General features: G+C 69.5%; 40 protein-coding genes and 1 pseudogene. 16 read left to right on the top strand and 25 right to left on the bottom strand.

What is annotated here, in order from left to right; genetic code table 11:
* The 3 genes from aztD to aztB all read right to left on the bottom strand — a co-directional run.
* Window positions 1-1,104: zinc metallochaperone AztD (gene aztD, locus NM1_RS36260; RefSeq protein WP_068030995.1), on the bottom strand; the 1,104-nt coding region annotated here is incomplete at its 3' end.
* 29 nt (window positions 1,105-1,133) lie between these two features.
* Window positions 1,134-2,042: a zinc ABC transporter substrate-binding protein AztC gene (gene aztC / locus NM1_RS36255; RefSeq protein ID WP_068030992.1), complete on the bottom strand. Its 909-nt coding sequence runs from the start codon at window positions 2,040-2,042 to the stop codon at window positions 1,134-1,136.
* The gene (gene aztB, locus NM1_RS36250) at window positions 2,039-4,003 is read right to left on the bottom strand and encodes a zinc ABC transporter permease AztB (protein ID WP_246011635.1); all 1,965 of its coding nucleotides are present in this window, start codon (window positions 4,001-4,003) and stop codon (window positions 2,039-2,041) included. Before aztB ends, aztC begins: the two co-directional genes overlap by 4 nt.
* Window positions 4,004-4,090: 87 nt before the next feature.
* Between aztB and aztA the strand changes: the two genes are divergently transcribed.
* Window positions 4,091-4,789, top strand: a complete 699-nt coding sequence (gene aztA / locus NM1_RS36245) for a zinc ABC transporter ATP-binding protein AztA (protein ID WP_068031023.1) — start codon at window positions 4,091-4,093, stop codon at window positions 4,787-4,789.
* Window positions 4,790-4,879: 90 nt separating this feature from the next.
* On the opposite strand, the gene ligA is transcribed toward aztA, so the two are convergent.
* Together ligA and NM1_RS36235 are read right to left on the bottom strand one after the other, a co-directional pair.
* Window positions 4,880-6,871, bottom strand: coding sequence for an NAD-dependent DNA ligase LigA (gene ligA, locus NM1_RS36240; protein WP_068031019.1), 1,992 nt, complete (start codon window positions 6,869-6,871; stop codon window positions 4,880-4,882).
* A 152-nt stretch (window positions 6,872-7,023) separates the two neighbouring features.
* The gene (locus tag NM1_RS36235) at window positions 7,024-7,917 is read right to left on the bottom strand and encodes an NADP-dependent oxidoreductase (protein WP_068030986.1); all 894 of its coding nucleotides are present in this window, start codon (window positions 7,915-7,917) and stop codon (window positions 7,024-7,026) included.
* Between the two features lie 86 nt (window positions 7,918-8,003).
* Here NM1_RS36235 and NM1_RS36230 point away from each other — a divergent pair, with 86 nt between their 5' ends.
* A complete protein-coding gene (locus NM1_RS36230; protein ID WP_068030983.1) occupies window positions 8,004-8,600 on the top strand; it encodes a TetR/AcrR family transcriptional regulator in 597 nt (198 codons plus the stop codon).
* A 19-nt stretch (window positions 8,601-8,619) separates the two neighbouring features.
* On the opposite strand, the gene NM1_RS36225 is transcribed toward NM1_RS36230, so the two are convergent.
* Window positions 8,620-9,297: a GntR family transcriptional regulator gene (locus tag NM1_RS36225; protein WP_068030980.1), complete on the bottom strand. Its 678-nt coding sequence runs from the start codon at window positions 9,295-9,297 to the stop codon at window positions 8,620-8,622.
* A gap of 89 nt (window positions 9,298-9,386) precedes the next feature.
* Here NM1_RS36225 and NM1_RS36220 point away from each other — a divergent pair, with 89 nt between their 5' ends.
* Both NM1_RS36220 and NM1_RS36215 read left to right on the top strand, forming a co-directional pair.
* Complete coding sequence (locus NM1_RS36220; protein ID WP_068030977.1) at window positions 9,387-9,920, top strand: YbhB/YbcL family Raf kinase inhibitor-like protein; 534 nt, start codon at window positions 9,387-9,389, stop codon at window positions 9,918-9,920.
* A 43-nt stretch (window positions 9,921-9,963) separates the two neighbouring features.
* Window positions 9,964-10,800, top strand: coding sequence for an SDR family NAD(P)-dependent oxidoreductase (locus NM1_RS36215; protein ID WP_246011637.1), 837 nt, complete (start codon window positions 9,964-9,966; stop codon window positions 10,798-10,800).
* 46 nt (window positions 10,801-10,846) lie between these two features.
* On the opposite strand, the gene NM1_RS36210 is transcribed toward NM1_RS36215, so the two are convergent.
* Both NM1_RS36210 and NM1_RS36205 read right to left on the bottom strand, forming a co-directional pair.
* Window positions 10,847-12,442: an ABC-F family ATP-binding cassette domain-containing protein gene (locus tag NM1_RS36210; protein ID WP_068030974.1), complete on the bottom strand. Its 1,596-nt coding sequence runs from the start codon at window positions 12,440-12,442 to the stop codon at window positions 10,847-10,849.
* 210 nt (window positions 12,443-12,652) lie between these two features.
* Window positions 12,653-14,212 (bottom strand): MFS transporter, encoded by a 1,560-nt coding sequence (locus tag NM1_RS36205; RefSeq protein WP_068031014.1) that lies wholly within the window; start codon window positions 14,210-14,212, stop codon window positions 12,653-12,655.
* 88 nt (window positions 14,213-14,300) lie between these two features.
* On the opposite strand from NM1_RS36205, the pseudogene NM1_RS36200 reads away from it, so the two are divergent.
* Both NM1_RS36200 and NM1_RS36195 read left to right on the top strand, forming a co-directional pair.
* Window positions 14,301-15,592 (top strand): annotated as a pseudogene (locus NM1_RS36200) (FAD-dependent oxidoreductase).
* A gap of 82 nt (window positions 15,593-15,674) precedes the next feature.
* Window positions 15,675-16,538 carry a class I SAM-dependent methyltransferase gene (locus NM1_RS36195; protein WP_068030971.1) on the top strand — a complete coding sequence of 288 codons (864 nt, stop codon included), beginning with the start codon at window positions 15,675-15,677 and terminating at the stop codon, window positions 16,536-16,538.
* Between the two features lie 7 nt (window positions 16,539-16,545).
* Here the strand turns inward: NM1_RS36195 and NM1_RS36190 are convergent, their stop codons facing one another.
* Window positions 16,546-17,073 (bottom strand): nitroreductase/quinone reductase family protein, encoded by a 528-nt coding sequence (locus NM1_RS36190; protein ID WP_068030969.1) that lies wholly within the window; start codon window positions 17,071-17,073, stop codon window positions 16,546-16,548.
* An 88-nt stretch (window positions 17,074-17,161) separates the two neighbouring features.
* Between NM1_RS36190 and NM1_RS36185 the strand changes: the two genes are divergently transcribed.
* Window positions 17,162-17,776, top strand: coding sequence for a TetR/AcrR family transcriptional regulator (locus NM1_RS36185; RefSeq protein ID WP_068030966.1), 615 nt, complete (start codon window positions 17,162-17,164; stop codon window positions 17,774-17,776).
* On the opposite strand, the gene NM1_RS36180 is transcribed toward NM1_RS36185, so the two are convergent.
* The 3 genes from NM1_RS36180 to NM1_RS36170 all read right to left on the bottom strand — a co-directional run bounded on the left by NM1_RS36180 (window position 17,758) and on the right by NM1_RS36170 (window position 19,909).
* Window positions 17,758-18,747, bottom strand: coding sequence for an adenosine deaminase (locus NM1_RS36180; RefSeq protein ID WP_068030961.1), 990 nt, complete (start codon window positions 18,745-18,747; stop codon window positions 17,758-17,760). The two genes, NM1_RS36185 and NM1_RS36180, sit on opposite strands and share 19 nt — an antisense overlap.
* 40 nt (window positions 18,748-18,787) lie before the next feature.
* Window positions 18,788-19,105 (bottom strand): hypothetical protein, encoded by a 318-nt coding sequence (locus tag NM1_RS36175; RefSeq protein ID WP_068030959.1) that lies wholly within the window; start codon window positions 19,103-19,105, stop codon window positions 18,788-18,790.
* Window positions 19,106-19,294: 189 nt separating this feature from the next.
* Window positions 19,295-19,909, bottom strand: coding sequence for a TetR/AcrR family transcriptional regulator (locus NM1_RS36170; RefSeq protein WP_068030956.1), 615 nt, complete (start codon window positions 19,907-19,909; stop codon window positions 19,295-19,297).
* Between the two features lie 139 nt (window positions 19,910-20,048).
* Here NM1_RS36170 and NM1_RS36165 point away from each other — a divergent pair, with 139 nt between their 5' ends.
* Entirely contained in the window at window positions 20,049-21,413 is a 1,365-nt protein-coding gene (locus tag NM1_RS36165) for an FAD-binding oxidoreductase (RefSeq protein WP_084520373.1), read from the top strand.
* Window positions 21,414-21,598: 185 nt separating this feature from the next.
* Here NM1_RS36165 and NM1_RS36160 read toward each other — a convergent pair whose 3' ends face one another.
* Window positions 21,599-22,021, bottom strand: a complete 423-nt coding sequence (locus NM1_RS36160) for a GlcG/HbpS family heme-binding protein (protein ID WP_068030953.1) — start codon at window positions 22,019-22,021, stop codon at window positions 21,599-21,601.
* On the bottom strand, window positions 22,014-22,790 hold the full coding sequence (locus tag NM1_RS36155) for an SDR family oxidoreductase (RefSeq protein WP_068030950.1): 777 nt from the start codon (window positions 22,788-22,790) through the stop codon (window positions 22,014-22,016). The genes NM1_RS36160 and NM1_RS36155 overlap by 8 nt, the downstream gene beginning before the upstream one ends.
* A gap of 105 nt (window positions 22,791-22,895) precedes the next feature.
* Between NM1_RS36155 and NM1_RS36150 the strand changes: the two genes are divergently transcribed.
* Entirely contained in the window at window positions 22,896-23,465 is a 570-nt protein-coding gene (locus tag NM1_RS36150) for a TetR/AcrR family transcriptional regulator (protein ID WP_246011638.1), read from the top strand.
* A 226-nt stretch (window positions 23,466-23,691) separates the two neighbouring features.
* Here NM1_RS36150 and NM1_RS36145 read toward each other — a convergent pair whose 3' ends face one another.
* Genes NM1_RS36145 through NM1_RS36135 form a run of 3 tightly spaced genes read right to left on the bottom strand, consistent with a single transcriptional unit; the run spans window position 23,692 to window position 25,108 of the window.
* The gene (locus tag NM1_RS36145; protein ID WP_246011639.1) at window positions 23,692-24,285 is read right to left on the bottom strand and encodes a sigma factor-like helix-turn-helix DNA-binding protein; all 594 of its coding nucleotides are present in this window, start codon (window positions 24,283-24,285) and stop codon (window positions 23,692-23,694) included.
* 53 nt (window positions 24,286-24,338) lie between these two features.
* On the bottom strand, window positions 24,339-24,728 hold the full coding sequence (locus NM1_RS36140) for a hypothetical protein (protein ID WP_068031009.1): 390 nt from the start codon (window positions 24,726-24,728) through the stop codon (window positions 24,339-24,341).
* Window positions 24,729-24,763: 35 nt separating this feature from the next.
* Window positions 24,764-25,108 (bottom strand): hypothetical protein, encoded by a 345-nt coding sequence (locus NM1_RS36135; RefSeq protein WP_211339536.1) that lies wholly within the window; start codon window positions 25,106-25,108, stop codon window positions 24,764-24,766.
* Window positions 25,109-25,334: 226 nt separating this feature from the next.
* On the opposite strand from NM1_RS36135, the gene NM1_RS36130 reads away from it, so the two are divergent.
* Window positions 25,335-25,967 carry an alpha/beta fold hydrolase gene (locus tag NM1_RS36130; RefSeq protein ID WP_169814382.1) on the top strand — a complete coding sequence of 211 codons (633 nt, stop codon included), beginning with the start codon at window positions 25,335-25,337 and terminating at the stop codon, window positions 25,965-25,967.
* A 22-nt stretch (window positions 25,968-25,989) separates the two neighbouring features.
* Here NM1_RS36130 and NM1_RS36125 read toward each other — a convergent pair whose 3' ends face one another.
* Together NM1_RS36125 and NM1_RS36120 are read right to left on the bottom strand one after the other, a co-directional pair.
* Window positions 25,990-27,603 carry a monocarboxylic acid transporter gene (locus NM1_RS36125; protein WP_068030933.1) on the bottom strand — a complete coding sequence of 538 codons (1,614 nt, stop codon included), beginning with the start codon at window positions 27,601-27,603 and terminating at the stop codon, window positions 25,990-25,992.
* Window positions 27,600-27,938, bottom strand: a complete 339-nt coding sequence (locus NM1_RS36120) for a DUF485 domain-containing protein (RefSeq protein WP_068031005.1) — start codon at window positions 27,936-27,938, stop codon at window positions 27,600-27,602. The genes NM1_RS36125 and NM1_RS36120 overlap by 4 nt, the downstream gene beginning before the upstream one ends.
* 191 nt (window positions 27,939-28,129) lie before the next feature.
* Between NM1_RS36120 and NM1_RS36115 the strand changes: the two genes are divergently transcribed.
* Window positions 28,130-29,647 (top strand): DUF7782 domain-containing protein, encoded by a 1,518-nt coding sequence (locus NM1_RS36115; protein ID WP_068030929.1) that lies wholly within the window; start codon window positions 28,130-28,132, stop codon window positions 29,645-29,647.
* A gap of 210 nt (window positions 29,648-29,857) precedes the next feature.
* Window positions 29,858-30,829, top strand: a complete 972-nt coding sequence (locus tag NM1_RS36110) for a sigma-70 family RNA polymerase sigma factor (protein WP_068030927.1) — start codon at window positions 29,858-29,860, stop codon at window positions 30,827-30,829.
* Window positions 30,830-31,564: 735 nt separating this feature from the next.
* On the opposite strand, the gene NM1_RS36105 is transcribed toward NM1_RS36110, so the two are convergent.
* Window positions 31,565-32,005 (bottom strand): SRPBCC family protein, encoded by a 441-nt coding sequence (locus NM1_RS36105; protein WP_068030924.1) that lies wholly within the window; start codon window positions 32,003-32,005, stop codon window positions 31,565-31,567.
* Window positions 32,002-32,370: an ArsR/SmtB family transcription factor gene (locus NM1_RS36100; RefSeq protein WP_068030922.1), complete on the bottom strand. Its 369-nt coding sequence runs from the start codon at window positions 32,368-32,370 to the stop codon at window positions 32,002-32,004. Before NM1_RS36100 ends, NM1_RS36105 begins: the two co-directional genes overlap by 4 nt.
* A 186-nt stretch (window positions 32,371-32,556) precedes the next feature.
* On the opposite strand from NM1_RS36100, the gene NM1_RS36095 reads away from it, so the two are divergent.
* A complete protein-coding gene (locus NM1_RS36095; RefSeq protein ID WP_068030919.1) occupies window positions 32,557-33,435 on the top strand; it encodes a CPBP family intramembrane glutamic endopeptidase in 879 nt (292 codons plus the stop codon).
* 34 nt (window positions 33,436-33,469) lie between these two features.
* On the opposite strand, the gene ppc is transcribed toward NM1_RS36095, so the two are convergent.
* Window positions 33,470-36,325, bottom strand: a complete 2,856-nt coding sequence (gene ppc / locus NM1_RS36090) for a phosphoenolpyruvate carboxylase (RefSeq protein ID WP_114699807.1) — start codon at window positions 36,323-36,325, stop codon at window positions 33,470-33,472.
* A gap of 187 nt (window positions 36,326-36,512) precedes the next feature.
* Between ppc and NM1_RS36085 the strand changes: the two genes are divergently transcribed.
* Window positions 36,513-37,076 (top strand): RBBP9/YdeN family alpha/beta hydrolase, encoded by a 564-nt coding sequence (locus NM1_RS36085; RefSeq protein WP_084520372.1) that lies wholly within the window; start codon window positions 36,513-36,515, stop codon window positions 37,074-37,076.
* 25 nt (window positions 37,077-37,101) lie between these two features.
* Here NM1_RS36085 and NM1_RS36080 read toward each other — a convergent pair whose 3' ends face one another.
* Both NM1_RS36080 and NM1_RS36075 read right to left on the bottom strand, forming a co-directional pair.
* Window positions 37,102-39,786: a bifunctional acetate--CoA ligase family protein/GNAT family N-acetyltransferase gene (locus NM1_RS36080; RefSeq protein ID WP_068030998.1), complete on the bottom strand. Its 2,685-nt coding sequence runs from the start codon at window positions 39,784-39,786 to the stop codon at window positions 37,102-37,104.
* Window positions 39,787-39,817: 31 nt separating this feature from the next.
* Entirely contained in the window at window positions 39,818-41,050 is a 1,233-nt protein-coding gene (locus NM1_RS36075) for an acetoin utilization protein AcuC (protein WP_068030914.1), read from the bottom strand.
* 252 nt (window positions 41,051-41,302) lie between these two features.
* Here NM1_RS36075 and NM1_RS36070 point away from each other — a divergent pair, with 252 nt between their 5' ends.
* Together NM1_RS36070 and galE are read left to right on the top strand one after the other, a co-directional pair.
* Window positions 41,303-41,989 (top strand): iron-dependent transcriptional repressor DtxR, encoded by a 687-nt coding sequence (locus NM1_RS36070; RefSeq protein ID WP_068030911.1) that lies wholly within the window; start codon window positions 41,303-41,305, stop codon window positions 41,987-41,989.
* Window positions 41,990-41,992: 3 nt separating this feature from the next.
* Entirely contained in the window at window positions 41,993-42,973 is a 981-nt protein-coding gene (gene galE / locus NM1_RS36065; protein ID WP_068030909.1) for a UDP-glucose 4-epimerase GalE, read from the top strand.
* A 20-nt stretch (window positions 42,974-42,993) separates the two neighbouring features.
* Here the strand turns inward: galE and NM1_RS36060 are convergent, their stop codons facing one another.
* The gene (locus NM1_RS36060) at window positions 42,994-44,106 is read right to left on the bottom strand and encodes a DUF4192 domain-containing protein (RefSeq protein ID WP_068030907.1); all 1,113 of its coding nucleotides are present in this window, start codon (window positions 44,104-44,106) and stop codon (window positions 42,994-42,996) included.
* Window positions 44,107-44,626: the final 520 nt, after the last annotated feature.

The following is a 44,626-nucleotide window of genomic DNA, read 5'->3' as shown; positions in this document are numbered from 1 at the left end:
GGTGGCCAGGTCCAGGCGGTGGATCTGCTTGGTGGCGTTGTCGGAGACGTAGATGTCGTTGCCCCGCACGAAGATCGCCGGGCGCGGGTCCTGCCACCGCAGCGGCTCCTCCCACGGCCCGATGACCGGAATGGTCCGCGTGACCGTCCCGGCAGCCGGGTCGATGACGTGGATGCGGCCGTCCGTGCCGAGTACCAGCGCCTCGCCCTGCGGGCCGCGGGCCAGCGAGCGGAACGTGTAGCTGGTGCCGATGTTCACCAGCCGCAGGCTTCCGTCGCGGGTGTCGATCAGCGAGACCTGTTGCGGCCGTTCGAGTTCGGCGTCCTTATCCCGCTTGTAGTCGCCGAGCGCGATCGGGGAGGCATCGGTACCGGCCTGGTTGCCGATGCGCCCGTACGGGTCGGGGCTGGTGACCTTCGTGATGACGCCGTTGCGGTAGACGAGGGCGCCGGTCTGGCAGCCGATGACGACGGCCTCACCCTGCACGGTGGATTCGCCGTGCACGCCGGGGCAGTCCTCGTTGCGCGCGATCTCCTTGCGGTTGCGGTCCAGCACGACGACGCCGGTGCGCTTCTCCTCGGTGCCGAGGGTGACGACGAGCTCCCCGTTCGACAGCTGGATCGCGACGCCGTGATGCGGCGCGGCCGCCTTGTAGGTCTCGGTCTCCGGGGTGCCGTCCTCGAGCCGATGCGGGTCGAACATGCTGACCTCGCCGCTGCCATCGGCGAACAGGACGGTGCGCCCCGCGTGCCGCACCACGTGGCCCGGCTTGGCGGCGGGGAAGGTGGTGTCGGTCAGCTCACCGTGCACGGCGTCGAGGACCTGGAAGCCGTCCTTGGTCGACACCATGACGTGGTGGTCGTCGCCGGCGGGGTTGAGGCGGTTGAAGCCGTCGAGCTTCACCTCGTCCGCCATCGCCAGGGATTTCCCGTCCAGCAGATAGATGCCGCCGTCGTAGGTGACCGCGACCGGATCGATGATCGCCGCGTGGTCGGAATGCTGGTCCGAGTCCGAATCTCCTGTGCCACAACCACTCAGGGCCACCGCGGAGGTCAGTATCGCGGATGCGGCCAGGGATCTGACCGCGCGGGAACGTAACCGCATGTGCTACTCCATTTCTGTTGTTCGATGATCTAGGGCGCCGTCAGGCCGCGCACGATGGCCTCGGTGTTGGCGCGCATCATGTCGAGGTAGGTGGGAGCGCCGCCGCCGGGCTCGGTGAGCGATTCCGAGTACAGGGGGATCACCCGCACCCGCAGGCCCGCCTGCTCGGCCAGGACACGGGCCAGCCGGTCGGGCTGGGAGGAATCGGCGAAGACGGCGGGAACGCCCGCGACGCGGACGGTTTCGGCCAGTCCGGCCAGGTCGGACGCGCTGGGTGAGGCGAGCGTGGTGCCGCTGGGGACCACCGCGCCGATCACCTCGAATCCGAATCGCTGTGCCAGATAACCGAATACGTGGTGATTGGTGACCAGTTTGCGCCGTTCCGGAGGCAGCGCCGCGAACTGCTCGGTCATCCATCCGTCGAGGCGGTCCAGTGCCGCCCGATACCGGGAGATACCGGCGCGCGCGGCATCGGCGTCGACCCCGTCGATCCCGGCGACCCGGTCGCCGATCACCTCCACCGCGCGGCGCACCCGCGCGGGATCGGTCCAGAAGTGCGGATCCGGCTTCCCGCCCTCCGCGCTCCGGAACCGGATCGGATCCACCTGCTCGCCGACGGAAACCGTTGTCACCCCGGCCTCTTCGGCGGCACGCACATGCCGTTGCACGCCCTCTTCCAGGCCGAGACCGTTGTGGATCAGCAGCGCGGCGCGTTCGATGCGCGCGGCCGTCTGCGCGGAGATCGCGAACTGGTGCGGATCGGCGTTCGGCGGCATCAGCACCGTGACCTCGGCCGTGTCACCGACGATCGCGCGTGTGATATCGCCGAGAATATTGGTGGTGACGACGATCTCGGGGCCGCCGTCGTGCCGATCGGCGCAGGCGGGCGCCACGGCCAGGACGAGCACTGCGATACACGCTCGGATCACGGTTCTCATCGGCCCGTCTCCACCATGTGCGCGGGGGCGATGTCGAGGGCGAAAGTGCGTGCGCGGCGCAGATTGTCGCGGTAGTCGATCTCGTACACCGCACGGGCGTTCGCGTCGTTGACGTAAGCGCGACCGGTATCGATCTCGATCACCGGTGATGGTCCGCCGTCCGGAACGGGACCGGCGAGCAGCTGCGTCTGCGCGGTCTGCGCCCCCGTGCCCGGATCGTGGCCGTGCAGCACGCCGTCGCGGGTCAGGGTGAGCAGCACGCTGCCCTCGCCCGCCGTATTGGCCGCAACCACCGGCCCTGTCTCCACCAGTCGCCATGTGCGCGTGCGGATATCCAGCACCCATATGCCGCGCTCACCCGCCCGCGCGACGAGCGTGGTGCTGCCGGGCCGATGTGTGAACTCGATCGCGCGCTCCGGTTCCGGCACCGGTTGCGGATAGGCGATCTTCACGGCGTCGAACCGGCCTTCGGAGGCGGTCACCAGCACGGCGCCGTCGGCGCAACCGACAACCAGCCCGCGCCGAGTCACCGCGGAACCCCGTGGCGCAGTACATGTCTCGGTCAGCGGTGCCACCACCGCACCGTCCCGGTTGCGGACCTCCGCACGGCCGGTGTCCTTCGCGACCACGGCGATATGTTCGGCATAGGGAACCGCGACGGCATTGCCGAGCACACCGCGCTCGGTGATCCGGCCCGCATCCAGCGCGGCCCGGTCCAGCAGGGTGGTCCCGGAATCGGTGACCACGGCGGTGACGACGGGATCGCTGTGCGTCGCGACGAGCCCACCGCGTTCCAGCGTGCCGACCTCGCGGATCGCGGCGCGGTAGTAGTGCATGTGGTCGCCGTGGTCCACGGTCCACGCGCCGCCGTCGACGATCCGCACGGCGGCACTGCTCCCGAGATAGGCGAATCGGTCGTCGCCGGAGATCCCGGTCGGGCCCGGCGCCCGGCCGCCGTCGGTGACGGTGCCCTCGATCAGATCGACCACCCGGACCGCTCCCCCGGCGTCGGCGGCCAGCACCCGGGTCTGCGGCGCATCGGTCTCCTCCGCGCCCTCCACATAACCGTGCGGCGTCTCCGTGACCGACGCGGAATCGCCTGTGTCCGAACCGCATCCGGCCAGCGGCAGCACGGCGATCAGGGCGCCCAGCAGCGCCAGCGCGTTCGCCCCCGGCATGCGCATCCGGTCACGCAACCACGCCGCCGCGGCCGAGGCGAAGAACACCGCGACCGCGACCGCGACGATGGTCGCACCCGCCGCTGTGCCCGCGTGCCAGGACACCAGCAGGCCCGCCACGGTCGAGAAGCCACCGAACAGCGCCGCCAGCACCATGATCACCGGGACCCGGTCGGCCCAGTAGGTCGCCGCCGCCGGTGGCGCGATGAGCAGGCCGAACACCAGCAGGGTGCCCGCGACGTGGAAGGACGCGACGATCGCCAGGGTCAGCAGGCCCAGCAGTGCCGCCTGCGCCCACCGCGGCCGCAGCCCCAGCGTGTGCGCCTTGCGCGGATCGAACGCCAGCGCCAGGAACGCGCGATGTCCCAGCACCGCGATCACCGCCGCAACCGCCAGTGCCACAGCGAGATAGCCGAGATCCCGGTCTCGAATGGCCAGCACGTCCCCGAACAGGAATCCGGTCACATCGACCGCGAACGACTGCGATCGCGACACGATGATCACACCCGCCGCCAGCATCCCCACGAACACCAGACCGATCCCGGTATCGGCGGAGAACCGCGGATTACGTTGCAGCGCGGTGACGCCCAGCGCCATCGCCGCCGCGCTGCACGCGGCGCCCACCAGCAGATTGCCGCCGAGCAGCGACGCCACCGCCACCCCCGGCAGCATCCCGTGCGCCATCGCATCACCGAGAAACGCCATACCGCGCACCACCACCCACGTACCGGCCAACGCGCACACGCAGGACACCAGCAGCCCACCCCACAGCGCTCTCTGCACGAAAGACACCTCGAACGGGGCAAATAGGACATCCATGGCGCGACACTTTATAATGGAAATGATTTTCAATACAAGTTAGGTGATGTGGTGCACAAACGGAAGACCCCGGCAGTCCGGATCGACGCGCTCTCGGCGGGGTATCGCTCGCAGACCGTGCTGCACGAGATCACCACCGTCATTCCCGCCGGTCGGGTCACCGCGATCGTCGGCCCCAACGGGTCCGGCAAGTCCACGCTGCTCAGCGTCATCGCCGGGGTGGTCTCCCCCGCGGCCGGAACGGTCCAGCGCAGCAGCGACCGGCGACCGGCCTTCGTGGTCCAGCACAGCGCGATTCCGGCGACCCTCCCCCTCACCGTCCGCGACACCGTCGCGATGGGTCGCTGGGCACACCGCGGCCCCTGGCGGCGCCTCACCCGGACCGACAGCGCGATCGTGCAGTCCTGCATGGAACGCATGCGCATCGCGGACCTCGCCCGCCGCCGCCTCACCACCCTCTCCGGCGGTCAGCGGCAACGGGCCCTCCTCGCCCAGGCCCTCGCGCAGCAATCGGATCTGCTACTCCTCGACGAACCCACCACCGGATTGGATTCCGAAGCCCAGCAACAGATCTCCCACACTCTCCGCGAGCTGGCCGCGGACGGAACTGCCGTCGTCCAGGCCACCCACGATCACCGCGAGGCCCTGCGCGCCGACCACTGCGTGCAACTCGACAACGGCCACCTCACCGCCGCGGGCGCACCGTCCGACGTCCTGCTCGGCGAACCATCGCTCCGCGCAGACCGATGAGGCACCGACCGCGGTTCCGACCCGCCACCATCTACCCGGACTGCGGCACAATCGTTTTCGACGCGGCGTGCCGAAGCAGAGTGCCGTGGTTCAGACGACCTTGGCGTCGATCAAGAGCTTCCAGATCTCGCCCTGGTCGACGACCTCCACGCCGAGCTTCTCCGCCTTGGTCAGCTTGCTCTCGCCGACGCCCGCGCCGGTGATGAGCAGGTCGGTGTTCGCCGAGACCGACGACGCGGCCGTGGCGCCCGCCTTCTCGCACAGGCGCTGGAATGTCGGGCGGGCCACCTTCTCGCCGGAGCGGGGGTCGCTGATCGCGCCGGTGATCACCACGGACTTGCCCGCCAGCGGGGCGCCGGCGGCGACGACCGGGGGCAGGTCCTCCTCGCGGACGTCCAGGGAGACGCCCGCCTCACGCAGCCGCCGCAGCTCCGGGCGGAGCCGGGTGAGGTGCGCTACCAGGGAGGCGGCGACCTTCGGGCCGATATCCTCCACCGCGACGAGCCCCTCTTCGCCCGCGTCGGCGACCTCCTCCAGGGAACCGAAGCCCGCGCGAGCGAGGCGGGCGGCGGTGCCGTCGGAGGCCATCGGAATGGCCAGGCCGATCAGCGCGCGGCGCAGGCCGACCCCGCGGCTCGCATCGATCGAGTCGATCATGCGGGTGGCCGAAACCTCCCCGATGCGGTCGAATTCGAGCAATCGCTCCTTGGTCAGCGTGTAGAAGTCCGACGGGTGTTCGAGGATGCCCGCCTCCGCAAGGCGTTCGATCCATACCCCGCCGACCGCGTCGATATCGGCGGCCGCCCGCGACGCCCAGTGGATGAGCCTGCGCACCGTCTGCGCGGGACAGGACACGTTGGTGCAGAACAACTCCCGGCTGTTGCCCTGCTCGGTCACCGGTTGCCCGCACGAGGGGCATGCGGTGGGCGGCACGATCTCGCGCTCGGCCCCCGTGCGCTTGCCGGCGTCGAGCACACCGGCCACGAACGGGATCACGTCACCCGCGCGGCGCACCAGCACGGTATCGCCGATCTTGATGTCGCGGGCGCGGATCACCTCCTGGTTGGCCAGCGTCGCCCTCGTGACCGTGGTGCCGCCCACGAACACCGGCTCCAGCCAGGCGACCGGGACGACCTTGCCCGTCTTGCCGACATCCCACACCACGTCGGCCAGCAGCGTCGTCTTCTCCTCGGCGGCGAACTTGAAGGCCAGGGCGCCGCGCGGGGAACTCGACCGCGTCCCGGCCGCCGCGTAGGCGTCGCGGTCGGCCAGCCGCAGCACCGCGCCGTCGAGGTCGTAATCGAGGTCGTTGCGCCCCTGCTCGATCGCGGTGATCGCCGCCTGCGCCTGCGCGGCGTCGGAGCAGTGCCGCATCCGCGCGCCCGTGATCCCCAGTGCCGCCAGCCCCTCCTCCAGATCGACCGCGGCATCGCCGCCGGAGGTGTCCAGGTCGAAACCGTAGAACTGCAGGCGGCGCTCGGACACCGTGGCCGGATCCTTCGCGCGCAGCGTGCCCGCGGCCGCGTTGCGCGGGTTGATCAGCGGCTTGTCCGGATGCGCGGTGTTGTAGGCGGCGAAGGTCGACCGCAGCATCACCGCCTCGCCGCGCACCTCCACCCGGCCCGTGATGTCGATCCGCTCCGGGACACCATCCACCAGCGCGCGGACCAGGATCGTCACATCGTCACCGGTGGTGCCGTCGCCCCGGGTCACCGCGCGCGCGAGCCGCCCGTCCTCGAACACCAGGGACAGCGACAGGCCGTCGAGCTTCGGCATCACCACCACCGACTGGCCGGGAAAGCGGTCGAAGAACGCCACGACCTGCTCGGGCTTGGTCGCCTTCTCGAGCGACAGCATCGGGCGCGCGTGCCGGATCGGGGCGTGCAGCACGGCGGGCGCACCGACCTGCTCCAGCGGATTCGGATCCGGCGCGAGCTCCGGATGCGCCTCGATCAGGCCGCGGAGTTCGTCCTCGATCGCGTCGTACTCGGCGTCGGCGACCAGCGGCGAGCCCTGATAGTAGGCATCGCGCAGCGCCACGATGCGGTCCGCGAGCTCCCGGATGCGTTCCCCTGTTTCCACAGCACAGACGCTACCGACACCCACCGACAGCGTCGTGCGGCAGAGCCGATCCCACCGCTTTCCGGCGGTCGCCTCGATCAACTCGTAGAGCAGGTCGAAGCGGGCGCCGGTTCACAACGAGCGCAAAGACCTACGCCTGCACGGTATCTGGTTCAGACGAGCAGCACCCGGCGCCCGCGGGTATGCCCGGCCTGGCTGTCCGCATGTGCCGCCGCGGCGTCGGCGAGCGGGTACGACCGGTCGACCGGTATGTGAAGCTTCCCGCGCGAGATCAGGTCGACGGCCTCGGCGAGCGCCTCGGGCATGCTGCCGCCGACCCCGGCGAATCGGATACCGAGCATCGGCGCCTCCAGGTCGGCGATGGTGATCACCTTGTCGGGATCCCCGGTCAGGTCGAGGAGCCCGCGAACGACGCCCGCGCCGTTCAGGTCGACGGCGGCGTCGATCGGTCCGAGCCGACGCACCCGTTCGACCCAGCCCGCGCCGTAGGTGGTCGCGATGGCGCCGAGGCCGCGCACGTACTCCTGGTTCGCGGCCCCGGCAGTGCCGATCACGCCGATTCCCCGGTCGCGGGCGATCTGCAACACCGCCGACCCGACGCCGCCCGCCGCGCCGCTGACCAGCAGCGTCTGCCCCGGCTGAACCCCGACCAGGCGGAGGACCCGCAGCGCGGTCTCGACCACGGACGGATATCCGGCCGCCTCCGCGAAGGTCGACCCGTCGGGTAGGCGCGCCCAGGAGGAGAGCACGGCGAACTCGGCGTAGGTGTTCGAACCTCGGCCGAACACCGGCGCGCCGACCTCGATACCGGTGACTCCGTCGCCGACCTCGTCCACGATGCCCGCGGCGTCCTGCCCGACGCCGGCGGGCAGCTCGATCGGGCGGATCCGCCGGAACTGGCCCTCGCGGACCCGCCAGTCGTGCGGATTCACCCCCGCCGCCCGCACGGCGATGCGCACTCGACCGGGACCGGCGTGGGGCTCGGCCACCTCGGTGAGTTTCAGGACATCAGGGCCGCCGTATTCGGCGAAGCGCTGCGCTTTCATGAATCGACCGTAACGCTAACGGTTAGTTTTTTGCAACGGTTAGCTTTTAGCGGCGGCTACAGTTTTGTAGCTGATAGCATCACGGGATGACCGTCCCGACCGGGCGCCGGGAGCGCAAGAAGGCCGCGACCCGCCAGAAGATCGCCGACGCCGCCCTGCGACTGTTCCTGGAGCAGGGGTACGACGCGGTCGGCATCCGCGACGTCGCCGCGGCGGCCGACGTCGCCGTGACCACGCTGTTCTCCCACTTCGCCTCGAAAGAGGCCCTGGTGTTCGAGCAGGACGAGGATTTCGAACAGGGCCTGACTCGCGCGGTCACCGACCGAGCACCCGACGAGCCACTCATCCCCGCGCTGCGCCACGAGATCCTGGCCATGGTGCGACACTGCTCCGCCGACGGCGCCGCCCCGATCTGGCACATGATCGACCGAACCCCGGCCCTGCGGCAGTACGAGGTGTCGGTCCGGCTGCGCCACGCCGAATCGCTGGCCGCGGCCATCGCCGCCGATTTCGACCAGCCACCCACCTCCACAACCTGCCGGGCCATCGCGAGGTTCGCGATCGACGCCTATTCGGTGGCCCGCGAGGCACCCGACCCGGAGGCCGCCGTGGACGAGATCTTCGAGATGATCGAGGCGGCCTGGGAGGCCACGCAGCTGTCCCCACGGCCCCGCACGGCGTGAGGGGCGGCGGCGAAAACCGTTACGGCTGTGCCAGGGCGTCGGTTGTCAGGGTGAGGTGTCGGGTCAGGATGTCGGCGGCGGTGTCGGGGTCGCGGGCCAGTGCCGCCTCCTCCAGGCGGCGGTGTTCGTCGATGCCGTCGCGGTCGGGATCGCGGTGGGCCGACCAGCGGCGAACGAGTTCGCTGGCAACCCAGAGACGGTCGAAGGTCTCCAGCAGCACCGGGTTGCCGCAGCCCTCCAGCAGGGTGCGATGGAACACCCGGTGGGCCTCGGCCCATTCCTCGCTGTAGTACTCGCCGTCGTCCGGGGTGAATACCGGCGTGCGCGCCAGGCGGTGGTGGGCGGCTCGGACGTCGCCCTCCCAGCCGACGTCACCCCGTTCGATCGACATGCGTAGCACCACCGGCTCGATGGCCCGGCGGGCCTCGCCGATCTGCTGCCAGCGGTGATCGGAGAACGCCGGGACCGCGAAGCCCCGATTGGTCAGCCGCTCGGCCAGGCCCTCGCCGACCAGCCGCACCAGCGCCTCACGCACCACCGCCAGGCTCACGCCGCGCTGCCTGGCGAGATCCTGCGGTTTCAACGCGGCACCGGGCGCATAGTCGCCGCGCATGATCGCGTGCCGCAGGTGTGTGTAGACCTGCTCGGAGAGCATCTGCTTCTCCGGCGAGGCGGGGGTGCGAGCTGTCGGAGTCATGAGCAGATCATAGACGATTCTCAAAATGATCGATTATTTCTGCTATCGTCGATCTTGCATGTTCCGAACGACCCGAAAGGCGCGACACCATGAGCGCAAACAACCCCTTCGCCCGGCTGCCCGAGGCGGCCTCGTTCACGGTCACCAGCACCACGGTGAGCGACGGCGCCGCCTGGCAGCCCGAGCAGTGGTCCTCCGGCGCCCCCGGCGGCAAAGACGTTTCCCCGCAATTGAGTTGGAGCGGCGCCCCGGCGGGCACCAAGAGCTACGCCGTCACCGTCTACGACCCCGACGCCCCCACCGGCTCCGGCTTCTGGCACTGGGCCGTCGCCAATATCCCGGCCTCGACCACGAGCCTGCCCGAGGGCGCCGGGGACGATACGGGCGCCGGCTTGCCGCCCGGTTCCTTCCAACTGCCGAACGACGCCCGCCTGCCCCGGTACATCGGTGCCGCCCCGCCCGCGGGGCACGGCCGGCACCGGTATTTCGTCACCGTGCACGCTCTGGACATTGACGACATCGGCGTCGCCGCCGACTCCACGCCGGCCCTGCTCGGATTCACCATGGCGGGCCACACCCTGGGCCGGGCAACGCTTGTCGCCACGGCGGAGACAGCGCAGTGAGCCCCGATCGGGAAACCGGGAGACGAGACCGCGGGGAAAGGCTATGAGCGACAACACCATCGATCACATGGCCGATCGCACCGTGCTGATCACGGGCGCCACGGACGGGCTCGGCCGGGCACTCGCGGTGCGGCTCGGCGCGGCGGGTGCGCGGCTGATCCTGCACGGCCGCAACGCGGATCGGGCCGCGGCGGTCGCCGCCGAGATCACGGCGGCGGGCGGATCCGCGCCGGAGATCGTCCTCGCCGACCTGTCGCACCTCGCGGCGGTGGAGCGGCTGGCCGACGAGATCATTTCCCGCACTTCACGATTGGATGTGCTGGTGAACAACGCCGGTACCGGCGGCCGACCGGACGGCACACGCGCGCTCAGCGCCGACGGCCACGAACTACTGTGGGCGGTCAACCATCTGGCCCCCTACCGGCTGACCCGGCGGCTGCTTCCGCTGCTGCGGGCCGCCGCCCCGGCACGGGTGGTGAACGTGGCCTCCGCCGGTCAGCAGGAGATCGACCTCGACGATCCGACCCCCGAGCACGCCTACGACGTGTACACCGCCTACTGCCGCGCCAAGCTGGCGATGATCATGGCGACCATCGCGTACGCCGAGGAGCTCGACGGGACCGGCGTCACCGTGAACGCCCTGCACCCGGCCACCCTCATGCCGACGACCATGGTGCTGGGATCCGGTGTCACGCCGATCGGCACGGTCGCCGAGGGCGCGGCCGCGACTCTGCGGCTGATCTGCGAGCCGAGCCTCTCGCAGACGACAGGCCGATATTTCAACGGCACCAGGCAGAGCCGACCGCACCCGCAGGCCGACGATCCGAAGGCGCGCCGCCGCCTACTCGAGATCAGCGACGCCGCGATCGATCGGCCCTGAAATCCGCCGGGCCCGGTAAACCACGCCGGGCCCGGCGGATTTCGTCTCACAGCGAGTCGCGCCGCTGGAAGCCGCCGTCCGGATCGAGCTCGATGACGGTGTCGATGCCGATCCTGCGCAGGAACGGATAATCGTGGCTGACAACGAGAATCGCGCCGCGATAATCGGCCAGCGCCTCGACCAACTGGTCGACGCTGGCGATATCGAGGTTGTTGGTCGGCTCGTCCAGGATCAGCAGTTGTGCGGGCGGATCGGCGAACAGCAAGCGCGCCAGGGAAACTCGGAAGCGTTCCCCGCCGGACAGGGTCGAGACCGGCCGTTCGACGCTGCTGCCGCGCAACAGCAGCCGGGCCAGCCGATTGCGGATCGTGCCCGGCGCGATGCCGGTCGCCACCGCCTGCACATTCTCCAGCGCACCGGCCCGCTCGTCCAGATTGTCCAGGCGCTGCGGCAGATACCCGACGCGGTCGGTGAACAGCGTGCCGCGGTCCGGATCCCCGCCCCGCATCAGGTTCTCGATCAATGTCGACTTCCCCGCGCCGTTGCGCCCCACCAGAGCGACACGCTCGGGCCCCTGAACGACGACGCCGCGGTCACCGTCCCGCAGTTCCGCGATGCGGCGGGTGCGCGGCACATCCGGATCGGGCAGCTCGAGACGGATATGCTCCGTGCGCCGGACCCGGGCCGCGGCGGCATCCAGAACCTCTTGGGCCGCAGCGACTTTGGCGTCCAGCGTGGTGCGCATCGCACCCGCCGAGCCCTGCGCCCTACTGGCCCGGTTGCCCGCCAGGATCCGGGGTATGCCGCCGTTCTGCTGGGTCGACCGGGCGGTGCGTTCCCGCCTGGCGAGCTTCGTCTCGGCCTCCTGGCGCTGCCGCTTCTCGACCTTCAACGCCTGCTCGGCGGTGCGGGCCGCCTGTTCGGCCGCCGCCTGTTCCTGCTCGACGTGCCGTTTCCAGGCGCTGTACGGCCCTCCGAACACATCCAGGGTCGCGCCGTGCAGTTCCGCGGTGGCGTCCATGTGCTCGAGCAGTTCGAGGTCGTGACTCACCACGACCAGGGTGCCGGGCCATCCGTCCACGAATTCGGCCAGCTTGGCGCGAGTTTCGCGGTCGAGATTGTTGGTCGGTTCATCGAGCAAGGTGATCGGCGTCCGCCGCACCCGCAGACCGGTGATCGCGACCAGCACGGCCTCACCGCCCGAGATCTCCGCCACCCGGCGGTCGAGATCCGCTGCGCCGAAACCGATCTCGTGCAGCGCCTCATCGGCGCGGGATTCGATATCCCAGTCGTCGCCGATCGTCTCGAAGTGCGCCTCGGCCGTATCGCCGGACTCGATGGCACGCAGCGCCGCGAGTTTGCCCGCGATACCCAGTAATTCGGCGACGGTCTCGTCGCGGCCGAGGGTGAGCGTCTGCGGCAGGTAGCCCACCTCACCGGTGGTCTCGATGCGCCCGGACGTCGGGGCCAGGATGCCGGCGATCACTCGCAGCAGCGTCGATTTGCCGGAACCGTTGCGGCCCACCAGACCGGTGCGCCCGGCGGGCAGGGTCCCGTCGAGCCGGGACAGCGCGACGGTGCCGTCGGGCCATTCGAAGGACAGGTTGTGCAGGGTGATCGCCGATGGCGTGGATGTGGACATGGGTGGTCGACTCTTTCCTGCTCCCGAAGGAGCGGGCCGCGGGGTCTGGTGACAGTGCGGAAGCAGACGAAGGCGAGTTGGGCGCGACAATGCCTCGGAGTGGTCCACTACGGGACACCGGGAGACAGATACGAGGAATGCGCCGCCTTCGACCGGCGGCTAGAGTCTGTCGACTTCCTCGATGAGCACGTGACCACCCTACCAGCGGCGTCAGCGGGACATCGGCTCGCGCGTGCTCGGTCGGCGCCTCGTGGCGTCGATCGCGGCGAAGGCGGCCGCGGCCAGGATCAGTACGGCCGAAACCAGCAGCGCCATGTCCAGCCCGTGCAGGAATGCCGCCTTTCCGGTATTCAGCACCTCGGACACCTTCGACAGATATCGGAGATAGGGACCGATATCGACGCCCTCGGGGATGCGGCCGCGTTCGACGGCCTCGACGGCATCGGGCTGCAATGTGGTCGGCAAGCCCAATTCGTCCATCCGCGCCTTCAGATCCGAGGTGAGGAACGCGTGCACCAACGCCCCGAGCACGGCGACACCGAACGCCGAACCGACCTGGCGCATCGTATTCGTCACCGCGGCGGCCATACCCGAATGCTCCGCCGGCACCCCGGACAGCACGGCAGCCGTCAACGGCACCACGGCGATTCCGAATCCGAGCCCCGCCACCGCCATCGCGGCCGCCAGCGACCCGTCCTGCAGCGGGCCGGACAGGGCATGGCGGGTCAGCAGCACCCCGGCGGCGCCGACCACACACCCGACGACCATCGGCGTGCGGGCGCCGCGACGCCCCACCCAGAAGCCCGCGGCCAGCGATCCGATCGTGATCGCAACGGCCATCGGCGCGAAGACCGTGGCCGTGCGCGCACCCGAATACGATTGCATCACTTGCAGATACAGCGCCGTGAAGAAAAAGATCGAGAAGACGCCGAAGTAGACGGCGAAGGCGACCACCAGCGCGCTCCGCACCACGGGCGGTCGCAGATATCGGAAATCGACCATCGGCGCCCGGGCCCGCTTCTCCACGGCGACGAGACCGGCCAGCGCCAGACCACCGAACACGAACAGCGCGACCACCGACGGCGCGCCGTAACCCCTCTCCTCACCGGAGATCGCGGCATAGATCACCGAACCGAGACATGCGGCGCCGAGCGCGAATCCGGCCCAGTCGACCGGCCCCCGCGGCGGGTCGGAGCTTTCCGGCACCGACCACAGCGCCGCCACGAGCGCCACCGCCCCGATCGCCAGGTTGAACCAGAAGATCGAGCGCCATCCGTACGCGTGCACCAGCACTCCGCCCAGTACCGGTCCGGCCGCCAGCGCCAGTCCCGACACCGCCGCCCACACGCCGACCGCCCGCGCGCGCACCCGCTCGTCCGGGAAGATGTGCCGCAGTATCGACAGGGTCCCCGGTTCCGAGGCGGCCGCTCCCAAGCCCATGATCGCGCGACCGGCGATGAGCATCGAGACGCTGCCCGCGATCGCCGCGATCACCGATCCGGCGCAGAAGATCACCAGTCCGACGATCATGACCCGCTTGCGGCCCCACCGGTCACCGAGCGAACCGCCCGCCAGCATCAGGCTGGCGAAGACCACGGTGTACGCGTTCACCACCCACTGCAGCAGCACCACGTCGGTCCCCAGCTCCTGCCGGATATCCCCGAGCGCGACACTGACGACCGTGGTGTCGAGAAAGGTGACGAACAGGACGGCGGTCAGCACGGCCAGCGCGACACCCGGACGCGACCCTGTGCCCGGTGTGCTCTCCATCGACGCCACCGGCACAGGCTACTGGCCGGGGCGGACAGGTCGATGGCCAACACCGAGAAACTGAAACACGTTATAGTTCGCTCTCGTGATGGTTTGGGATGACGCCACGGACGTGCTGATTGTCGGGTACGGCGCCGCCGGCGTATGCGCGGCGCTGGAGGCTCGGGCGGCGGGAGCGGATGTCCTCGCGGTGGACCGTTTCAACGGCGGCGGGGCCACCGAGCTGTCCGGCGGCATCGTCTACGCGGGCGGGGGCACCACCATTCAGCGCGAGGCGGGCATCGACGACACGGCGGACGCGATGTTCACCTACCTGGCCCGCGAGGTCGGCGACGCGGTCCGACCCGAGACACTGCGGAGTTTCGTCGATTCGAGCCCGGACATGATCGACTGGCTGATGGGGCACGGCGTGCCCTTCGAAGCATCGGTGTGCCCGTACAAGACGTCCTATCCCGACAATCGGTACTACCTGTACTACTCCGGCAGTGAGTGTTCGGGCGAGTTTCGCGCGCTGACACCGCCGGTGCAGCGCGGGCACCGCGCGAAGGGCCGCGGGGCCTCCGGCAAGATGATCTATCAGCCGCTCGCCCGGTCCGCGGCACGCGCCGGTGTCCGGTTCCGCCCGCACACCAGAGTGGTGGCCCTGGAGAGCGACGGCGACGGCCGGGTCATCGGTGTCCGGGCCCGCAGCATGGCGCATGCGCCGCTGCTCATCCGCAAGCGGTTCGCCGCTATGGCATCCATCGCCGCCAAGCCCGGCATCTACTACCCGCCGCTGCGCCGCGTCCTGGAACGTCGACTCGACGCGCTCGAGCACCGCTACGCGCGCGAGGTGCGGATCCGAGCGCGTCACGGCGTAATCCTTTGCGCGGGTGGATATATCGCCAACCAGGACATTCTGGCGCGGCACGCACCCGGATACACAGGAGGCCTGGCACTGGGCACCACGGGGGACGACGGCTCCGCCATCGAACTGGCCGTGGCCGCGGGCGCCGTGGCCGACCGGATGGACTGGAGGCCACGATCCGGGCGCACAACGAGGCCATCGCCCGCGAGGAACCGGATCCGATCGGTAAGCCGCGGGAGTTCACCCGGCCGATCGAGCAAGGTCCGTTCACGCTGCTGGACATGTCGGTCCGCCCGAAACTGACCAACCCCTGCCCCATGTTCACCCTCGGCGGCTTGCTCGTGGACGAGGACACCGGCTCGGTGTCCACTGCGACGGGTGAGCCGATCCCCGGACTCTACGCCGGCGGCCGCACCGCGATCGGGATCTGCTCCGAGTCCTACGTCAGTGGCCTGTCGATCGCGGACTGCGTATTTTCCGGTCGTCGCGCCGGAAGGTCCGCGTCGGCCCGACTGTCCGAGGTCGCGGGCTGAAACCCGTTACGCCCCCGGACATCCCGTAAAGAATCCGGGTTAGGCCGAAGCACCCGCGACGTTCATGATTAGGGTCTCGATCATGGAGAACGACGGACCCAGTCGGACGGCGCTGATCACCGCGTACGCCCGCGCCTATCATCAGATCGCCGACCGGCCACAGATCTTCACCGACCCGCTGGCGGCGCGTCTGCTCGGTGTCACCGCGGCGGAACTGACCGAATTGGGCACGTCCACGAGCGACCGCCTGAGTCCCGCGGTCAGCGATCGGTCCCGCCGCTTGTTCTTCGCCGCCCGCGCCCGCTTCGCCGAGGACGCCGTGGCCGCCGCCGTCACCGCCGGCGTGCGGCAGGTCGTGGTCCTCGGCGCGGGCCTGGACACCTTCGCCTATCGCAACCCACACCCGGACCTGCGCGTCTTCGAAGTCGACCACCCCGCCACCCAATCGTGGAAACGCGAACGCCTGGCCGCCGCGGGAATCGACCGCCCCGAGACGTTGACATTCGCGCCGGTCGATTTCGAAACCCAAACGCTGGCAACGGGTTTGGAATCCGCCGGATTCGAACGAACCGGCCCGGCCATATTCGTGTGGCTCGGCGTCGTGTACTACCTGACCCCGGACGCCGCCCGCGCCACCCTCGAATACATCGCCGGTCAGGCCCGGCCGGTCGAGGTGGTCTTCGACTATCTGCAGCCTGCGAACAGCGACGAGAGCCGCGCGCACCAGCAGGCCCGTGCCGATCGGCTCGCCAGCGTCGGCGAACCCTTGTTCAGCTACTTCACATCCGACGATATCGCCGCGCAGCTGCACGCTCTCGGCTTCACCGGTCTCGAGGACCACTCCGCCGCCGACCTCATCACCGGCTACCTCCAGGACTCCGAACCCTCCGGGATCGAACCACCCCGCACCCTGGGCGCGAATCGCATACTGCGCGCGAGCCGCTGAGGACCGCCTACCGCGCCTCGTTCCCAGGAACTCGCTCCAGCACGACGACCGGAATCTGCCTGCCGGCGGCCGCCTGGAACTCGGCGAACTTCGGGACGAGCGCTATCTCTGCCGCCCAGATCCGTTCACGCTCCTCGCCTTGCGCGAGGCGGGCCACGACCGCCACCGTTTCCCTCCCCGTCTCGACCGTGACCCGGGGATTCGCCATGAGGTTGCGATACCAGGCCGGATGTTGCGGACTGCCACCATGGGTGGCGAAGACGGCCCAGCCGTCGCCAACGGGCAGGTAGAACAGCGGACTGATCCGTTCCCGCCCGGTCCGGGCCCCGACATGATGCACCAAGATCAACGGCATGCCCGGTCCGTCGAAGCCGGAAATCCGGGGTGGGACCGGGCGGCCCGCGGCGAATTCGGCCTCGCTACTCCAGGCCGCATACCCGGCGTTCGCCCGGACCTCGGCGATGATTCGGGCGTTCCAGCCGGTGATATCGGGAACCTCGGCCTCGTGGGCGGCGGGGGTGGACGGATCAGACATGACATCCCATTCGCTATCCGGAGCACTTGCTCCTCAAAGCTAGCACAGAGCGGAGCATGCGCTCCGCATAAGGAGATATGCTGGTCGCATGACGGAAACCGGATCGGACAGCGCCACCCGGCGACGCGCGCCCCGAGCGGACGCGATCCGCAACCGTGAAGCGATCATCGAGGCCGCATCGGCCGTGCTGGCCGAGCAAGGTACCGCGGTCGACGTACGCGAGATCGCCCACCGCAGCCGAGTGGGCATGGGCACCCTCTACCGGCACTTCCCGAAAAAGGAGGACCTCGTACAGACGGTCCTGCGCAAGGACTTCACCAGGTGGGCGGAGTCCGCGCGGACGGCCGCCGCCGACGCCGAAGATCCCTGGGCGGCACTGATCGACTTCTACGAGCAGGCACTGACCGGCTACGCACACCACCGCGCGATCATGGAGCACTTCGCGATGGCCCTGCCGGTGCCCGACACGGACGGCCTCGGGCAGCTTCGCCTCGTCATCGAGGAGCTGTGCGTCCGCGCCGCGGGTTTGCTGCGCCCCGGAGTGACCGCCGACGACCTACTGCTCCTGCTGGTCTCGCTGGGCCACGCCGTCCAGATCACCGACGAGTGCCGCCCGCACATGTGGCGCCGACTGCTGCGCATCTCCCTCGACGGTCTTCGCGCCGACCTCGTCGAGCCGCTTCCCTACGGGACGGCGAGGTAGGCGTCGAGTTCGGCGAGGTAGGCCGACTTGGTTGCCTCGTCGAGGAAGGACGCCTCGAAGGAGTTGCGGGCGAGGGTGGAGATCTGATCATCGGTCAGCGCCAGTGCGGCCGCGGTCGCCTCCAGGTTTTCCTGCACGTAGCCGCCGAAGTAGGCGGGGTCGTCGGAGTTCACCGTCGCGACGAGACCGGCCTCGAGCATGCGGCGCAGCGGGTGCATGCCGAGATGGTCCACGGCACGCAGCCGGACGTTCGAGAAAGGACACACCGTCAGCGGGATCCGCTCCGTCCGCAGCCGTGCGACCAGCTCCGAGTCCTCCATCGACCGGATGCCGTGATCGATCCGCTCGGCGCCGAGCACGTCCAGCGCCTCGCGCACGTAGGCGGGCGGCCCCTCCTCCCCGGCGTGGGCGACGCGGTGCAGCCCGAGTTCGGCGGCGCGGCGGAAGACCTGAGCGAACTTCGCCGGCGGGTGACCGACCTCGGCCGAATCCAGGCCGACGCCGATGAGCTTGTCGAGGTGATCTTCCGCGGCGTCCAACGTCTCCATCGCCGAGTCGGCCGACTGATCGCGCAGGAAGCACAGAATCAGCCCCGTGCTGATGCCGTACCGCTCACGACTGTCGGTCAGGGCCGCCGACAGTCCCGCCACGACGGTCTCGAACGGGACACCACGCACGGTGTGCGCCTGCGGGTCGAAGAAGATCTCGGCATGGCGCACGCCGTCGGCCCGCGCCCGGCGCAGATACGCCTCGGCGAGGTCGGTGAAGTCCTGCTCGGCGCGCAGCACCGCCATCAGTTCGTAGTACAGGTCCAGGAACGACTGCAGATCCGCGAAGGCATAGGCCGCGCGCAGCGCCTCGGCGTCGGCAAAGGGCAGATCGATACCGTTGCGCCGGGCCAGCGCGAAGGCGAGTTCGGGCTCGAGGGTGCCCTCGATGTGGAGATGAAGCTCGGCTTTCGGGATCGGCATCCGGCCAGGCTACCCGTCCGTTCACCGGCGGATTCTTGGATCAGCGATAGATGTAGACGCCACCGTCGCCGAACGGAATGGCACGGTCCACGGCGTGCGGAACGCCGTTGTCGTCGTTCTGGGTGCAGTCGTGGGGGAACAGCGAGTAGTGGCCGTCGCCGCCGCTGCACATGAGCGGCCGGCTGGTGCCGTACGGACTGATCAGGATGCGTGAGGACAGAATCACGTTGTTCTGCGACGCGAACCTGCTCGACCAATCATGCGGACCGAACACGTCATTCGAATCGGCGGAGGCCAGCGGCGCCGCAGCGAGCAGAGCGACGGTGGCAATTCCTGCACAGGCGAGTACTCGTTTCATGCGACTACTATCGCCCATCTGGAACTATCCATTATCGCGAACGCGAGCTTCTGGCACACGGCTCACAATCCGGCTCGAGGTGTACGACAAGTCACACCGCCATCTAGATCGGTGCTTCAGGCACCCGGCACTTGTCAGCGAGGTAGGCACCGACCTCGCCGAGCTGATTCGCGCTGTCGGCGAGTGTCGTCACGGTGCTCTGTGGAGGGCGGCCGTGGCCTGCTCGACGAGCCAGTGTTCGGCTTGCTCGAAGGTCCAGCCGTTGTCGTCGACGAGGGTGAAGAAACCGGCGTAGCCGAAGTAGAACCACAGTATGTCGGCGGCCCGCTGGGTTGTCATCTTCGGGTGCAGGCCGCCGGCCTCGCTCACATGCGTTGCGACAGTTGAGATTGCGTCGCGATAGCGTTGTGTCGCGACGTGCAACGCCTCGGCCGCCTCGGGATTGTTGGGAGCGGTGGCGAGCACGACCCGCATGATGTCGCCGTAGTCCTGCCGCATCGTCGCGACCACGCCGGCCACGTACCGCAGAATCTCGTCGGGATCGGTGAGCGCGGATTGACGTTCGAGCGCCTCGGCGACGATCGGAGCCTCGCTCCACAGGTCCACCAGCGTGCGCAGCAGCCCCTGTTTGCCGCCGCCGACGGCGTACACGGTCGCGGGCGCGACACGCGCCTGCTTGGCGATCTCCTCGACCGTGGTCGCGAAGTAGCCCTGCCGGGCATAGAGCCGCCGGGCAGCATCGATGATCGCGGCCCGGGTCGCTTCGGCGTACTCGGCCCGGCGTGTCTTCGGGGCTTCGGTCATATCCAGTCAGCATAGCCACGCGATGGTCATTAGAGTAGCGAGCCGCTAATCAGAGCTTTACTCTGATAAACAGTCCTCTACTCTGATATGCAGTTCTGACTGCGACTTTCAGCAGCCAACGTTCGAATCGAGGTGCTTCGTGACCGCATCGACCACCCCGCGCGTCAGTGGATTGATCGCCGCTTTGCGGCGTGCGATTCCGACGGACCGAGTCCGGACCGCCGGTCCCGGTTACGACTCCGGCCGTGCCCTCTGGAACGGCGCGGTAACGGCCCGCCCCGGCGTGATCTTGCACTGCCTGCACCCGTCCGACGTGCAGACCGGCGTGCGGGCCGCCCGCGACGCCGGCGTGCCGCTGTCGGTACGCGGCGGCGGCCACGACTGGGCCGGGCGCGCGTTGACCGACGGTGGTCTGACCCTGGACCTGTCGGGCATGCGCCGGGTGGAGGTGGATCGGCAGGCGGAGGTCGCCCATGTGGCCGGCGGCGCAACCGCAGCCGATGTCGTCGGCGCCGCGCAGGCGCACGGTCTGGTCGCGGTGACCGGTACCGTCGGTACCGTCGGGATGGCGGGTCTGGCCCTCGGCGGTGGCTACGGCCCGCTGTCGGGTCGCTTCGGGCTCGCGGCGGACAATGTGCTGGCGGTCGATGTCGTGCTGGCCGACGGATCCTTGGTCACCGCCGATGCCGAGCACGAACCCGATCTGTTCTGGGCGGTGCGCGGCGGCGGCGGCAATTTCGGCGTGGTCACCGGAATGCGCATCCAACTGCACCGGGTTCCGGCGCTGCTGTCCGGCATGATCATGTACCCGGCCGCAGAAGCGGAATCGGTGCTTGCCGGACTCGCCGACCACCTGCCTGCCGGCGGCCCGGACGAGTTGACCGTGCAGACGGGTTTCGTCGCCGGGCCGGACGGGGCGCCGGTGTTGTTCGTCGCACCAACCTGGTGTGGCGACGCCGCGGCGGGTGAACGCGTCGTGGCGCCGTTCACGCACCTCGCCAGCCCGCTGCTGGCGCAGTTCGGCCCCGCCACGCTCGCCGACATGCTGGCCGGGATGGACGCGATGTTCCCGTTCGGCCGACACGTACAGATTCGTACTCGGACCGTCGCCGGGCTGACGCCCGCGACGCGCAGCGCTGTCGCCGCCGCCGGGACAGCGCTGACGTCACCGCTTTCCGCGGTCAGCCTGCACACCCTGCACGGTGCAGCGACCCGAATCCCCGTGGCGGACACGGCGTTCGGCTATCGCACCGCGCATCTGACGGTCGAGATCATCGCTATCTGGGAGGCGGACGACCCCGCCGCGGCAAAGCATCGTTCCTGGGCTGGTGAGGTGTCTCGAGCGCTGGCGCCGGACGCGCTGCCGGGCGGTTACGTCAACCTGCTCGGCCCCGACGACACCGAGCAGATCGCATCCGCCTACGGCCCCAACATCGCCCGGTTACAGGCGATCAAGCACCGCGTCGACCCGGACGGCATCTTCCGCGCCATCCCGCTGCCGTGAGCGCACGTTCACCCTGAATCCACCGATTAGTCCGGCGTCCTGCCTCGGCTACGAGACGATCGGCCACCGGGTGCGGGTATGGCGCTGTCGGCAGGTGTCGGGAGCCGCGGCGGTCGCGCCCGCCCGATGTCGGAGCGCGACCGCCGGGCTCGTGTTCACTCGTCTGGTGATTGGTCCCGACCGGGTCAGGCCAGGGTTGTGCGTGCGAGTTGTGCGTCTTGTTCCGGTGTTCCACCGGAGACGCCGAGGCCGCCGATCAGTGCGCCCTGGTCATCGATGATCGGCAGGCCGCCGCCCATGAGCAGCAGGCCGCCGCCCAGGTGGTCGAAGTGCGGCACCGGCGCCCCGAGTTCCAGCGGGGTGTTCAACGCCTCGCTGGGAGCCTGGAACATCACCGAGGTCCGGGCCTTGGCGACCGCGAGGTCCACCGAGGCCAGCCACGCGCCGTCCATGCGCGCGAACGCGACCATGTTCGCGCCCACGTCGAGTACCGCGAACACCGCGCGCAGACCGGCGTCGTCGGCCGCTGCCCGCCCCCGGGCCAGGAGTTGGTGGGCGTAGTCGAGGGTTATCGGCTGCGCGACCGAGACAGGCTGGGGTTCAGGCATTCTGGGTCCACTCCGTTTCCTGCCACTGCTTGGCCGCCGCGATGGTCTGCAGCGGTCGCATGGTGCGGTAGGGGTGTTCGGCAGCGGGAATCACCTCGACCATGGCGTCGATCATTTCCTGCGGGTCGGCCTGATCGGCCAGGCTCGCGCTGAAATCGGGCATCGACACCACCGCGGTGTCCGGGTCGTACCACTGCACATAGCTCTCGGCGCCGGTGTCGTTGAACCCGGTGCCGAACACGCCGGGATTGATCGTCGCGACCTTGACTCCGTGGGGTGCGAGTTCGGCCTTCATCGAGCCCGCGATGGCTTCGATCGCGTGTTTGGTCGCGCAGTACGCACCGAGGAACGGGACGACGAGGATGCCGCCCATCGACGAGGTCCACACGATCTTGCCCGACCCCCGCGCGACCATCTTCGGTGCGATGGCCTGCACCAACTGCAGATGCCCGAACACGTTGACGTCGAAGGACTCCCGCACCCGCCGCAACGGGATGTCGACCATCGAGCCGCCCTCCATCACACCGGCATTGAGCACCAGCACGTCGGGATCGAAGGAGCCCGCATGGGCGATGTCGAGGTCGTCGAGCAGGTTCAGCTTGATCACCTGCAACTCCACGTCCGCGGCTTCCGCGTCGGCGCGCAGGCTGCGCACCTGCGGCCACGTCTCGGCGGCGGCGATGATCGTGTGCCCGTGACGGGCCAGCTCGAGCGCGGTCCCGCGCCCGAACCCGGAGCTCGCGCCGGTGATGAGGATCTTCTGTGGCATACGCTTCCCTCACTGTAACTATCTGGATATTTACCTAGCCGAGCATGACAGTCTCGCTGGACGTTGTCAATCACCAGTTAGTTACATTGGTGTATGGTGCTGACCGTGCCACCAGACGCCACAGACACCAAGAGGCGGATCTTGGCCGCGGCGCGCGTGGAGTTCGCGCGCTTCGGATTGGCCGGGGCCCGGATCGACCGCATCGCCGACGACGCCCACGCCAACAAACGCTCGATCTACATGCACTTCGGGCCCAAGGAACAGCTGTTCGACCTCACCGTCGCCCAAGCACTCACCGAGCTGTCGGACGCCGTCCCGTTCACCCCGGACGACCTCCCCGACTACGCAGGCAGACTGTTCGACCAACTCTTGCAGGACCCGGCCGTCCTGCGGCTGTCGACGTGGGCGAATCTCGAACGCCCCGAAGCGACCTCCGGCGAGATCGGCGCCTACCGCCCGAAAATCGAGGCGCTGCGCGAACACAGCGACGGTGACGCCGCCGACCTGCTGGCACTCGTTCTCGGACTCGCCACCGCCTGGTTCAACGCCTCCCCCTCACTGCAGGCACTCGCCGACGACCCAACCTCACGGCGGCGCCTCGACACCCACCGCGCCGCAATGATCGCCGCCGTCGCAGCCCTGTGCCGCGAGATCGCCCCGCCCACCGACCGATAACTCATCCCACCATCGCCGCCCTCGACGGGCGTTCCCCCTCCGAGCGCCCGGCTGCCGTTCCTGCCGAAGGTCAACTCCTACCTCGATCGAGCCGGACCTGATCTCGTCCAGCTCTACCCGGCACCCGAGCCGCTGATCACAAAGGGCGGCAACGCATTCCAGGGAATCGACCTGTCCGCACTGATCGAAGAGGCAGTCGCTGCCGTAAACCCCGATAGGTGTCCGATCAGCGCCCGGAGAACATCTGCGCCTCGAGGTTCGCCAGCGCACGGTGTTGAGCGAATCGAATCGCGTTCACTGTTGTCCCGGTCGCCACCGCGGTCTGTGCCGCGGACAAGCCCACCGCTACTCGGAGGATGAGGATCTCGCGTTGCACAGGCGGTAGGGCGGCCAGCGCCGTGGTCATTGCCGGGGGACGAGCAGGCTGAGTCGTCAGCCGCCGACCCGGGCCATCGTTGCCCGCGCTCTTGCGGGGCGGTTCCGGCGTTGTGTCCCAGTGTTTTTGGGCGGCGACCCGGTCTGCCGCGATGTCGTAGAACGTCGCCAGCAGCGCGCGGCCGCGGTCGCGGGCGCCCGGAAACGCTGCCATGACGGCCAGGCATATCTCGTGGGCCACCCGGTCCGGCTCGAATCGCGGATGGGGTGGTGAACCGGCTCGTGCCCGGCAGTACCGGACGGCCAGGTGGTGCACGATCCGCAGGACCTTTGCCAGTGCCGACCGGTCGCCGCGGGCGGCCGCAGCCGTGTCCAACTGCCGCACCAGCTCGCTGATCGGCGGGTGGCGTGCTGGACGGACGTCACCGATCATGCGACCCGCCACCGATCGAACGCTGAATCACGCTGCGGTCCATGGTGTGACAAGGTCCGCCGGACCTACCTCGGTCCTGCGCGCCGTGTCCGGACCATCGCCATGGCCGCGGTGATCGCGGCGGCAACCAAACCCAGGCACATGACGACGTTTCCGGTGATCGTTCCGATGTCCCCGGAGGCCAGGTTCTCGGTCAGCTCGCCGCTGAGGAACCCGCCGATCACGATCCACAGCGCGATCGCCATCGCGACGGTCGGTGTCCATCGCCAGCGTGCCCCGAAAGCGACGACGGCGGCGCAGACCGCGATGACGAGGATGCCGGGCGGAAATCCGGGAAACTTCGACGGCTCGGCGATCCATTGGATGACCAGCCCGGCGATCGCGATCGCCAAGCCGCAGAGGGAAAGTCGCGTGTACTTGGGTACCGTGCCGAGCCGGGTGAGGACTGTACTCATGTCGTGCCTGTTCTGTGAGTGGTCGGACAGCGCGGTCATTTCCGTTCGGGGACAGTGGATCCGGCACGCGCGCGCAGCCACACGGCGGCGAACCCGAATACGATCGCGGCGGCGAAGCTGAGCATCTGCAGCCACGCGGCGACGAATGCGACGGTGCCGCCGGGGGTGACGAGCCGGTCGGTGAAGTCGGTGTCGGAGAATCCGCCGACCAGGAAGAACAGCGACATCACCACGGCCAGAATTGGTGCGTAACGCCACCGCAGCACCGCGACAAGTGCGGCGAAGGCCAGATAGATCGCGGGGCCGGGCCCGTCGTAACCCGCTACGAGACTGCGTGATTCGATGATCTCCGGCCCGGCGTCGCCGATCGCCGCCAGCACGAGCGCAACGCACGTCGCGACAACGAACGGTCGGCTTCTAGAGCGTGTCGCGTCCACGAATTACCCCCACACCTCGAATGGTCGTTTTCTCACCCCTGCATCGTGGCGAGCGCCGAACAGCAGGACATCCGGCCGGACGCGGCTTCGGTTGTACGCAGATTCGCGTAGATCAGCGGATAAGACCGGATTGATAGGCGAAGACGACGAGCTGGGCGCGGTCACGGGCGTGCAATTTGAGCATGGCCCGGGCCCGTACGTACTCGTCGGGCACTCCCTCGGCGGCGCCTACGTCCGCCGGTTCGCCCAGCGGTTCCCCGGCGAGGTGGCCGCCCTGCTCCTGCTCGAACCCCTCCACGAGGACTGGGACGCCTTCATGCCCGAACACCTCCGGCTGGGTACCACTCGCCCCTCGGACGCTCCCCTGCCCGAGCCGACACCGGAGATCATCGCCCACGTCCGCCGGAACTTCGCCCAGCAGCTCGCCGCCTGGCCGGATCCGATCCGCGAACAACTCATCGACCAGCACACCACCCCGGACGGACTGCTGGCGGGTCTGCGCGAGGGACGCAATATCTCCGCAATGCTGTCGGAGCTGCGCACCGGGGGCGAGGTGCCCGATGTGCCGCTGATCGTCATGGGCGCAACGGCTTTCGATCCCGGACAGCAGATGTTCCAATCCGACGCCGACCTGCGCGAGCAGATCGACGCGACCCAGCGGCTCTACCGGGCCGTCGCCGCCGCGGCGCCACAGGGCGAATACCGCGTCCTCGCCGATGCCGCGCATACGACGATCCCGATGGAACGTCCCGATGCGGTGGCCGACGCCATCGCCGACCTGCTCGAACCCGTCCGCCGCTGATCGGCGCACCGCGAGGCGAAACTCAGTGGTGCACGGCCTTTTCCGCACCCGCACCCGTCAGCGAGCGGACCTGCATCTCGACGTATTTCGGCTCGTTGTGGTCCTTGGACAGCATGGTGCCCAGCCAGCCGAGCGCGAACGACACCGGAATCGACACCAGGCCCGGGTTCGACAGCGGGAACCAGCTGAAGTCGGCGGATTTGATCATCGCGCTCGACGAACCCGACACCGCCGGGGAGAACACGATCAGCACGACGGTCACCAGCAGGCCGCCGTAGATGCTGAACAGCGCGCCGGTGGTGTTGAACCGCTTCCAGAACAGCGAATACAGAATGGTCGGCAGGTTCGCCGAGGCCGCCACCGCGAAGGCCAGCGCCACCAGGAACGCCACGTTCTGGTTCTTCGCGAGGATGCCGCCGACGATCGCGACCGCACCGATCACCACGGCGGTGATGCGGGCGACCCGCACCTCCCCCTCCTTGCTGTCGGCCTTCCCGTGCTTGATGACATTGGCGTACACATCGTGCGCGAACGACGCCGACGCCGTGATCGTCAGCCCCGCCACCACGGCCAGAATGGTCGCGAAGGCCACGGCCGCAACGAATCCCAACAGCAGCGGGCCGCCCAGCTCGAGCGCCAACAGCGGCGCGGCGGAATTCTCCTTACCCGGTGCGGCATTGATCTTCTCCGGCCCCACCAGTGCCGCCGCACCGTAGCCGAGCACCAGCGTGAACAGGTAGAACAACCCGATCAGCCCGATGGCCCAGACCACCGACCGGCGGGCATCCTTGGCCGTCGGCACCGTATAGAAGCGCATCAGCACGTGCGGCAGGCCCGCGGTGCCGAGCACCAGAGCCAGTGCGAGAGAGAGGAAGTCGAGCTTGCTGGTCTCGTTCTTGCCGTAGCGGAACCCGGGATCGAGCAGTTTGGCACCGGTCTTGCCGCTGTTGTCGACGGCCTGCTGCAACAGCGTCGACAGGTTCAGCCCGTACTTGGCCAGCACCCACACGGTCATCGCCGCGGCCGCACCGATCAGCAGCACCGCCTTCACGATCTGCACCCAGGTGGTGCCCTTCATGCCGCCGACCAGCACATACACGATCATCAGCGCGCCGACCACCGCGATCACCAGGTTCTGCCCGACATTGCCGGACACCCCCAGCAGCAGCGACACCAGCACGCCCGCACCCGCCATCTGCGCCAGCAGATAGAACAGGCTCACGGCCAGCGTGGAGGTGGCCGCGGCGGCACGCACCGGCCGCTGCTTCATCCGGAACGCCAGCACGTCGCCGAGCGTGAATTTGCCTGTGTTGCGCAGCAATTCGGCCACCAACAGCAGCGCCACCAGCCACGCCACCAGGAACCCGATCGAGTACAGGAATCCGTCGTACCCGTAGAGCGCGATGGCGCCGGCGATGCCGAGGAAGCTGGCCGCCGAGAGGTAGTCGCCGGAGATGGCGATCCCGTTCTGCGGGCCGGAGAACGCCCGGCCCGCCGCGTAATAGTCTGCGGCCGTGCGGGTGTCGCGGCTGGCGCGGAACACGATCACCAGCGTGATCGCCACGAAGATCGCGAAGATGGTGATGTTGAGGCCCGGTCGGCTGCCCTCGACAGCGGCGGCGAGAGTCGTACTCATCGAGTCGGTTCCTCCATGTCGGCGCGCAGCTCGTCGGCGATCGGATCCAGTTCACGATCGGCGTAGCGCACGTAGAGCCCGGTGATGACGAAGGTCGAGACGAACTGCAGCAGACCCAATATCAGCCCGACGTTGATATTGCCGACGACCTTCGTGGACATGAAGTCGTGGGCGTAGTCGGCCAGCAGCACGTACAGGGCGTACCAGGCGAGGAACAGCGCGGCCATCGGAAAGACGAAGAGGCGGAACCTGCGGCGCAATCGCTGGAAATCCGGACTCTCGTAGACCCGTTCCCAGTCGCCGGCGGGTTCCCCGTTCCGCTCTTCGATCGTCACCAGCCGTACCTCCTCGTGAGCCACGTCACAATAACAGGAAATCGGACATTTGACCTGCCGAATGTCCGCAGGTCGGCACCGTGAAAGCCGGAAAAGTTACGCGGACTCGAGGTTCCCGGCGCGACCGGCCCCGCGCCGCTCCGGGGTCGCTGCCGAGTGCCGGGCGGTTGCCCTGGCAGAGTTCTCCAGCTGTGCCGACGAATCAGACGACAGCGGTCTCCGAACTCGCCGCGCTCGCGCCGCAGCTGCGCGCCGCGCTGACCCGCGTCCACTACGACACCGACACCCTGCTGCAGGCGCTCGGCGAGCCCGCGCACACGGCCCTCGGACGCTCCGAACCTGTCCCGGCGCGACGCGCGGCGCGCGCTGCCGATGAGCTGGGCACGCTGGTCCGGCTGCTGCTGCTCGGCGACGCGATGCCCGAGCGGGAGGTGGCGGCGGCGCTGGCCCCCGTCGACCTGGACCACGCGGTTGCGGCCGGTCTGCTGGATCGCGACGGCGACCGGGTGCGAGCGGCGTTGGATCTGCGGCCGCTCGATCTGGGCCACGGCGTCCGCTGGGTGCTGTCGGATCTGGACGACGGCATGCGGCGGCGCACCCTGACCGCCGACCACGTGCTCGGCGTCGGGCAGGCCTCGCTGTCGCTGCTGCGCGCCACCCCGACCGCCCCGGTCGGCACGGTGCTGGACCTGGGCACCGGCTGCGGCGTGCAGGCCGTGCACGCCGCCGGTTATGCGGAGACCGTCACCGGCACCGATGTAAACCGCCGGGCACTCCGGCTGGCCGAGGCGACGGCCGCGCTCAACGACCTCGACATCGAGCTACTGGAGGGGTCATGGTTCGAGCCGGTGGCCGGGCGGCGCTTCGACCAGGTGGTCGCCAATCCCCCGTTCGTCGTCGGCCCGGCCCGCGTCGAGCACACCTACCGCGACTCCGGGCTGGCCCTCGACGGGGCCAGTGAACTGGTGGTCTCCCGGGCGCCCGCGCTACTGAATCCCGGCGGCACGGCGGCGATGCTGGCGGCGTGGGTGCACGTGGACGGCGAGGACTGGCGCACCCGGGTGTCGTCGTGGCTGCCCGACCACGGCGTCGACGCCTGGATCGTGCAGCGCGATATCGCCGACCCGGCCCTGTACGTCGGCACCTGGCTGCGCGACGCCGGACTGGACCCGCGCGATCCGCAGGCCCAGGAACAGGCAGAACGGTGGCTGGACGCGTTCGCCGCCGCGGACGTCGAAGGCGTCGGGTTCGGATTCGTGTATCTGCGTTCCATCGACGGGCCGACCGAGGTCCTCGCCGAGGATCTGACCCACGGCTTCGACGATCCGCTCGGCCCCGAGGCCACCGCGTACTTCCGGCGATCGGCCTGGCTGCGCGCGGTCGGCGCCGACGAGGACCTCGCCTGGACATCACGGTTCGAGGTCGATCCGGCCACCGCGCTGGAACGGGTCGCCCTGCCCGGCGGCGACGGCTGGGAGCAGCGGGTGGTCCGGCTGCACCGCGGCGACGGCCCGCGCTGGCAGCACGAGGTCGACGACACCGCCGCCGCGCTGCTGGCGGGAATGCGCGCGGACGGGCTGCCGTTGCAGGAATTGGTCGAATTGCTGGCAATCGGCCATACCGGCACCACCGCAACACCGGAGTTCCGCGCCTCGGCGCTGGCCGTCACCACCGGACTGGTGCGCCACGGATTGATCCGCCCCGCGTAGTTCCGCGGGCATCACGGTTGGATGCATTCCTGGTTGCCGTCCGGCAACGGCGGTCGCACGGCGTTCCCGGCTCGCTCGCTTCTTAGGAACTTCTCAGATGGAAGGGGCGAAACCCGCAGCTCAGCTACGGTTTACCGGGACAGTGGCGGGGAACTTTCCCAGTGTCGGGTCCGTTGATCGGAGTGAGACACCACCGACAGGAGGCAAGTCATGACAAGCCCCGCCACCACTGGAGTGCGCGCCAGCGATCAGGGGGACCTCGACGCCCAGAGCCCCGCCGCCGACCTGGTACGCGTGTACCTGAACGGAATCGGCAAGACGGCGCTGCTGACGGCGGCCGATGAGGTCGAGCTGGCCAAGCGCATCGAGGCGGGCCTCTATGCCCAACACCTGTTGGAGACCGGCAAGCGATTGTCCGCCACCCGAAAACGGGATCTGGCCATTCTGGTGCGCGACGGCCAGTCCGCGCGTCAGCACCTGCTCGAGGCCAACCTGCGCCTGGTCGTCTCGCTGGCCAAGCGCTACACCGGCCGCGGGATGCCGCTGCTCGACCTGATCCAGGAGGGCAACCTGGGCCTGATCCGGGCGATGGAGAAGTTCGACTACTCCAAGGGTTTCAAGTTCTCCACCTATGCCACCTGGTGGATCCGCCAGGCCATCACCCGCGGCATGGCCGATCAGAGCCGCACCATCCGGCTGCCCGTGCATCTGGTCGAGCAGGTCAACAAGCTCGCCCGGATCAAGCGGGAACTGCACCAGCAGCTCGGGCGCGAGGCCACCGATGCGGAACTGGCCGCCGAATCCGGCATTCCGGAGGAGAAGATCTCCGACCTCCTCGACCACAGCCGCGATCCGGTCAGCCTGGACATGCCGGTCGGCAACGACGAAGAGGCCCCCCTCGGCGATTTCATCGAGGATTCCGAGGCCACCTCGGCCGAGAGCGCCGTCATCGCCGGGCTGATGCACCGCGACGTGCGCCAGGTGCTCGCCACGCTGGACGAGCGCGAGCAGCAGGTCATCCGGTTGCGCTTCGGACTCGACGACGGCCAGCCGCGTACGCTGGACCAGATCGGCAAGCTGTTCGGCCTGTCCCGCGAGCGGGTGCGCCAGATAGAGCGCGAGGTCATGTCCAAGCTGCGCAAGGGCGAGCGGGCCGACCGGCTGCGCGCCTACGCGGGCTAGCCGAAAACCGAGGCCCGATCGGGCCTCCACAGACGCTGGGCCGTCCGGAATCCGGCCCAGCACCCCCGAGGTGATCATGTGGGCTGATGATCACCACGAGCGCCGGCCGGCGCCCGCGCGACCCGTCCCCTCCGGGCCCGGCGCGAACCGGCCGGCGCTGTATCGGAGTCGCCAATTATCCTGTGCGGCTTGATATGTGATAAGCACTCACCATGGGAGCCTTGGGCCTGGTGAGCATCGTCTTGCTGATCGCGGTGATAGCTGTCGTCGTGGGATTCGTCTACGCAAGCAGAAACAGGAACCGGCATCCGCCGTACGGTCTGGACCCCAACGGCATTTCGCCACAGGCCCCACCGCACGGATATGCCGCTCAGCCACCAGTGTCGCCCCACGGGCACCAGCCGTACCCGCTTGCCTCACCACACGGATATTCCGCACCGCCGACCGGGCAACCAACGCCACCGGCGACGCCACCCGGTTATCCGGCGCCGACACCGTATGGCAATCCCTCGGCCCCCACCGCACCCCCTGGCTATTCGGCGCCACCGGCTGTGCCGCACGAACATCAGCCGCCCGCACCACACGGCCACCCGGCGTCGCCCGCGACGGCGCCGGGACATCCGGCATGGTCAGCTGCACCTCACAGGCACCCACCGCACCCCGCCGGACATCCGGCACCGGGCACGGCCGATCCGGGTCGTAATCCGTAGCCTGCGGCGAGCAAGCGGAATGTGCTCAGGCGAGCGTTTTCTCGAGGCGGGCGAACATTCCCGGCCAGCCGCCGCGCATGATCTTGCGGGAGAGTTGGGCGGTGGTGTCGTCGGGGTCGAAACCGGTGTGGGTGAACAGGATTCGGGTTCCTGTGCCCTCCGGGTGCAGGCGCCAGGTGATGACCCAACCGGTCTCGCGGTCGGATTCGGCGTCGTTCCAGCTGATGCTGAGGCGTTCCGGCGCGGTCACCTCGATCACCTCGCAGCGGATCTCGCCGGAGAAGCCCACATTCGGCATCGGCGTCCCCCGCATCCGGAAACTGTTGCCCACCACCGGTTCGAAGCCGACGGGCTGCATCATCCACTGCGCCATCAGCTCCGGCGTGGTCAGCGCGCGCCACACCTTCTCGGGGGCGTGCGGGTAGAAGTGGTCGAGTTCGATACTCGTGAGGTCTTCGGTCGTCATCGCTGTTCCGTTCTCCTGTCGGGTCTTTCGTCGTCGGGCATGGCGTCGAGCACCTCGCCCAGGTCACGCATCCGGGCACGCCAGTACCGCTCGAACGGACCGAGCCAGGACTGCAGCTCGTGCAGCGGCTCCGGCTCCACCCGGTAGTACCGGTAGCGCCCGCGCTTGTCCTCGCTCACCAGGCCGCAGTCGCGCAACACCTTCAGATGCTCGGAAACGCTCGGACGGGCCATATCGAACCTCTCGGCAAGGGCCTGCACGGTGCGCTCACCCGCGAGCAGCAGATCGAGAATCTCCCGCCGAGTCGGGTTGGCCAGGGCCGCGAACACCTGGTCGGTGCGGGTGGATTCCAGACGGGGCGCCATACCGGCCACTATAGGTAGGCAATTTCCTACCTGTCAAACGTAGGAAATTTCCTACCAATATTCGTTGCGGAACGGCGGCCACAGCCCAGCACCGGAGGGTGCAGGGCGAGACGACACAGACCGGCATGTGCACGGGATACGCCGCAGGACAGCGAGATGTCGTAGCGCGTAGGTATATTCGCAACCATGACGGTTCGGGGGGAACGATCACAGATTCGCACCTCGTGGTGGGTGGGGCCGCTGATCGTCGTTGTCGCGGTGGCGGTCTGGTGGAGATTGACCGGCGACGGGCTGTCGGCGGTGACCGGTTCGGACTACAGCCGCAGTCTGCACATCGTACGGGCGCTCGCGGCAACGGCATTCACCCTGCCGCTGCTGTACGTGGTGCGCCGCTATGTCGATCGGCGCGCGTGGTCGTGGGCCGATTTCGGTCTCACTCCACTGCGAAGTGGTTGGCGCCCTTTTCTTTTCGGTGTCGCCTGCTGGGCCGTCCCGGCGGGGATCACAACGGTCGTCGTCCTGTCGCTGGGGTGGGCCCGCATCTCCGTGCGGGGGCCCGTGCCCGGTCTGATCGGAACGGTCGCCCTGCTCACCGTGCTGGTGCTGCTGTTGGAACCGATACCCGAGGAGATGGCCTACCGTGGCTACCTGCTCTCCGCGCTGGGCGAACGGTATTCGACGTGGGTGGCGGTGGTCGGCCAGGCGGCGCTGTTCACGCTGTGGGGCACCGTGTTGCTGGGGTGGGTCGACCCCAACCGCGTCGTTCTGCTGTTCACCTTCGGCACGTTGCTCGGGGCGCTGCGGGTCACCACGGGCAGCCTGTGGCCGTGCCTGGGGTTTCACACCGCATTCCAGGTATGCGCGCAGTACCTCGGCAACCAGAACTGGGGGCACACCACCGTCGACGATCCGGACTATGCGCTGATCGGCCTGGCATTCGTACTGGTTCCGTTCGTTACCACCGCCGCCCTGCTGTGGATTATCCGCCGACGGCGCACCCGTGGGTCCGTACCGTATCCGCATCCCCCGGGCCGTCCGAGTTCGGGCAGCAAGCCGCTGCCCTGAACGCGTCGGATGCCATCGCCCGGTGGCGCACCGGCTACCCCGAGTTGCGCAGGGCCGTGGCCAGGCCGTTCATGGTGAGCAGGATGCCGCGTTCCACCAGTTCGGAATCGTCGCCCGCGCGGCGGCGGCGCAGCAGGTCGACCTGTATTTGGTTGAGCGGTTCCAGGTAGGGGAAGCGGTTGCGGATGGATTCGGCCAAGGCCGGGTTGTCGGCGAGCAGCTGGTCACTGCCGGTGACGGCGGCGTGCATGCGGGCGGTGCGGTCGAACTCCTCGCGGATCATGCCGAAGATGGTGTCGCGCAGCGTCGCGTCCTCGACCAGCTCGGCGTAGCGCGCGGCGATATCCATATCGGCCTTCGCCATCACCTGCGCCAGGTTCGACATCACCGTGCGGAAGAACGGCCAGCGCCGATACAGGTCCGTCAGGGTGGCCAGGCGCTGCGGGTCGTCCCCCACCCACTGCTCGAGCGCGGAGCCGGTGCCGTACCAGCCGGGCAGCATCACCCGCGCCTGACTCCAGGCCATCACCCAGGGAATCGCGCGCAGATCGCCGACCGAGCTGGTGGGCTTGCGCGATGCCGGGCGGCTGCCCAGGTTGAGGTCGGCGACCTCCGCGATCGGCGTGGAGGCACGGAAATATTCGACGAAACCGGGAGTGTCGTGGACCAGCCGCGCGTAGGCCTGCCGTGCCGCCTCGGCCAGATCGTCGAAGAGGTCGTAGGCCGGTTCGGCGTCGGCGCCCAGGCCCTCCACGTCCAGCAGCGTCGATTCCAGGGTCCCCGCGACCAGCGCCTCCATATTGCGGTGGGCGGTGCCGCGGTCGGCGTACTTGGTGGAGATCACCTCGCCCTGCTCGGTCAGGCGCAGCGAGCCGCGCACCGCACCGGCGGGCTGGGCGAGGATGGCGTCGTAGCTGCGCCCGCCGCCGCGGCCGACGGTCCCGCCGCGGCCGTGGAACAGCCGCAGCCGGATTCCGGTCTTGCGAGCCGCCTCCACCAGGTCCAGTTCCGCGCGATACAGCGCCCAGTTGGCGGCCAGGTAGCCGCCGTCCTTGTTGGAGTCGGAGTAGCCGAGCATGACCTCCTGCTGCATGCCGCGCGCCGCCACCAGCCGGTGATAGGCGGGCACCTCCAGCGCGGAGACCAGGGTTTCCGCGCCCTGGCGCAGGTCGTCGATGGTCTCGAACAGCGGCACCACGCCGGCCGGGCTGCTCGGCGGGGTGTCGGCATCGCCGGGATCGAGGATGCCCGCCTCCTTCAGCAGCAGCGCGGCCTCCAGCACGTCGCTCACGGAGGTGCACATGCTGATGATGTAGTTGGGCACGGTGTCGGGGCCCAGGTCGTCGAGGGCGGCCTTGGCGGCGCGCAGCACCCCGAGTTCCTTGACCGCCAGCTCGCTCAGCCGCGCGGTCGGCCCGAGCAGGGGGCGGCGGGTGTTCAGCTCGGCCGACAGCAGCTCGACGCGCTGCGGCTCGGGCAGGCTCGCGTAGTCGGAATGCACTCCGGCCCAGGCGAACAGCTCGGCGACCAGTTGCTCGTGCACCTCGGAGTTCTGGCGCATATCCAGGCCCTGCAGGTGGAAGCCGAAGGTCTCGACCGCGCCGCGCAGTGCGGCCAGCCGGTCGTCGGCGAGCAAGCCGTCGCCGGAGGCGCGCATCGAGGAATCCACGATGTTCAGGTCGTCCAGCAGTTCCTGCGGGGAGCCGTAAGGCTCGGCGACCGGGCCGTCGGTGCGCGTGCGGTCGCCGGATTCGCCCACGGGTCGACCCGATGACGGGTCGGTCGTCCGGCGATCGTCGGCGGGCGCGCCGACACCTTCGCCCGGAACCTCGCCGAGCGACCTGCGGGCGGTGGCCGTCAGCCGGGCCCGGATGCCGCGGATCGCGCGGCGATACGGCTCGTCGGCGCGCTGCGGCGAATCGTCGAAACCGGCGTCGGCCAGCTCCGCCAGCTCCGGCGTCACCGGCACCAGCCGAGCCGACTGCGACAGCGACTTCTCCAGCCCGACAAGCTCTTTCAGATAGTGGCCGAGGGCGACGGTGCCCGCGCGATGGGTCGCCCGATGCACCACCGCGCCGGTGACGTTCGGGTTGCCGTCGCGGTCGCCGCCGATCCACGAGCCCGGGCGCAGGATCGGGCGACGCAGCAGCTCGTGACCGGGCCAGCGGTCCCGCAGCGCGGCACGCACCTCGGCGTTGATGCGCGGGATGACCTCGAGCAGGGTCATATCGTAGTAGCGCAGGCCGACCTCGATCTCGTCCTGAATTCGCAAGCGCGCCAACCGGATCAGCGCGGTGCGCCACAGTGTGAGCACCTGACGCCGCAGCTGCGTGTCGATATCGGCGTACTCGGGTTCGGCCTCGGTGTAGCGCTGCCGCCTGCGCATCAGCTCGGTGATGCGGGACTGCACGTCGAAGACCGTCCGGCGGCGGGTCTCGGTCGGGTGGGCGGTGATCACCGGAGAGACCAGCGCGTCGCTCAGTAGATCCGCGATCGCGGCGCCGTCCGGGCCGCCCGAGCGGACGGCGTCGAGCTTGCGATAGGTGGCGGCCAGGCTGGAATCCTGGGGCGGTTCCCCGGCCGCGACGTGCACCGCGCGCCGCCGGTCGCGCTGCAGATCCTCGGCCAGGTTGGCCAGCAGCAGGAAGTGGCTGAACGCCCGGATCAGCGGGATCGCCACATGAATGTCGATGTCGCGCAACATATCCGCGACGGCGCTGCGCTCCACCTCGGAGCGGCGGATCCGGAACGCCTCGACGCGCACCCGCTCGATGAGGTCGAAGACCTCCGGGCCCTCATGGTCGCGGATCGTCTCGCCCAGGATCGCACCCAGAAACCGGATATCGTCCCGCAGTGGCGCGGTGGCAGCCTCGATCTGATCTTCGCGCATACGGCTAGTATCGACCATCACGACCGCACAGCACCGGCCCGCCCCATCTGCGGCGCGGGTGAGATACGGCACTCGGCGGCGGATCGCCGGGTCACGACGCGGGGTCGCGGCGGGTGTACCCGGCCAGTGTGGAGATGCTCACGAAACGATCCGGAATACCACCACCGAGCGGACAGTTCCGTAGCCCGTGCGAATCTTCATCATTCACGGGTACTCCGCCGACGTCGATGCCCACTGGTTTCCGTGGCTGGCCGAGCAGCTGGCCGCGGAGGGACACCAGGTATCGATCGTGGAACTGCCCACCCCGGACGCGCCGGTGCGGCGGGAGTGGGATGCCCGGCTGGCCGCCGCGGTCGGCACCGTCGATGCGGATACCCTGCTGGTGACTCACAGCCTCGGCACCATCACCGCGCTTCGGCATCTGTCCGGGCTCGAATCCGATTGGCGGCTCGGCGGTTTCGTGGGTGTGTCCGGATTCCTCGGCCGGCTCTCCGTCATTCCGGAGATCGACAACTACCTTGCCGACAGCCCGGATGTGGCGACGCTGGCCTCGCACATCGATGCCCGCACGATGATCTACTCCGATAACGACGAGGTCGTCCCGCCGGCCACCTCCCGAGCGCTGGCCACCCTCCTCGACGCCGAGCACATCGAGGTCCCCGGCGGCGGTCATTTCCTCGCCGACGAGGGGTTCACGGAGCTGCCGCAGGCGCTGGCCGCCGTGCGGCAGATCGCACGGGCGCGCACCTAGCGCGGTCGGTCACACGCCCGGCGGCTCACGCCAGGCGGCGTGGACCTATGTCGAAGCGGCTCGGCTCCGGGCCGATCCGGACGCGGGCGTACAGGACGGCGGCGCCGCGGGGTGCGGCGAGCACCGGCTCGACCGATAGTTCGCGCACCTCGGGCAGGTCGTCGCAGAGGGCCGAAATGCGTTGTGCCAGTTCGGACAGCGCGGGCTTGTCCACCGGTTCGCCGATCGTCTTGCCGGGGACTCCCGTCTCGCCGTCGAGCAGCGGGGCGGCCCGGGGCGCGTCGATCAGCGCGGTCGATTCGGCCTCGGTCAGCGGCAGCGCGCGGTAGACCCGGTCGCCCAGCAGGTCGATGATGGTGCCGGACAGGCCGAAACTGATCACCGAGCCGAACGACGGATCGTCCTGGACGCGTAGAACGCAGCCGACGCCCTTGGTCGCCATCTTCTGGATGTGCACCACCTCGTTGCCGGACACCTCGGCCAGGTCGGTGTACGCCCGCCGCGCCGCCGAGGGCCGCCACAGGTCGAGCCGCACTCCGGTCAGGTCCGGCCGGTTGCGCCACAGTTCGCCGGTCGCCTTCGCCGCCACCGGGTAACCCAGCTCCTCGGCCGCCCGCTCGGCCGCGTCCTCGTCGCGCACCTCCCGGAACTCCACGACGCGAATTCCGTAGCAGGCCAGCAGGTCGACCGCCTCCAGATCGCCGAGCCAATGCCCCTCGGGCGCGCGGGACATCCACTCCCCCACGAGGTTTCGGGCACGCTCGCGGTCGACGTCGGCGGGCCGCACGATGGCCGAGGCAGGCCGGGTGCGCCAGTCGGCGTAGCGGCGCACCCGCGCCAGCGCCCGCGCCGCGCGCTCCGGATCCGGGTACGACGGGATCGAGCCGCGCTCGACCGTGCCGCCGGGGCCCCGCACCGTCAGCAGGTTGGGCATGCCGTGGTCGGCGACGAAGGTGGTGAGCACCGGTTTGCTCCCGCCCTGCGCGCCGGACCGGATGGCCTCGGCGAACGCCGCCACCGCCGTCGGCACCGGCGGTGCGAAGATCACGATCACCGCGTCGACGTCGGGGGAATCCATGGCCGCGGCGACGGCCGTCAGAAAGTCCGCCGGATCGGCCTGCGGGCCCAGATCGGCCGGGGCGCCGACCTCCAGCCCCTCGCCGCGGGCCGCGTCGACCGCCAGCCAGCCCAGCGCGGGGCTGTTGCCGATCACCGCCAGCCGCCGCCCGGCGGGCAGCGGCTGGTAGGCCAGCAGCATCGCGCAGTCGAACAGTTCGGAGATGGTGTCGACCTGCACGATGCCCGCCTGAGCGAACAGATCCCGCTCCACCGAGCGCTCCAGCGCGCTCACCGGAATGGTGCGGGTGGCGTTGCGGCCGCTGCTGACCACCACGATCGGCTTGGTGCGCGCCACCCGCCGCGCGATCCGGGAGAACTTGCGCGGATTGCCGAACGTCTCCAGGTACAGCAGCACCACGTCGGTGGCCGGATCGGTGTCCCAGTACTGCAGCAAGTCGTTACCGGAGACGTCGGCGCGGTTGCCCGCGGAGACGAACGTCGACAGGCCCAGCTTGCGCGCGGCCGCCTCACCGAGAATCGCGGCGCCGAGTGGTCCCGACTGGCAGAAGAACCCGACCCGGCCGCGCCCGGGCAGCACGGTGGCCAGCGTGGCGTTGAGCGACACCGCGGGATCGGTGTTGGCGATGCCGAGCGCGCTCGGGCCCACCACCCGCATGCCGTGCCCGCGCACCGCGTCGACCAGGTCGCGCTCGGCGGCGTAGCCCGCCGGGCCGGTCTCGGAGAAGCCGGCGGTCAGCACCACCAAACCCTTGACGCCCTTGGCCATACAGTCGTCGAGCACCGAGCCGATCTCGGTGGCGGGCACCGCCACCACCGCCAGATCCACCTCGTCGGGGATATCGCGCACGGTCGGGTACGCGCGGACCCCGCGCACCGAGCTGCGGTTCGGATTGACCGGGTACACCGGCCCCTGATAGACCCCCGACAGCAGGTTGGCCAGCACCGCGCCGCCGACCCGCCCCGCCGACGGGGTGGCGCCGATGACCGCCACCGACCCCGGGCTGAGCAGATTGCCGACGCTGCGTGCCTCCGAGGCGCGCTCGCGCGAATCCCGCACCGACAGCAGCGCCTCGGTGGGGTCGATGGCGAACTCCAGATGCAGCACGGACCCGTCGCGGCTGCGCTGCACCTGGTAACCGGCGTCGCGGAACACCGTCACCATCGCGTTGTTCTCGGCCAGCACCTCCGCGACGAACGTCTCGATATCGTTCTCGGCGGCCGCGCCGGCCAGATGTTCCAGCAGGATCGAGCCCAGCCCGCGGCCCTGATGGCCGTCGGCGACCACGAACGCCACCTCCGCGGCGCGCGGGCCCTCCCGGTCGGGCAGCAGTTCGTAGCGGCCGACCGCGATGATCGCCTCGCCCAGTTCGATGACCAGTCCGACGCGGTCGCGGTAGTCGACATGGGTGGTGCGGTACAGATCCTTCGGCGTCATCCGCGGGTACGGCCCGAAATACCGCAGGTAGCGGGTGCGGTCGGAGAGTCCGGCATGGAACCGCTGCAGCGTCTCGGCGTCGTCGGGGGTGATCGGACGCAGGCGGACGACGCCACCGTCGGAGGCGAGCACATCGGCGAACCAGTGCTGCGGGGGCGGCGGCGGATCTTCGGGAGTGTCCGGCCCCCACTGCATGGTGGCGCCGGGATCGCCGGGCCGGTCGGGGTCAGTCACGAGGGTCCTCCGGGTCCAGGCCGAGCAGCCCGAAAGTTGCTCGGCGCGTGGCCAATACGGCGGTGTCGACGGCGCGCTGCGCACGGTCGACGCGCTCGTCACCAGTCTCGCGGGTGCCGCCCGGCCCGTCCCAGCGCTCGAATGTGATGTCGCCCCCATCGCTCATCGTGGCCGGCGCCCGCACCGCCGGGGCGTAGGCGCGCACCTGCTCGCGCCACTCCGCCGGGGTCTCCGCCGCGGGATCGACACCGCGGTCCAGCGCGGTGGCCAGCAGATGGGTCCATGCCCGCGGCACCACCCGGACCAGGCCGTAGCCGCCCCCGCCGACAGCCAGCCAGCGGCCCTCGGCGTATCGGTCGGCCAGCTCGCGCATCGCGATGAACGCCGCCCGCTGGCCGTCCACGGTGAGGCTCAGATCGGCCAGCGGATCCTCGCGGTGCGTATCCACGCCGCACTGGCTGATCAGGATCTGCGGGCGGAATGCGGCCAGCGCGCCCGGCACCACCGCGTGAAATCCCCGCAGCCACTGGGCGTCTCGGGTGCCCGGCAGCACGGCGAGGTTGAGCGCGGTGCCCTCGGCGGGCCCCGCGCCGATCTCCTCCGGCCATCCGGTGTTCGGCCACAGCGTCGCCGGATGCTGGTGGATCGAGACGGTCAGCACCCGCGGATCGCCGTAGAAGGCGCGCTGCACGCCGTCGCCGTGGTGGACGTCGACATCGACGTAGGCGATCCGGTCGAACCCGTTGTCCAGCAGCCAGGAGATGGCCACGGCCACATCGTTGTAAACGCAGAACCCGGCCGCCGCGCCGGACATCGCGTGATGCATGCCGCCGCCGATGCTCACCGCCCGCCGGGTGCGTCCGGCGGCGATCTCGCCCGCCGCGGCCAGGGTGCCGCCCACGATCACCGAGGCCGCCTCGTGCATATGCGGGAATATCGGATTGTCCGCGGATCCCAGCCCGAACGGCGGTGCCGCGGGCAGGCTCGCGCCGGGCGGGGGCGGCTCGGCGCGCCGGACGGCGTCGAGGTAGGCCGGGGTGTGGATGCGCAGCAGGTCGGCATCGCCGGCCGGGCCGGGGGCCAGCGTCTCGACCCCTTCCAGCAGGCCCAGGCTGCGAGCCAGGGCCATGGTGAAGCGCAGGCGCGCGGGCTTCATCGGGTGCTCCGGCGTCCAGGTGTAGTCCAGGAACCGGTCGGTCCACACCACGGTGGCGTCGCTAGCCATGCCTGCCACGCTAATGCACACCCGCCCCGACCAGGTCCGGCTGCGAACGAGAACCGAACACGGGGAAGCAGCGCACCCTTTTTGTCGTTGAGATGCAGTAGAAATGCAAGACAGTGCGGGCGCGCCGAGCCGCGGGCGTACATCGAGGGCGCGCCCGGTGTCCTCCGGGTCTCCGCAGGACGAGCGAAATATGCTGGCGCGCGGTATCGCAGCCGCGCGTGGGTAGAATTCGTGCCGACGAAGGGGTAACAGGTGAAGGATCTGGTCGACACAACGGAGATGTATCTCCGTACCATCTACGACCTCGAGGAGGAGGGCGTCACGCCGCTGCGCGCGCGCATTGCCGAACGCCTCGAGCAGAGCGGGCCGACGGTGAGTCAGACGGTCGCTCGGATGGAGCGCGACGGTTTGCTGAGTGTCGCCGGCGACCGTCATCTCGAACTCACCGACAAGGGCCGCGCGATGGCGATCGCCGTCATGCGCAAGCACCGCCTCGCCGAGCGGCTGCTGGTCGACGTGATCGGGCTGGACTGGCAGAACGTGCACGCCGAGGCCTGCCGCTGGGAGCACGTGATGAGCGAGGATGTCGAACGCCGCCTGGTCGAGGTGCTCAACAACCCCACCACCTCCCCCTACGGCAATCCGATCCCCGGTCTCGACGAATTGGGCGTGGTCTCGGCGTCCTCCGAGGAGGAGAAGCTGATCCGGCTGTCGGACCTGCCGGCCGGTCAGGTGTCGGCCGTCGTGGTGCGGCGGCTGTCCGAGCACATCCAGACCGATCCCGACATCATCGGCCAGCTGCGCGAGGCGGGCGTGGTCCCCGACGCGCGCGTCACGGTGGAGACCAAGCCGGGCGCGGTGATCATCTCGGTGCCCGGGCACGAGGGTTTCGAGCTGTCCGACGAGATGGCGCACGCCGTCCAGGTGAAGCTGGTCTGATCGATGAAACTTCTGGTGACGGGCGGTGCCGGGTACGTCGGCGGGGTGTGCGCCCAGGTGCTGATCGAGGACGGCCACGAGGTGATCGTGGTCGATGATCTGTCCACCGGGAACGCCGAGGGGGTGCCCAGCGGCGCGAAGTTCGTGGACGGCGATATCGCGACCGTGGGTGTGGAGCTGATCGAGTCCGAATCCTTCGACGGCGTCCTGCACTTCGCGGCGCAGTCGCTGGTCGGCGAGTCGGTCCAGCAGCCGGAGAAGTACTGGCACGGCAACGTGGTGAAGACGCTGACGCTGCTGGAGGCGATGCGCCGGGCCGGAACTCCGCGACTGGTGTTCTCGTCCACCGCCGCGGTGTACGGCGAGCCGGAGCAGGTGCCGATCACCGAGGATGCGCCCACCCGGCCGACGAATCCGTACGGCGCCTCGAAACTGGCCATCGACCACGCCATCACCTCCTACGCCGTGGCGCACGGGCTGGCCGCGACCAGCCTGCGCTATTTCAACGTCGCCGGCGCCTACGGCGGGCTCGGCGAGAACCGGGTGGTGGAAACGCATCTGATCCCCCTGGTGCTGCAGACCGCGCTGGGGCACCGCGAGTCGATCTCGGTCTTCGGCACCGACTACCCGACCCCCGACGGCACCGCGATCCGCGACTACATCCACATCCTCGACCTGGCGCAGGCGCATCTGCTGGCGCTGGCCGGATCGCAGGCGGGCACGCATCGCATCTTCAATCTGGGCAGTGGCACGGGTTTCTCTGTGCGCCAGGTGATTTCGTCGTGCGAGCGGGTGACCGGCCGCCCCATCCCGGCCGTGGACTCGCCGCGTCGCGCCGGAGACCCCGCCGTGCTGATCGCGTCCAGCGAGCGCGCCGTGGCCGAGCTGGGCTGGAGCCCGCGGCACAACGACCTCGACGAGATCGTGTCGGATGCGTGGCAGTTCCTGCAGGCGCTGGGCGATCGCGCCCACAGCGCACGGTAGGTCCTGCGCCACACCGGTTTTCATGGCTCGCCCCGGGCCGGGTCGATGACGATCTCCACTCCCAGGCCCGCGGCGGTGGCGTGCCCGCTCAGCGCGAGCTTGCGCACCTCGCGCGGCGGCATTCCGGTGCGCAGCGCGGCGTCCAGCAGCCGGGCGATGGTGTGCTGCGGGTCGGCCTCCAGCGCGGCCTCCAGCGCCACCCCGGCCAGCGGGCCGTCGCCGTTGGCGTAGGCGCTGTAGGCGAGCAGGGTGGCCGCCTCGGCGCGGTCGGATCCGGTGAGCGCGCGGCACAGCAGCGACCACAGCACCTCCGCCGCGACCGCCTGCTCCCCCATCGCCAGCGCGAAGGATGCGTCGCGCACCGTGGAATCCCGAAGCGCCACAGCCACTTCCGCGATATCGGCGGCCAGCACGATCGCGTCCGGGTCGTCGATGGCGGACACCCGCCGCAGCACCAGCTCGAGCGCGAAGCGGCTGTAGGAGCCGGGATCGCAGCGGCACGCGGCCTGCCGGTGCCGACGGCGGGCCGCCGCGGTGGCCCGCTCCAGCTCCTCGCCTACCTCCGCACGGGACTCCGGGTCGACGCCGACGATCTCGGTCAGCTCGGCGCGGCACGCCCGGATCGGGCGGCCGTCGAGCACCTGCGCCAGCGTGATCGGCGAGGCCGCGGGATCGGATTGCGTGCCGGTGCAACCGGGTTCGAGCAGGCTCCACCACGGCGCACCGGCCGCGACCTCGCGCACCGCACAGGCCTCGACCACCTCCACCCCGGCGTCGCGCAGGGCGCCGTCGAGGATGCGGAGCAGGTCGCGATGCCGACCCGCGCGCGCCCCCGGCCGATCGGCACGCGGTGCCCCGGCCCGGTCGTCCACGATCAGCACGAGCACGCCGACCGCGTCCTCCTGCACGCAGATCGTGGCCAGTTGCCCGGCCACCCGCATCCAGGCTCCGCACCCGGGCACGTCCAGATCGTGCCGGGCCACCGTGCCGAGAAAGACGGATCCGGGCCGCTCCGGCGCCTCCTGCAACATGCACACCACCAGCGACCGATCGGGCACGAACCCGAGCAGCGCGGGCACCCCCGCAATGAACTCCCCCGGCTCCTCCACCCGCAGCCCGGGATCGGCCCACAACGATCCTCCGGTACCTACGACATCCGTACCACCGGACCGCCCCCCTCGAGCGCTACCACCCGAAACATCGTCGGCCACACTGCCATCCGATGCACTACCGTCCGGATCGCTGTGGTCCGGTTTCGGGCGCCACGTCTGCGGGCACGGACCCGAGCCGCCGCCTGGCGGGGCCGTGTCCCGGGGCTCGGCGTCGCGGGCGGCGGCAGAAGCGGGGCGGGCGGGTTCGGCGGGAGTTGTCATGCCGCTCAGCCTGCTCCCCGCGCTCGCCGGGCCCGGGGCACCGACCTGGGCGAACGTGAAGCCTGGGGACAGCGTGAAATGCTGTGCACGGAGGCGCGGAGCGCCCGATCCCTGTCGCCTCGATCTGATACGGTCGCCGCGGTCAGCGCCTGCACACGATGCGGAGCGCGGCCGCCCGTGCTCGCCCCGCGCACCGAAATCCCATGGACGCAACGTTTCCGGTGCCGCCGCGATGGTGCAGCATTCTCCAATTGTCGCGCGGGGAATGGGCGAGCCTGTG

The sequence above is a fragment of the Nocardia mexicana NBRC 108244 genome, assembly GCF_001613165.1.
GTDB classification, from domain to species: domain Bacteria; phylum Actinomycetota; class Actinomycetes; order Mycobacteriales; family Mycobacteriaceae; genus Nocardia; species Nocardia mexicana.
This window is presented reverse-complemented; position numbering and strand designations above follow the sequence as displayed.

What these genes read in the sequence shown, in the direction of transcription:
- galE (WP_068030909.1), top strand. Translation starts at nt 41,993, where the DNA reads ATGAAACTTCTGGTGACGGGCGGTGCCGGGTACGTCGGCGGGGTGTGC.
- NM1_RS36125 (WP_068030933.1), bottom strand. Translation starts at nt 27,603, where the DNA reads ATGAGTACGACTCTCGCCGCCGCTGTCGAGGGCAGCCGACCGGGCCTC.
- NM1_RS36110 (WP_068030927.1), top strand. Translation starts at nt 29,858, where the DNA reads ATGACAAGCCCCGCCACCACTGGAGTGCGCGCCAGCGATCAGGGGGAC.
- NM1_RS36205 (WP_068031014.1), bottom strand. Translation starts at nt 14,212, where the DNA reads ATGGAGAGCACACCGGGCACAGGGTCGCGTCCGGGTGTCGCGCTGGCC.
- ppc (WP_114699807.1), bottom strand. Translation starts at nt 36,325, where the DNA reads ATGCGCGAAGATCAGATCGAGGCTGCCACCGCGCCACTGCGGGACGAT.
- NM1_RS36225 (WP_068030980.1), bottom strand. Translation starts at nt 9,297, where the DNA reads ATGACTCCGACAGCTCGCACCCCCGCCTCGCCGGAGAAGCAGATGCTC.
- NM1_RS36140 (WP_068031009.1), bottom strand. Translation starts at nt 24,728, where the DNA reads ATGAGTACAGTCCTCACCCGGCTCGGCACGGTACCCAAGTACACGCGA.
- NM1_RS36230 (WP_068030983.1), top strand. Translation starts at nt 8,004, where the DNA reads ATGACCGTCCCGACCGGGCGCCGGGAGCGCAAGAAGGCCGCGACCCGC.
- aztC (WP_068030992.1), bottom strand. Translation starts at nt 2,042, where the DNA reads ATGAGAACCGTGATCCGAGCGTGTATCGCAGTGCTCGTCCTGGCCGTG.
- NM1_RS36160 (WP_068030953.1), bottom strand. Translation starts at nt 22,021, where the DNA reads ATGCCTGAACCCCAGCCTGTCTCGGTCGCGCAGCCGATAACCCTCGAC.
- NM1_RS36155 (WP_068030950.1), bottom strand. Translation starts at nt 22,790, where the DNA reads ATGCCACAGAAGATCCTCATCACCGGCGCGAGCTCCGGGTTCGGGCGC.
- NM1_RS36105 (WP_068030924.1), bottom strand. Translation starts at nt 32,005, where the DNA reads ATGACGACCGAAGACCTCACGAGTATCGAACTCGACCACTTCTACCCG.
- NM1_RS36210 (WP_068030974.1), bottom strand. Translation starts at nt 12,442, where the DNA reads ATGTCCACATCCACGCCATCGGCGATCACCCTGCACAACCTGTCCTTC.
- NM1_RS36075 (WP_068030914.1), bottom strand. Translation starts at nt 41,050, where the DNA reads ATGGCTAGCGACGCCACCGTGGTGTGGACCGACCGGTTCCTGGACTAC.
- NM1_RS36100 (WP_068030922.1), bottom strand. Translation starts at nt 32,370, where the DNA reads ATGGCGCCCCGTCTGGAATCCACCCGCACCGACCAGGTGTTCGCGGCC.
- NM1_RS36095 (WP_068030919.1), top strand. Translation starts at nt 32,557, where the DNA reads ATGACGGTTCGGGGGGAACGATCACAGATTCGCACCTCGTGGTGGGTG.
- NM1_RS36195 (WP_068030971.1), top strand. Translation starts at nt 15,675, where the DNA reads ATGGAGAACGACGGACCCAGTCGGACGGCGCTGATCACCGCGTACGCC.
- NM1_RS36180 (WP_068030961.1), bottom strand. Translation starts at nt 18,747, where the DNA reads ATGCCGATCCCGAAAGCCGAGCTTCATCTCCACATCGAGGGCACCCTC.
- NM1_RS36220 (WP_068030977.1), top strand. Translation starts at nt 9,387, where the DNA reads ATGAGCGCAAACAACCCCTTCGCCCGGCTGCCCGAGGCGGCCTCGTTC.
- NM1_RS36215 (WP_246011637.1), top strand. Translation starts at nt 9,964, where the DNA reads ATGAGCGACAACACCATCGATCACATGGCCGATCGCACCGTGCTGATC.
- NM1_RS36185 (WP_068030966.1), top strand. Translation starts at nt 17,162, where the DNA reads ATGACGGAAACCGGATCGGACAGCGCCACCCGGCGACGCGCGCCCCGA.
- NM1_RS36080 (WP_068030998.1), bottom strand. Translation starts at nt 39,786, where the DNA reads ATGCAGTGGGGGCCGGACACTCCCGAAGATCCGCCGCCGCCCCCGCAG.
- NM1_RS36190 (WP_068030969.1), bottom strand. Translation starts at nt 17,073, where the DNA reads ATGTCTGATCCGTCCACCCCCGCCGCCCACGAGGCCGAGGTTCCCGAT.
- NM1_RS36170 (WP_068030956.1), bottom strand. Translation starts at nt 19,909, where the DNA reads ATGACCGAAGCCCCGAAGACACGCCGGGCCGAGTACGCCGAAGCGACC.
- NM1_RS36235 (WP_068030986.1), bottom strand. Translation starts at nt 7,917, where the DNA reads ATGAAAGCGCAGCGCTTCGCCGAATACGGCGGCCCTGATGTCCTGAAA.
- NM1_RS36175 (WP_068030959.1), bottom strand. Translation starts at nt 19,105, where the DNA reads ATGAAACGAGTACTCGCCTGTGCAGGAATTGCCACCGTCGCTCTGCTC.